At 64.4% G+C, this 57,303-nt stretch carries 51 protein-coding genes and 2 pseudogenes (1 of these 53 only partly in view); 29 read left to right on the plus strand and 24 right to left on the minus strand.

Annotated elements, in window-relative coordinates; genetic code table 11:
• Window positions 1–73 precede the first annotated feature (73 nt).
• Window positions 74–1,042, minus strand: a complete 969-nt coding sequence (locus OS914_RS08685; RefSeq protein ID WP_267545667.1) for an SGNH/GDSL hydrolase family protein — start codon at window positions 1,040–1,042, stop codon at window positions 74–76.
• A 140-nt stretch (window positions 1,043–1,182) separates the two neighbouring features.
• Here OS914_RS08685 and OS914_RS08690 point away from each other — a divergent pair, with 140 nt between their 5' ends.
• From OS914_RS08690 to OS914_RS08700, 3 genes are all read left to right on the plus strand, one after another.
• Window positions 1,183–1,434, plus strand: a complete 252-nt coding sequence (locus OS914_RS08690; protein WP_267545668.1) for a hypothetical protein — start codon at window positions 1,183–1,185, stop codon at window positions 1,432–1,434.
• Between the two features lie 66 nt (window positions 1,435–1,500).
• Window positions 1,501–2,970, plus strand: a complete 1,470-nt coding sequence (locus OS914_RS08695) for an MFS transporter (RefSeq protein ID WP_267545669.1) — start codon at window positions 1,501–1,503, stop codon at window positions 2,968–2,970.
• A 156-nt stretch (window positions 2,971–3,126) separates the two neighbouring features.
• Window positions 3,127–3,444 (plus strand): DUF6457 domain-containing protein, encoded by a 318-nt coding sequence (locus OS914_RS08700; RefSeq protein ID WP_267545670.1) that lies wholly within the window; start codon window positions 3,127–3,129, stop codon window positions 3,442–3,444.
• A 34-nt stretch (window positions 3,445–3,478) separates the two neighbouring features.
• On the opposite strand, the gene OS914_RS08705 is transcribed toward OS914_RS08700, so the two are convergent.
• From OS914_RS08705 to OS914_RS08720, 4 genes are all read right to left on the minus strand, one after another.
• The gene (locus tag OS914_RS08705) at window positions 3,479–5,776 is read right to left on the minus strand and encodes an FdhF/YdeP family oxidoreductase (RefSeq protein WP_267545671.1); all 2,298 of its coding nucleotides are present in this window, start codon (window positions 5,774–5,776) and stop codon (window positions 3,479–3,481) included.
• 170 nt (window positions 5,777–5,946) lie between these two features.
• Window positions 5,947–7,233 carry a CynX/NimT family MFS transporter gene (locus tag OS914_RS08710; RefSeq protein ID WP_267545805.1) on the minus strand — a complete coding sequence of 429 codons (1,287 nt, stop codon included), beginning with the start codon at window positions 7,231–7,233 and terminating at the stop codon, window positions 5,947–5,949.
• Between the two features lie 73 nt (window positions 7,234–7,306).
• The gene (locus tag OS914_RS08715; protein WP_267545672.1) at window positions 7,307–8,329 is read right to left on the minus strand and encodes a glutathione S-transferase family protein; all 1,023 of its coding nucleotides are present in this window, start codon (window positions 8,327–8,329) and stop codon (window positions 7,307–7,309) included.
• 84 nt (window positions 8,330–8,413) lie between these two features.
• Window positions 8,414–9,529 (minus strand): serine hydrolase domain-containing protein, encoded by a 1,116-nt coding sequence (locus OS914_RS08720; RefSeq protein WP_267545673.1) that lies wholly within the window; start codon window positions 9,527–9,529, stop codon window positions 8,414–8,416.
• Between the two features lie 139 nt (window positions 9,530–9,668).
• Between OS914_RS08720 and OS914_RS08725 the strand changes: the two genes are divergently transcribed.
• The gene (locus OS914_RS08725) at window positions 9,669–11,654 is read left to right on the plus strand and encodes an acyl-CoA dehydrogenase family protein (RefSeq protein WP_267545674.1); all 1,986 of its coding nucleotides are present in this window, start codon (window positions 9,669–9,671) and stop codon (window positions 11,652–11,654) included.
• 47 nt (window positions 11,655–11,701) lie between these two features.
• Here OS914_RS08725 and OS914_RS08730 read toward each other — a convergent pair whose 3' ends face one another.
• A complete protein-coding gene (locus OS914_RS08730; RefSeq protein ID WP_267545675.1) occupies window positions 11,702–12,187 on the minus strand; it encodes a MarR family winged helix-turn-helix transcriptional regulator in 486 nt (161 codons plus the stop codon).
• A 60-nt stretch (window positions 12,188–12,247) separates the two neighbouring features.
• On the opposite strand from OS914_RS08730, the pseudogene OS914_RS08735 reads away from it, so the two are divergent.
• Both OS914_RS08735 and OS914_RS08740 read left to right on the plus strand, forming a co-directional pair.
• Window positions 12,248–12,454, plus strand: a pseudogene (locus OS914_RS08735) (hypothetical protein); the annotation flags it as partial.
• Window positions 12,399–12,638 (plus strand): annotated as a pseudogene (locus OS914_RS08740) (SRPBCC family protein); the annotation flags it as partial. The pseudogenes OS914_RS08735 and OS914_RS08740, both read left to right, overlap by 56 nt.
• A gap of 29 nt (window positions 12,639–12,667) precedes the next feature.
• On the opposite strand, the gene OS914_RS08745 reads toward OS914_RS08740, so the two are convergent.
• A complete protein-coding gene (locus OS914_RS08745) occupies window positions 12,668–13,495 on the minus strand; it encodes a pullulanase X25 domain-containing protein (protein ID WP_420713908.1) in 828 nt (275 codons plus the stop codon).
• Window positions 13,496–13,750: 255 nt separating this feature from the next.
• Between OS914_RS08745 and OS914_RS08750 the strand changes: the two genes are divergently transcribed.
• Window positions 13,751–14,671 carry an HpcH/HpaI aldolase/citrate lyase family protein gene (locus tag OS914_RS08750; protein WP_267545676.1) on the plus strand — a complete coding sequence of 307 codons (921 nt, stop codon included), beginning with the start codon at window positions 13,751–13,753 and terminating at the stop codon, window positions 14,669–14,671.
• A gap of 141 nt (window positions 14,672–14,812) precedes the next feature.
• Entirely contained in the window at window positions 14,813–15,283 is a 471-nt protein-coding gene (gene bcp, locus OS914_RS08755) for a thioredoxin-dependent thiol peroxidase (RefSeq protein ID WP_267545677.1), read from the plus strand.
• Between the two features lie 112 nt (window positions 15,284–15,395).
• Here the strand turns inward: bcp and OS914_RS18190 are convergent, their stop codons facing one another.
• A complete protein-coding gene (locus tag OS914_RS18190; RefSeq protein ID WP_420713914.1) occupies window positions 15,396–15,479 on the minus strand; it encodes an ATP-binding cassette domain-containing protein in 84 nt (27 codons plus the stop codon).
• Between the two features lie 384 nt (window positions 15,480–15,863).
• On the opposite strand from OS914_RS18190, the gene uraD reads away from it, so the two are divergent.
• The 4 genes from uraD (at window position 15,864) to OS914_RS08780 (ending at window position 19,281) form a co-directional block, all read left to right on the plus strand.
• Window positions 15,864–16,361: a 2-oxo-4-hydroxy-4-carboxy-5-ureidoimidazoline decarboxylase gene (uraD, locus tag OS914_RS08765; RefSeq protein WP_420713915.1), complete on the plus strand. Its 498-nt coding sequence runs from the start codon at window positions 15,864–15,866 to the stop codon at window positions 16,359–16,361.
• On the plus strand, window positions 16,358–16,699 hold the full coding sequence (gene uraH / locus OS914_RS08770) for a hydroxyisourate hydrolase (protein WP_267545680.1): 342 nt from the start codon (window positions 16,358–16,360) through the stop codon (window positions 16,697–16,699). Before uraD ends, uraH begins: the two co-directional genes overlap by 4 nt.
• Before the next feature lie 2 nt (window positions 16,700–16,701).
• Complete coding sequence (pucL, locus tag OS914_RS08775) at window positions 16,702–17,601, plus strand: factor-independent urate hydroxylase (protein ID WP_267545681.1); 900 nt, start codon at window positions 16,702–16,704, stop codon at window positions 17,599–17,601.
• 189 nt (window positions 17,602–17,790) lie between these two features.
• Window positions 17,791–19,281: a nucleobase:cation symporter-2 family protein gene (locus tag OS914_RS08780; RefSeq protein WP_267545682.1), complete on the plus strand. Its 1,491-nt coding sequence runs from the start codon at window positions 17,791–17,793 to the stop codon at window positions 19,279–19,281.
• A gap of 138 nt (window positions 19,282–19,419) precedes the next feature.
• Here OS914_RS08780 and OS914_RS08785 read toward each other — a convergent pair whose 3' ends face one another.
• Window positions 19,420–20,205 carry an SDR family oxidoreductase gene (locus OS914_RS08785; RefSeq protein ID WP_267545683.1) on the minus strand — a complete coding sequence of 262 codons (786 nt, stop codon included), beginning with the start codon at window positions 20,203–20,205 and terminating at the stop codon, window positions 19,420–19,422.
• 167 nt (window positions 20,206–20,372) lie between these two features.
• Between OS914_RS08785 and aceE the strand changes: the two genes are divergently transcribed.
• A complete protein-coding gene (gene aceE / locus OS914_RS08790) occupies window positions 20,373–23,009 on the plus strand; it encodes a pyruvate dehydrogenase (acetyl-transferring), homodimeric type (RefSeq protein WP_267545684.1) in 2,637 nt (878 codons plus the stop codon).
• Window positions 22,991–23,590 carry a nicotine blue oxidoreductase gene (gene nboR, locus OS914_RS08795; RefSeq protein ID WP_267545685.1) on the plus strand — a complete coding sequence of 200 codons (600 nt, stop codon included), beginning with the start codon at window positions 22,991–22,993 and terminating at the stop codon, window positions 23,588–23,590. The genes aceE and nboR overlap by 19 nt, the downstream gene beginning before the upstream one ends.
• On the opposite strand, the gene OS914_RS08800 is transcribed toward nboR, so the two are convergent.
• The 6 genes from OS914_RS08800 to OS914_RS08825 all read right to left on the minus strand — a co-directional run bounded on the left by OS914_RS08800 (window position 23,510) and on the right by OS914_RS08825 (window position 32,080).
• Window positions 23,510–26,395: a molybdopterin-dependent oxidoreductase gene (locus OS914_RS08800; RefSeq protein ID WP_267545686.1), complete on the minus strand. Its 2,886-nt coding sequence runs from the start codon at window positions 26,393–26,395 to the stop codon at window positions 23,510–23,512. The two genes, nboR and OS914_RS08800, sit on opposite strands and share 81 nt — an antisense overlap.
• Before the next feature lie 3 nt (window positions 26,396–26,398).
• Window positions 26,399–27,349 carry an FAD binding domain-containing protein gene (locus OS914_RS08805; protein WP_267545687.1) on the minus strand — a complete coding sequence of 317 codons (951 nt, stop codon included), beginning with the start codon at window positions 27,347–27,349 and terminating at the stop codon, window positions 26,399–26,401.
• A gap of 10 nt (window positions 27,350–27,359) precedes the next feature.
• A complete protein-coding gene (locus OS914_RS08810; protein WP_267545688.1) occupies window positions 27,360–28,889 on the minus strand; it encodes an XdhC family protein in 1,530 nt (509 codons plus the stop codon).
• Window positions 28,890–28,970: 81 nt separating this feature from the next.
• On the minus strand, window positions 28,971–30,482 hold the full coding sequence (locus tag OS914_RS08815; RefSeq protein WP_267545689.1) for an NCS2 family permease: 1,512 nt from the start codon (window positions 30,480–30,482) through the stop codon (window positions 28,971–28,973).
• A 15-nt stretch (window positions 30,483–30,497) separates the two neighbouring features.
• A complete protein-coding gene (locus OS914_RS08820; protein WP_267545690.1) occupies window positions 30,498–30,995 on the minus strand; it encodes a nucleoside deaminase in 498 nt (165 codons plus the stop codon).
• A gap of 317 nt (window positions 30,996–31,312) precedes the next feature.
• Window positions 31,313–32,080 carry an IclR family transcriptional regulator gene (locus OS914_RS08825; protein WP_267545691.1) on the minus strand — a complete coding sequence of 256 codons (768 nt, stop codon included), beginning with the start codon at window positions 32,078–32,080 and terminating at the stop codon, window positions 31,313–31,315.
• Window positions 32,081–32,299: 219 nt separating this feature from the next.
• Between OS914_RS08825 and OS914_RS08830 the strand changes: the two genes are divergently transcribed.
• From OS914_RS08830 to OS914_RS08845, 4 genes are read left to right on the plus strand one after another with little or no spacing between them, the layout of a single operon-like run.
• On the plus strand, window positions 32,300–33,688 hold the full coding sequence (locus OS914_RS08830; RefSeq protein ID WP_267545692.1) for an NAD(P)-dependent malic enzyme: 1,389 nt from the start codon (window positions 32,300–32,302) through the stop codon (window positions 33,686–33,688).
• A 36-nt stretch (window positions 33,689–33,724) separates the two neighbouring features.
• Complete coding sequence (gene aceB, locus OS914_RS08835; protein WP_267545807.1) at window positions 33,725–35,320, plus strand: malate synthase A; 1,596 nt, start codon at window positions 33,725–33,727, stop codon at window positions 35,318–35,320.
• A gap of 2 nt (window positions 35,321–35,322) precedes the next feature.
• A complete protein-coding gene (locus OS914_RS08840; RefSeq protein WP_267545693.1) occupies window positions 35,323–36,591 on the plus strand; it encodes a DUF6986 family protein in 1,269 nt (422 codons plus the stop codon).
• Window positions 36,592–36,602: 11 nt separating this feature from the next.
• Window positions 36,603–37,415, plus strand: a complete 813-nt coding sequence (locus tag OS914_RS08845) for a bifunctional allantoicase/(S)-ureidoglycine aminohydrolase (protein ID WP_267545694.1) — start codon at window positions 36,603–36,605, stop codon at window positions 37,413–37,415.
• Between the two features lie 158 nt (window positions 37,416–37,573).
• On the opposite strand, the gene OS914_RS08850 is transcribed toward OS914_RS08845, so the two are convergent.
• Together OS914_RS08850 and OS914_RS08855 are read right to left on the minus strand one after the other, a co-directional pair.
• Window positions 37,574–38,158 (minus strand): hypothetical protein, encoded by a 585-nt coding sequence (locus tag OS914_RS08850; protein WP_267545695.1) that lies wholly within the window; start codon window positions 38,156–38,158, stop codon window positions 37,574–37,576.
• Window positions 38,159–38,496: 338 nt separating this feature from the next.
• Window positions 38,497–39,183 carry a DUF6318 family protein gene (locus OS914_RS08855; protein ID WP_324290641.1) on the minus strand — a complete coding sequence of 229 codons (687 nt, stop codon included), beginning with the start codon at window positions 39,181–39,183 and terminating at the stop codon, window positions 38,497–38,499.
• Window positions 39,184–39,746: 563 nt separating this feature from the next.
• Here OS914_RS08855 and OS914_RS08860 point away from each other — a divergent pair.
• From OS914_RS08860 to OS914_RS08885, 6 genes are all read left to right on the plus strand, one after another.
• Complete coding sequence (locus OS914_RS08860; protein ID WP_267545696.1) at window positions 39,747–40,529, plus strand: hydroxypyruvate isomerase family protein; 783 nt, start codon at window positions 39,747–39,749, stop codon at window positions 40,527–40,529.
• A 31-nt stretch (window positions 40,530–40,560) separates the two neighbouring features.
• Window positions 40,561–41,508: a 2-hydroxy-3-oxopropionate reductase gene (locus OS914_RS08865; protein ID WP_267545697.1), complete on the plus strand. Its 948-nt coding sequence runs from the start codon at window positions 40,561–40,563 to the stop codon at window positions 41,506–41,508.
• Window positions 41,509–41,602: 94 nt separating this feature from the next.
• Window positions 41,603–43,393, plus strand: a complete 1,791-nt coding sequence (gene gcl, locus OS914_RS08870; protein ID WP_267545698.1) for a glyoxylate carboligase — start codon at window positions 41,603–41,605, stop codon at window positions 43,391–43,393.
• Window positions 43,394–43,402: 9 nt separating this feature from the next.
• A complete protein-coding gene (locus OS914_RS08875; protein ID WP_267545699.1) occupies window positions 43,403–44,584 on the plus strand; it encodes a glycerate kinase in 1,182 nt (393 codons plus the stop codon).
• A gap of 17 nt (window positions 44,585–44,601) precedes the next feature.
• A complete protein-coding gene (allB, locus tag OS914_RS08880) occupies window positions 44,602–45,936 on the plus strand; it encodes an allantoinase AllB (RefSeq protein WP_267545700.1) in 1,335 nt (444 codons plus the stop codon).
• 134 nt (window positions 45,937–46,070) lie between these two features.
• Entirely contained in the window at window positions 46,071–46,418 is a 348-nt protein-coding gene (locus OS914_RS08885; protein WP_267545701.1) for an antibiotic biosynthesis monooxygenase family protein, read from the plus strand.
• A gap of 136 nt (window positions 46,419–46,554) precedes the next feature.
• On the opposite strand, the gene OS914_RS08890 is transcribed toward OS914_RS08885, so the two are convergent.
• Both OS914_RS08890 and OS914_RS08895 read right to left on the minus strand, forming a co-directional pair.
• Window positions 46,555–47,073 (minus strand): hypothetical protein, encoded by a 519-nt coding sequence (locus OS914_RS08890; protein ID WP_324290642.1) that lies wholly within the window; start codon window positions 47,071–47,073, stop codon window positions 46,555–46,557.
• Window positions 47,074–47,112: 39 nt separating this feature from the next.
• Window positions 47,113–47,595: an SRPBCC family protein gene (locus OS914_RS08895; RefSeq protein ID WP_267545702.1), complete on the minus strand. Its 483-nt coding sequence runs from the start codon at window positions 47,593–47,595 to the stop codon at window positions 47,113–47,115.
• A 146-nt stretch (window positions 47,596–47,741) separates the two neighbouring features.
• Here OS914_RS08895 and OS914_RS08900 point away from each other — a divergent pair, with 146 nt between their 5' ends.
• Window positions 47,742–48,620 carry an aldo/keto reductase gene (locus tag OS914_RS08900; RefSeq protein ID WP_267545809.1) on the plus strand — a complete coding sequence of 293 codons (879 nt, stop codon included), beginning with the start codon at window positions 47,742–47,744 and terminating at the stop codon, window positions 48,618–48,620.
• A 41-nt stretch (window positions 48,621–48,661) separates the two neighbouring features.
• On the plus strand, window positions 48,662–49,363 hold the full coding sequence (locus OS914_RS08905) for a type 1 glutamine amidotransferase domain-containing protein (RefSeq protein WP_267545703.1): 702 nt from the start codon (window positions 48,662–48,664) through the stop codon (window positions 49,361–49,363).
• 292 nt (window positions 49,364–49,655) lie between these two features.
• On the opposite strand, the gene OS914_RS08910 is transcribed toward OS914_RS08905, so the two are convergent.
• A complete protein-coding gene (locus tag OS914_RS08910; RefSeq protein WP_267545704.1) occupies window positions 49,656–50,174 on the minus strand; it encodes a metallophosphoesterase family protein in 519 nt (172 codons plus the stop codon).
• 75 nt (window positions 50,175–50,249) lie between these two features.
• On the minus strand, window positions 50,250–51,257 hold the full coding sequence (locus tag OS914_RS08915) for a 1-aminocyclopropane-1-carboxylate deaminase (RefSeq protein ID WP_267545705.1): 1,008 nt from the start codon (window positions 51,255–51,257) through the stop codon (window positions 50,250–50,252).
• Between the two features lie 227 nt (window positions 51,258–51,484).
• Here OS914_RS08915 and OS914_RS08920 point away from each other — a divergent pair, with 227 nt between their 5' ends.
• A complete protein-coding gene (locus tag OS914_RS08920; protein ID WP_267545706.1) occupies window positions 51,485–52,162 on the plus strand; it encodes a GntR family transcriptional regulator in 678 nt (225 codons plus the stop codon).
• Window positions 52,163–52,213: 51 nt separating this feature from the next.
• Entirely contained in the window at window positions 52,214–53,515 is a 1,302-nt protein-coding gene (locus OS914_RS08925) for a plasmid pRiA4b ORF-3 family protein (RefSeq protein ID WP_267545707.1), read from the plus strand.
• A 104-nt stretch (window positions 53,516–53,619) separates the two neighbouring features.
• On the opposite strand, the gene OS914_RS08930 is transcribed toward OS914_RS08925, so the two are convergent.
• Both OS914_RS08930 and OS914_RS08935 read right to left on the minus strand, forming a co-directional pair.
• Window positions 53,620–53,877, minus strand: a complete 258-nt coding sequence (locus tag OS914_RS08930; protein ID WP_267545709.1) for a DUF6458 family protein — start codon at window positions 53,875–53,877, stop codon at window positions 53,620–53,622.
• A 105-nt stretch (window positions 53,878–53,982) separates the two neighbouring features.
• Window positions 53,983–54,816 carry an SDR family NAD(P)-dependent oxidoreductase gene (locus tag OS914_RS08935; RefSeq protein ID WP_267545710.1) on the minus strand — a complete coding sequence of 278 codons (834 nt, stop codon included), beginning with the start codon at window positions 54,814–54,816 and terminating at the stop codon, window positions 53,983–53,985.
• A gap of 215 nt (window positions 54,817–55,031) precedes the next feature.
• On the opposite strand from OS914_RS08935, the gene OS914_RS08940 reads away from it, so the two are divergent.
• Window positions 55,032–56,150, plus strand: coding sequence for a thermonuclease family protein (locus tag OS914_RS08940; protein WP_267545711.1), 1,119 nt, complete (start codon window positions 55,032–55,034; stop codon window positions 56,148–56,150).
• Window positions 56,151–56,232: 82 nt separating this feature from the next.
• On the opposite strand, the gene OS914_RS08945 is transcribed toward OS914_RS08940, so the two are convergent.
• Window positions 56,233–57,303: the 3' portion of an alanine racemase gene (locus OS914_RS08945; protein WP_267545712.1), read on the minus strand. It continues 15 nt past the right edge of the window; only the last 1,071 of its 1,086 coding nucleotides appear in the window; the start codon falls outside the window, past its right edge — the gene reads right to left on this strand; it ends in the stop codon at window positions 56,233–56,235.

A 57,303-nucleotide genomic window follows, 5' to 3' on the forward strand; every position in this document is an offset into this window, starting at 1 on the left:
CAACTCATCCGGCTCGCCGCAGCCAAGACCTACTCCCAAGCACCCCACGCAGCATGACACTTTCGCGAGCACATTAGATGAGGCACGCAGGAATCATTTGGCGAGCATATTGACATGAGGCACCACGATCCGGGGAATCCGCGAGGTCTCCAGTACCCAGATTGCCTTCCCCGACCGTGGCCCGTGCCGGGGAATGCAGCCGTGGCCACCGCGGTTCGAGGGAGTCCCCGGACGAGACTCCGCGCAACCGCCGGCCGATCCACGGGCCCACATATTCCCGCGCCCATTGGGCATTGGCCGCTGCGACCTTGAGCCGACTCAACGCCGGGAGCGGCTGAAGGTCCGGTACGTCCAGCCCGGATTCCCGCTCCAGCAGGGACAGCACGCGGCGTGCCATATTGATATGTCCGGCGGTGGACATATGCATTCGGTCGATGCTCCACATCCGTGCATCGTCGTATTCGTCAAAGCGCCAGTAGTCCACGAGCAGCGCGTCATGCTCATCCGCAATTTCCCTGACCAGCTCGTTGTAAATGGCCGTCCGTCCCCGGGTCTTTCCGAAAACTCCCGAGGCCTTGGAGTCGAACCCGGTGAACAGCAGCACCGTGGCGCCGGTAGCACTTAGCTTCGCAATCCCACGGCTGTAGTCCTCCACGAGGGCATCGATATCCACCCTGGGGCGGAGAATGTCGTTGGCTCCCGCGTAGATACTGATAAGGGTGGGCTCCAGCGCCACCGCGGCATCGATCTGCTCGCTGAGAACCTGCCGCAGCTTTTTACCCCGGATTGCCAGGTTCGCATAGCCAAGGCCGGGCCCTTGGTTGGCGTCAGCGGTGGCGGTGGCAGTGGCATCGGCATCGGCATCGGCATCGGCATCGGCCCGAGCCAACTGTTCGGCCACGCGGTCCGCCCAGCCACGGCAGCCGTGCGGCAGCCTCGCATCGTCGTCGCCCATGCCCTCGGTGAAGGAATCCCCGAGGGCGACATATTTCGTCGAAAACCTGGTCGAAAACTCTGCCGAGATCTTTGCCGGGACTTCCACACTTACCTCCGCGCCGGGAACTGGACAGGCTAATCCTACGATCATTGTGCGCAGCGACGTCCCGTTACAATATAGTCGGCTCAAACTTCCGTTTTGTGCCATAGCCTTCATCAGCGGAATCCCTAGCGAGAGAGCACACCATGGCCAGCAATTTGCGTCTCAGCCCCGACGACAAGTTTCCCGAGAATCTCGATAAGATCGCGGACACGAAACTGCAGATCCTCGACAGCCAGGTACAGCGCCAGCTCGATCGTGAATATGTTGTGGAGGGCGGGCCGAACCCGGAGACGGAGTTTCGGCACTATGAAATCGACGAGGAATTCGCCGAGCGGGAGAGCGGCGGCCGGGACAATTCCGGGAGCGGCGAAAGTGCGGCCGCGGCCAACGCCTAAAGCCCAGCTGCACCGTTCCTGACGAACTACTGGTTCGGCGTGCTCATTGCGGACCATGATAGAAGAGTGAAACGTAACTCCGCGCCACAATCAGCGGAAAAAACGGCCGCCGCTTCGGCATCCATCTGGGGAGCCACCTACCGCAAGGCGACGGTGGGGCTGTTTAGCCTGGCTTTTTTGATTGCCTCCTCCGTCTCCGCCATCACGACGGCGATGCCGCGCGCGGCGCAGGAACTTGACGGCCTCCCGCTTTATGGCCTGGCGTTTGCCGTAACGATGGCCACTTCGGTGGTTGCGATGGCCTTTGCGGCGCCGTGGATAGACCGATCGGGCCCCGGGACGCCGTTATTGGCGGGCATCGCCGTGGATTGCGCAGGCCTGCTGGTGGCTGCCGCCGCGCCGACCATGGAAGTCCTGGTGGCAGGGCGGGCCATTCAGGGTCTGGGCGCTGGGTTGGAGGGCGTAGCCCTGTATGTAGTGATTGCCCGTGTGTTCCCGTCCGCCCTGCGCGGCAAAATGTTCGCCGCGCTGTCGGCAGCCTGGGTGCTGCCGGCTATTGTGGGGCCGGCCGTCAGCGGTGCCGTCACCGACCAGTTCGGCTGGCGCTGGGTGTTCGGTTCTGTTCCCGTCCTGGCCGTCTTCGCCGTGGCGCTGGTCCGCTCGGGCACCCGCGGCATGAATATGACCGCCCCACGCCGCACACCCCGGCGTCCCGCTGGCTTTTCTCCGATCGGTCCGGTTTCATCCCGGACCAGGCGCCAGCGACGGCAAACTCCCCGGCGACGCCTGCCCCGATTACGGATCGCTCCCGTGTGGCGTCGGCCCGGCTGGGCCCTGGCCGCCGCCCTGGCGGTGCTGGTCCTGGGGGATGCGGCCCAGCGGGCGCAACGCTGGTGGGCCGCCGAACTTGGGGCCGCCGTCGTCGTCCTGATCGTCGCCGTGCCCAAACTACTGCCGCGGGGAACCTGGCGTTCGCGGCGCGGTCTGCCGTCGCTGATCCTCATGCGCGCCCTGATCGGCACCGCCTTCATGATCGGTGACGTTTATCTGCCGCTGCTTATGATTCAACAGCGCGGGCTGCCGGCCTGGCTTGCCGGGCTGTCGCTCACCGTGGGCGGGATTACCTGGTTCACCGGCTCCTGGTTCGCTGGCGGCGGCTTCGTTCCACCGCACATGCGCCTGGTGACCGGGGCGCTGGGCATCCTGCTCGGGCTGCTGATTTGCACCTTGGTGGTGCTGCCTGCCACGCCCGTCTGGATCGCATGGCTGGGCTGGGCCTTCGCCGGGATGGGAATGGGGATGGCCTATCCAACGCAGTCCGTCCTGGTGCTGGAGCAGTCGCCTCCCGCGGAACAGGGAAGCAACGCTTCGGCCCTGCAGCTTAACGAGACTCTCACTACCGCCGCCGTGCTGGGTGTGGTGGGAGCCGTCTTTGCCGCCCTGCTGATCAATCCGGTGGGGGGTTTCGCCGCGGCCTTTGGCGTCGCCGCGCTGCTGTCCCTCGCTGCGGGATTGGTCGCGCGGCGCACCGGCTGAAACGTATCTCTGTATTGTGCTAAGCGGTCCCGGATGCTATTCCTTGAAGCAAGCCCGGGACCGCGCAATGGCCCAAGGCAAATCGTTTACGGCAGAAACCTTCACAACAACGTCCCAGGCAACAATGCAGGTATACGACCGGAAGAGGGAGCAGCGATGACTGACCATGACAAGGAAGAGCGGGCTTTGGCTCATTGGGGCCAACGGCTCTCGCAGGCACTGCAAATCCTGGATCTGAAAGTGGACCAGCCGTTGATTCGCCGACTGGCTGACGAGTCCGCACGCACGGCGGGACCCTCGGCCGGGCCGATTAGCGCCTTCATCGTCGGCTACGCAGCCGCTCTTGCCGTCAGCAGCGGCCACGTTGACTCACCGGCAGCGGTCAGTTCCGCCGTCGACACAGCCCTGAAGCTGTGCGAGGACGGAACAGCCGGCGGCCCTGACACCAAGGGGTGGGCAGGCACGGCGCAGTAGAGCGCCGGCCCGTCCGGTCGCCCCCCCCCGGCGATCAGGCGCTGGTGGGCTCCAGCCGCACGATCACGTGTTTGGAGACCGGGGTGTTACTCCCGTCAGCCACGCTGTCCAGCGGCACCAGCACGTTCGCCTCCGGGTAGTAGGCGGCAGCGCATCCCCTTGCCGTCGGATACGACACCAGCCGGTAGTTTCGCAGCACCCGCTCCTGATTGTCGTGGTGCTCGCCGTGTACGTCGACGTACTGGCCGTCCGCCAGGCCCAATTCGGCAAGATCCTCCGGGTTCACAAAGACGACCTGGCGGCCCTTTTTGATTCCCCGGTAGCGGTCATTGTGGCCATAGATGGTTGTGTTGAACTGGTCATGGGACCGCATGGTCTGCAGGATCAGCCGGCCCGGCGGGCACTGGACGTGCTCCAGGTCGTTGACCGTGAACACCGCCTTGCCGGTGGGCGTGTGGAAGGTCCGGGAGTCCCGGGGCCCGTTCGCGAGCACGAATCCGCCGTCCTGGCGGATGCGTTCGTTGTAGTTTTCGCAGCCGGCCACGACGTGCGAAATGTGCTCGCGGACCAGGTCATAGTCCCGCTCAAATCCGTCCCAGTCCACCGCCACCTTCCCGCCCAGCGTCGCTTGGGCCAGCCGGGAGACGATCGCTACTTCGGAGAGCAGGTTGCGCGCCACTGGTTCCACCTTTCCCCAGGACGGGTGCACCGCACAGACGGTGTCCTCCACGGAGACGAACTGTTCGCCGGAGGCCTGCCGGTCGATTTCGGTCCGGCCCATGGTCGGCAGGATCAGTGCCTCCTTTCCCACCACCGTGTGGGACCGGTTCAGCTTGGTGGAGATCTGCACGCTCATATCCAGGTTTTCCATCGCCGCCTCGGCCGCCGTGGTGTCTGAGATGGCGGCCACCAGGTTCCCGCCCAGTGCCACGAAAACCTTCATGCCGCCGTCGCGCATCCGCTGGATGGTCTGCACGGCGTCCGCGCCATGCTCACGGGGCGGGTTGAAACCGAACTCCTTCTCCAGCGCGTCCAGGAAAACCGGCGGCATCTGCTCCCAGATACCCATCGTGCGATCCCCCTGCACATTACTGTGCCCCCGGATCGGGGACGCACCGGCCCCCGGCTTGCCGATGTTGCCGCGGAGCAGGAGCAGGTTGATGACCTCCTTGATGGCCGCCACACCCTTCTTCTGCTGGGTCAGTCCCATGGCCCACGTGATGATGACCCGCTCCGCCCGCAGGTAACGGTCGGCCAGCTCGTCGATCTCCTCCCGGCGCAGACCAGTCGCCGCCAATACTGCGCCCTCGTCCAACCGGGCCAGGTGTGCCTTCAGTTCCTCCAGCCCTTGGCAGTGCTGCTCAATGAACTCGTGGTCCAGCACCGTGCCCGGCTTAGCGTCCTCCGCCTCCAGGACCCGTTTGCAGATCGCCTGCAGCAGCGCCATGTCCCCGCCCAGACGGATCTGCAGGAATTGGTCCGCAATCTCCGTCCCAGCCCCAATGATCCCCTTGACCTCCTGCGGATTCTTGTAGCGCCGCAGACCCGCCTCGGGAAGTGGATTAACGGCGACGATCTGCGCGCCATTGTTCTTGGCCTCCTCCAGCGCAGTGAGCATGCGCGGGTGGTTGGTGCCGGGGTTCTGGCCCATGATGATTATCAGATCGGACTTGCCGAAGTCGTCGTAGGCAATGGTGCTTTTGCCGATGCCCAGCGTCTGCCCCATCGCCCAGCCGGTGGATTCATGGCACATATTGGAGCAGTCCGGCAAATTGTTGGTGCCGAAAGCGCGCACGAACAACTGGTAGCTGAAAGCGGCCTCGTTGGAGGTGCGGCCGCTGGTGTAAAACGACGCCTGGTCCGGGGAGTCCAGGGCGTTCAGCTTCTTGGCGATGATGGTGAAGGCCTCACCCCAGCTGATTGGCTGGTAATAGTCCTTGCCTGCGGCCTTGTAGACCGGCTCGGTGAGGCGGCCCTGCTGTCCCAGCCAGTACTCCGACTTGGTGCGGAGCCCGCTCACCGGATTCTGCGCCCAGAAGTCCGAGTCAACGGTGATGGGTGTGGCCTCCCAGGTGACCGCCTTGGCCCCGTTCTCGCAGAATTCAAAGGCCTTGCGGTGATCCGGATCCGGCCAGGCACAGCTCATGCAATCGAAGCCGTCGCGGTGGTTCATCGCCAGCAGGGTTTTCCGGGTCCTGTTCACCCCCATGTCCTTCAGCGCCGGCCCCATCGAGTGAAGGACGCCAGGCAGGCCAGCGGCCCACGTTTTCGGCTTACCGACCTCGATCTGGCTTTCGTCCTCGACCTCGACCTCGGGATTCTTACGGGTCATGGAGCACTTCCCTTCATGTACGATGGCGTGTCCCGACACCGGGACGAGCGGCGGCTCCGCACACCTGTCTAAGGCCTAACAGTTATTCGCAGACGCCGCAAGCGATCGGGCAGTTTCCGCCCGTGCGCCGGCTTGCCCTCCCCGGTCGAGTGCAACCCTCCCTGTTGGGATTAGACGGTTGCACCGTCGTCGCGCTCCACAAACCGCGGCCTGCCCGCGCGCCACCCGAACCCGGCGCACAGCGCTCCGACCAGGAGAAACATCAATCCGGCCGGTGCAAAACTTCCGGTGGCCGCGTGTAGCCAGCCGACCAGCAGCGTGCCGGTAGAGCCGACGCCGTAGCCAACACCCTGCATCATGCCGGACAGGTGCGAGGCGGTGTGGGCGTCCTTGGTCCGCAGCACAATCATGGTCAGCGCGACGGCGGTCAGGCTCCCCTGCCCCAGGCCCAGCAGCCCGGTCCAGATCCAGATGCAGCCCAGCGGGCCGAAGATGCTCAGTGCAAAGCCGACGCCGGTCATCAGCGCCACCATCGTATTGATGCCGCGCTGCCGGCTGAGCTTCACGGCGAGCGCCGGGGCCAGCAGCGAACCACCCATCTGCAGCACAATCGAAACTGCCACAATGGTTCCCGCCGTGCCGCCGTCTACCCCACGTTCACGCAGAATCGGTGCCAGCCAGGCAAAAACGGAAAAGGACATCATGGCCTGAAAGACCATAAACAAGGTGATCTGCCAGGCCAGTGGTGAGCGCCATACGCTGGGCCCGGCAACCACCTGCGCACGCCGCACATGCTTTTGGCGCAGGGCAATCGGCGCCCAAAGCAGCACGCTAACCGCCGCTGGCAGCGTCCAAAAGGCCAGCGCGGTCTGCCACGAGCCGGTCGCTGCGTACATCGGATGCGTAAACCCGGCCCCCAACGCAGCCGCCCCGCAGAGGGACATGGTGTACAGCCCGCTCATCAGCCCCAGCCGGTGCTGGAAGTCCCGTTTCACCAGTCCCGGCAGCAGGACATTGACGACGGCGATTGCGGCTCCCGCGGCGAAGGTGCCGGCCAACATGGCGCCGATGGCACCGGTGCCGCGCATGGCCAGACCGAGCGTGAGCACCACCATGGCGACGAGCAGGGTGCGTTCCGCGCCGAAACGCCGGGCCAGCCCGGGTGCCAGCGGTGCAAAGAGGCCGAGGAACGTCACCGGGACGGTGGTCAGCAGCGTGACCATGAGCACCGGCATGCCCGACGCTGCCGTGATTTCGGTGAGGACGGCAGAAAAGCTGGAGAAGACGGTGCGAAGGTTCAGCCCGACGAGGATCAAGCAGACCGCGACGTACAATAAACTCCGCGGTCCGGTGATACGGGTGCGATCCGCCTGGGGAACATCATCGACCTCGGAGTCGACCAGCAGGCCGGCCGGGCCCAGATGGCCGGATGCGGGCGCTCCGACCGGTACCGGCATTTCCGACCGGGAAGCTGAGGATTTCACGCTACTTATGGTACAAGAGGCGCCGGGGCCGCCACGCGCCCTTGCCTCAGGCTCCGTGCCCCGGAGCCACCTCTTCGCCGGGAGCAACCGGTCCGGGAGCGGTGCCGTCCCCGAATGGCCGGCCGCCGAGCCTCTCGCGCCCGTGCGCGGTCAGCCAGCCGGACGTATCCGGCCCTTTAGGTACGATCTGCGTGGGGTTAATGTCTTGGTGCACCAAGTAGTAGTGCCGCTTGATCTGCTGGAAATCGATGGTGTCGCCGAAGCCGGGGGTCTGGAACAGGTCCCGCGCGTAGCCCCACAGGGCGGGCATCTCGGTGAGTTTGTTCCGGTTGCATTTGAAATGCCCATGGTAGACGGCGTCAAAGCGCGCCAGCGTTGTGAAGAGCCGTACATCGGCCTCCGTAATGGTCTCTCCGACCAGGAAGCGCTGGCCGGACAGGCGCTCTTCCAACCAGTCCATGGCCGTAAACAGGCGGTCGTAGGCGGCGTCGTAGGTCTCCTGGGAACCGGCAAATCCGCATCGGTAGACGCCGTTATTGACCTCCGTGAAGACACGCTGGTTGACCCGGTCGATTTCTTCCCGCAGCTCCTCCGGGTAGAGACGGGGAGCACCCTCGCGCTGATATTCGGTCCACTCGGTGGAGAAGTCCAGCGTGATCTGCGGAAAGTTGTTGGTCACGACCGCGCCGGAGGGAACGTCGACGACGGCGGGAACCGTTATACCGCGAGGGTAGTCCGGAAAGCGCCTGAAATAGGCGTCCTGAATCCGTTCAATGCCCAGCACCGGATCTTTGCCATCCGGGTCGAGGTCAAAAGACCAGCTGCGCTCATCGTGGGTGGGGCCGGGCTGACCGAGGGAAATCACGTCCTCCAAACCCAGTAACCGGCGCACGATCACAGTTCTATTGGCCCACGGGCACGCCCGGGCGGCTATGAGTCGGTAGCGGCCGCTCTCCACCGGCCACCGCCCGGCGTCAGGAGCGTCCCCGTCGCGGACAATGCGATCTTCAATGTAATGGGTGTCGCGGGTGTACTCCTGGCCGCCGGTGACATATGTGTTTGTGCTCATGGCCCCAGCTTAGGCCGGTTCCCCGTTGGGATTAAGCGTGCGGAAGCGTGCGGAAGCGTGCGGACCCGGCGGACCCGGCATGGCTTATGTCTGGCCGAGCAGCACCTTCCGTACCGCGGTACTTAGCTGCATGCCGCGGCCCACCGTCCCGCCCTCTTCGGCACGCTGCGGAATGTAGCCGAAACCGATCCCGTACGCTGGATCGGCAAACCCCAAAGCCGCATTAGCGCCGTCGTGCCCGAACGCCTGCGCACTGCCGAAATCCATCCGCGCATGTGCCTTCATGAAGACGACGGCGAAGGCACTTTCCGCACTGAAGACGCGGTCGATGCCCCAGACCTGTTCTTGGCTCATCGTCGCGATGGTCTGCGGCGTCAGGAACGGCTGGCCACCGTGGACCCCCGTGCTGGCAGCGGCGTAGAGTCTGGCCAGCCCGGCAGCGGATCCCACGCCCGCGCCGCTGCAGCTGCCGGCCGCCCGGATGGAACGCATGTTCGGCAGCGTCAGCAGGTTGCCTGCCCGAACATTAGCTGACATGCCGACAATGCCCTCAGGATCGATGAACGGCAGGCTTGGATCCTCGTCGAAGAGGACGTCGCGGTACCGCGGCTCCTCGCTCTCCGGTAGACCCAGATACATATCCACCGCAAACGGCGTCCGGATCCGCTCCTCATACAGCGACTGCAAGGTTCCGCCCGTGATCCGGCAGCAGAGTTCCTCCAGGAACACGCCCATGGTCAGCGCGTGATAACCGAAGGCATGGCCGGGGCGCCACAACGGAACCGCCGCGGCCAGCTTGGCGGCCACGGCGGCGGCATCGTTGTATTCCTCCATGGCGAAGCCGCCAGGCACGCCGACCAGGCCGCCCTGATGGCTCAAAAGCTGACGGACCGTGAGCATTTCCTTACCGTGGCAGCCAAATTCGGGCCAGTATCGCGTTACCGTGGCGTCCAGATCCATCAGGCCGTCCTGCACCAATAAGCCAAAGGCGAGCGCGGCCACACCCTTGGAGCAGGAAAACACGCCTGTCACGGAATCTGCGGCAATGTCCGGGCCACCGTGCAGGTCCAGTACCTTCACGCCCTGATGGTAGGCCGCCACTTGGGCACTGTACCGGGGATCGGCGGCGAGCATGGAATCAAAAAGGCGGCGGACGGCGTCGAACTCCTCGGCGGCAAAACCCTGCGCGTGTTCACTCATGTTCCCAGCCTAGGTGCCGGCGGCGGGCATACCGCGGCCATAGCTTCCCCGGCTACTGACGGGTAGCATGAGTCACACCCCGACGGGTCCTCACAACCCGTGCAGGCGCCTGCACCCATCGGGCGGCGAAAGGGACATAATGAGCGTCAAGGCTGACAATCCCACGGCATCCAGCAACCCCGCTCCAATAGGCGGCGGCTCCCAGGTCACCGAACAGGACGCACGGAAGGTCGCCGAGGATGCGCGCGAAACCGATTGGTCCCGGCCCAGTTTTGCCAAGGGTCTTTATCTGGGTAACTTCGATATTTCCCTGATTCATCCGCACCCGGAGCCCACAGCCGACGATGCCGAGCGCGGCGAAGAGTTCCTGGGCAGGCTGCGGACCTACTGCGAAACTCTGGATGCCACCCGGATCGAACGCGACGCCCTGATCCCGGATGAATACCTTGCCGGGCTGACCGAATTGGGCGTCTTTGGCATGAAGATCCCGCGTGAATATGGCGGCCTGGGACTTTCGCTGACTTACTACGGCAGGGCGCTGCAGCTACTCGGTTCCGTCCATCCGTCATTTGGCGCGCTGGTCTCTGCGCATCAGTCCATTGGCGTGCCCGAGCCGGTGAAGGTCTTTGGCACCGAGGAACAAAAGAAGGAATACCTGCCCCGATGTGCCGCCGGGGCCATCACCGCGTTCCTGCTCACCGAGCCGGACGTCGGATCGGACCCGGCCCGGATGGGCTGCACCGCGGTGCTGAGCGAGGATGGCACCGAGTACGTGCTTGACGGCGTCAAACTCTGGACCACCAACGGGGTCATCGCCGAAATCGTGGTGGTGATGGCCACGGTTCCCCCACATATACTCCCGGACGGGACCCCTGCCAAGGGTGGTATCTCCGCCTTCGTGGTGGAAGCTGACACCCCCGGGGTCACCGTTGAAAACCGCAACTCCTTCATGGGTCTGCGTGGTATTGAAAACGGTGTGACACGCTTCCATCAGGTCCGCATTCCGGCAGCCAACCGGCTGGGCCGCGAGGGGCAGGGACTGAAAATAGCTCTCACCACACTCAACACTGGCCGGCTGTCCATTCCCGGGATGTGCGCGGCCACCGGCAAATGGACCCTGAAGATCGCCCGGGAATGGTCCAACGCCCGGACCCAGTGGGGTAAACCCGTGGGCCAGCACGAGGCGGTGGGCAAGAAGATCGCGTTCCTGGCCGCGACCGCCTTTGCTCTTGAGGCTGTCTTTGAACTCTCCGCCGAGCTGGCGGATTCGCACATGAAGGATGTCCGCATCGAGGCAGCCCTGGCGAAATTATGGTCCTCCGAGATGGCCTACCGGTGTGCCGACGAGCTGGTGCAGATCCGCGGCGGCCGCGGCTACGAAACTGCGCAGTCCCTGGCGGCCCGCGGCGAACGGGCCGTCCCTGCCGAGCAGGTGCTCCGCGATATGCGTATTAACCGGATCTTCGAGGGCTCCACGGAGATTATGCACCTGCTGATCGCGCGGGAAGCCGTGGATGCCCATTTGAGCGCGGCCGGCGATCTTGCCTCCGCCACCGCCTCCCTGCAGGACAAGGGTAAGGCTGCCGTCGCCGCGAGCGGTTTTTACGCCAAATGGCTGCCCAAACTCGCCGTGGGCAAGGGCATGGATCCGCGCTCCTACAGCGAATTCGGGCCGCTGGCAGGGCAGCTGCGCTACATCGAACGGGCGTCCCGCAAACTCGCCCGACAGACGTTTTACGCAATGGGCCGCTGGCAGGCGAAACTGGAATACAAGCAGGCGTTCCTTGGCCGGATCGTGGACATCGGCGCCGAGCTGTTCGCGATGGCAGCCTGCTGCAGCCGCGCCGAAATGCTGCGCATGAAGGACCCTGTGCAGGGGCGGTACGCGATAGAACTGGCCGAAGCGTTTTGTGGCCAGGCCCGGATCCGCGCGGACGCGCTGTTCTCCGACCTTTGGCACAACACGGACGACGGCGACGCGCGCCTTGCGTCCGGCGTGCTCGCGGGCGATTTCGGCTGGCTGGAACAGGGAATCATCGATGTCTCCGAGGGGACCGGTCCATGGATAGCCGAAACCGTCTCAGGACCCAGCAGCAAGGAGAACCAGCACCGCAAATACCGCTGACGCCACCGGCGCCAAGACCATGGGATAACCGGGCCTGAGTCGCTCCGTCAGGGCGCAGGCTCACGGAGAATCCAGTGCTGCGGGTCCAGACCACGCACCAGTTTGCGGCCGATCCGCGCAAGGTCGGCCGCGTCGTCGTCGTCCAGCTGGTCAAACACCAGCGTCCGCACATTGTGCACATGCGCCGGCGCCAGTCCCGTAACCAGATCCATTCCCGGCTCCGTGACGGTGGCCGTGGTGACCCGCGCATCCCGGGCGTGCGTGCACCGGGTGACATAGTTCCGGCCTTCCAGCTTCTTCACCACGTGCGAGAGCCGGGAGAGTGAGGCACTGGTCCGCGCGGCGAGCTCGCTCATGGGCAAGGTCCGGTCGGTCGCTTCGGAGAGCATGGCCAGCACGTTGTAGTCGAAGAGCGAAAGCCCGGCCTCCTGCTGCAGGGGCCCGTCCAGGGCGCCGGGCAGCAGCGTCATGGTGGACAGCAACGCCAGCCAGGCCTGTCGCTCCTGCGCAGACAACCAGTTCGGTTCGCTCATGAATTGCTCATCCCACAATACTTGATACTTCAACTTTTTTGTCAGCGTGCATGACCCCTTGCCGGCTCCAAACACATAGAGGTCCGCGAGCAGGCCCCTCTGGTCACCCGCAGCCGCGGTGCCCAGCGCCGACCCGTCCACCTAAACCCAGTGCAGCTTGAAGCGCTGGCCGGCTGGATCGACCAGTACAGGTTGGTTCGTGAAGAGCGGCGGCCTCTTCCATACGGTCCGGGACAACGAGTTTGCCATCCAGACTTTCGAATTTGACGGCTATCCGGATGTGGTCTGCATCGAGTTCGCCACCTTCGAGGACCTCGGCAACGGCCGCACACGGCTCCACGGCCACGCCGTCCACCCCAGTCAAGACGCCCGCGACGGCATGGCCGCCTCCGGTATGGAGGCTGGCATGTCTGAAGAATATGAGCGGCTCGACGAGCTACTGGGAAGCTAAGCAGGGATCCGTGACAGCGTCGCAGACCGTCAGCTGGTGAGAACGTCCTTGGTGCCGTGATCGTAGCGGAAGGTGATCGGGCCACCCCGGTGATGCAGTTCGTGGTTAGCCCCGCCGCGCACCCCGAACGCTCCGTAATTTTCTTCCCAGGACCTGTCGATGGTGGCCTTGTAGCTGTAGAACCCCTCGGGGAGTTCCGCCGTCAGCTTCCAGAGTCGGTCCTTGTCATCGAACTTCATCTGTACTTCGTCGTAGTCCGGTTCCCAGTTGCCAGGCGCGCCCAGCGACGTGCCGAAGTCCCCGACGATGGCGACGGATTCCGGTTGTGGCCCCAGTTCGACGGCGGACGGTGCGGTCTGCGCGGCGGCTACCTTAGGGGATGCGGAGTCTTTCTGTGCCGCAGCGGGTTTGGCAGTGCGGGTTTTCCTGGTGGTGCCTTTTTCTGCCGTTTTGCCGGACTCAGCCTTGGTGGCCTTGGTGGCTTTGGCCGGCGATGTCGGCACGGGCATATCTGCCGGGACCGGTGTTCCCGCCGCGAGCGCAGCTGCCAGCGATTCTGCGTCCGGGAAGGCGACCGTGGCCCGCAGCCCGTCATCGGTGAGCGACCAACCGCTGCGGCCCTTCACCAGCCAACCGGCTTTGACCAGTTTCGCCGTTGCCGTGGTCAGGTTCTTGTGGCCGCGCGGCACTCCCCCGCTGAGCAGCTTGCCCTCCTCCGCGTCAAAGGGCACCACCGCAATGGCCTCCGCCAGAACCTCTCCCGCCCCCGGCTTCTCGCCCCGCCAGGCTCCGGCGGCCATAATATCCAGCACGGCTTTGAGCCGACGGTCGATGTTGTTTCCAGTGACAGTATCCACGGTGCCTCCTGCGGCGATCAATGTGCTTTCATTCTGCCAGCAGGGAGGCCTTAGATGCCATTCCCGCGCCGTCACAAAAGGGGTAACCCCCCCAGGGTTCCACGAAACGGATGCCGTGGGCCGAAGTGGCCCACAACCCCCGCGCATGGGCGCGCACTCCCCTTCGTTGACTAATTCGCAGGGGAGTTCTAGCATAATTTCATAGAACAATATTTAGTTTTCGTTATACGAAATGTTTAGAAGAGGCAACCCGCCATGCATACCGCTACCGCCATCCGGGATACCCAAGACGCCGGAGGTGAAGACAGACCGGCCGATCCTCAACAGGACACAGGACGGGCACCTGCAGTCCAAGCGGAGGTCGCACGTTCCTGGCTGCTGGTCCCCGCAACCCGGCCGGAAATTTTCGGTGACGCTGCGGCATCACCCGCGGACGCCGTCGTTCTGGATATTGAAGATGCGGTCGACCCTGGTAAAAAGCCGGAAGCCCGGGAGACTGTATCCCGCTGGCTTCACAACGGCGGCCAGGCGTGGGTGCGTGTCAATGATGCAGCCTCGGCTTTCTGGGCAGACGATCTGGCCGCTCTCAGGGATGCGCCCGGACTGCTCGGAGTGATGCTTGCGAAGACTGAGACCCCCGAACAGGTCTCCACCACCTTTGACCGTCTCGGTGGTAAGCACCGCATTGTGGCCCTCGTTGAATCCGCCTACGGCATCGAGGAAGCGACGCGCATTGCCCGCGCACATGGGGCCTTCCGTCTGGCTTTTGGCAGCGGCGACTTCCGCCGCGACACCGGCATGAGCGCGGACCGGGAGGCGATGGCGTACCCGCGGGCGAAGCTGGTCGTGGCCAGCCGCGCCGGTAATCTCCCCGGCCCTATTGACGGCCCGACGGTGGGAACCAGTCGCCCGATTCTCCGCGAGCAGTCGGGAATCACCGTGCTGATGGGAATGACGGGCAAACTCTGCCTTTCAGCTGATCAGGCTCCGGTGATCAACGAGGTCATCAGCCCCACGCCGACGGACATTGACTGGGCATGTGACTTCCTGGCCGATTTCGATGCCCGCGGCGGGATTATCCGCGACGGAAGCGACCTGCCCAGAATCGGCCGCGCACGCAAAATCCTCACGCTGGCCAGCGCTCTGGGGCTTCAGCGGGCGCGCACGGCTGAGTAGACTTTCAATGATCAGCGCGCCCCGTCTGCCGCCTCCACGCGTCCGCTCGGCTTACTGCCCAAAGCCACAGCGTAAAATTCCGCATTCTCAACGGCTCCGCACCCACAACGACTAAGCACCCACAACGACTAAGGAAACCCCATGACAGCACAGCTTTCCTCCGGCACTACCGCCCCCACGTTCAGCCTCCAGGATGCCTCCGACAACACCATTTCCCTCTCCGACTTCCAGGGCCGCAACGTGGTGGTGTACTTTTACCCGGCCGCAGCCACCCCCGGTTGCACCACGGAGGCCTGCGACTTCCGCGACAGCCTAGGCTCGCTGAAGAAGGCCGGTTACGAGGTGGTGGGAATTTCTCCGGATTCCCCCGAAAAGCTGCGCACGTTTACCGAAGATCAGGCCCTGACCTTCCCGCTGCTGGCCGACGACGGCGCACAGGTTGCGCGCGCATGGGGCGCCTGGGGCCACAAGACCGTCAACGGTAAGGATATGGAAGGCGTGCTCCGGTCGACCTTCGTACTGGACGGTGAAGGACGCGTGCTGCACGCTGCCTACAACGTCGCACCGACCGGCCACGTCGCCGAGTTACGCGAAACCCTCGGCGTTAACTGATCAGGCAGCAAAAGGCCACGGCCCGGATCTCCCGGGTTGTGGCCTTTTTCATTGTCATTTTCGCCCGGAACGCCCCCGCGAGCCACCGAAGGTCACATCCGCTGGCCGCTTTTTATTGGTTGACCTCCAGAAGCCCCTCAATAACGCTCAGCGTGCTGGTCTTGCCCGCGCCGTTGGGTCCAAGTAAACCGAAGATCTCTCCCCGCGCACGTGGAAGGTGAGGCCGTCAACCACCGTCCGCGCGCCATAGGCCACGTGCAGGTCATTGATCTGCAATATCAGTGGCGCTACCGGCTCAATCGCTTCACTCATCTGAACGCATTTCCTCTGGAGGGGCTCTTTCGCAGAGCACCTGACTCCAGCATACGGACTAGCCGCCCGCCGGAGGTTGCTGCGAGCGGGCGATGGTTCTAAAATTTTTTGGAGGAAATTTGCCCCGCAGCTTGACAGTTTCCTTGTGACGCGGTTCACTATTACATATGCTGAAATAACAGTTCCACGATGCGAGATTTTTCGTATAGCCCTACACCGTGGATGCCAGCATTTTTAGTACGAGGTACAAGCAATGTTGCTTGATCAACTGACCCTTGAGCAATTCAATCGGTTACAGCCTGCAGAGGCGGTAGCCGTGCTCCGCCCCTGTATTGACGTTCCACGGTGGATCGAGGAGATCGCCCGGGCGCGGCCCTTCACGAGCATCGAAGCGTTGCTGGAGTGTGCCGGCAAGGCTGCCGACCCGTTCGCCGAGGCGGAGATCGAGTCCGCACTGGCCCACCATCCCCGGATAGGTGAACGTGCCGCCGGCAGCAACGCCGAAGCCGCCCTCTCCCGCTCCGAACAAGCGGCACTCGGTCACACCGATGCACAGGTGGCAGCAGAGCTCGTGGCGGGAAACCGGGCCTATGAGGAAAAATTCGGCCGGGTCTTCCTGATCCGCGCTGCCGGCAGGAGCTCAAGTGAAATCCTGGCCGTCCTCAAGGAGCGGCTGGAGAATACCCCCGAAACCGAGAATCCGATCGTTGCCCAGCAGCTGCGCGAAATCGCCCTGCTGCGGCTCAAAGGAGGAGTAACCGCGTGAGCGTCTCCCATGTGACCACCCACATTCTGGATACCGCAGCCGGCACGCCGGCTGCAGGTGTCGCCGTCGAGCTTTACGCCCGCGACGGTGACACTTGGTCCACGATTGCGACGGGCAAAACCGATGCTGACGGGCGGGTGAAAGACCTTGGCCCCGAGCGGCTTGCTTCCGGAGATTACCGGCTGCACTTCGCCACTGGGCCCTACTTCGCCGGCATCAAAACGGACACCTTCTTCCCGGAGGTTGTGCTGACATTCACTGTCGCCCAGAGCGAGGCGCACTATCACGTGCCGCTGCTGCTCAGTCCATTCGCCTATTCAACGTACAGAGGAAACTAATCATGAGCAGCAACAAAATCATTCTCGGCGCTAACCAGTTCGGCAAGGCGGAGGTCCGCCTGGTCAAGGTCACCCGCGACACGGACCGCCACGAGATCGAAGACCTCAACGTCACCTCCGAGCTGCGCGGGGACTTCGAGGCAGCCCATCTGCAGGGCGACAACGCGCACGTAGTCCCGACGGACACGCAGAAGAACACGGTCTACGCCTTTGCCCGTGACGGCGTGGGCTCCCCGGAGAATTTCCTGCTCCGCCTGGCCGAGCACTTCACCTCCAGCTTTGAATGGGTTGACGGTGGCCGGTGGGCCGCTGAGTCCTACAGCTGGGACCGCATCCAGGCCCATGGCTCGGCGCACAATCACTCGTTCGTCAAGAACGGATCGGAAACCCGCACCGCCGTCGTCGTCAAGGACGGCGACGATGTCCAGGTTCTGGGCGGCCTGAAGGGCCTGACGGTCCTGAAAACCACTCAGTCCGGCTTCGAGGGCTTCCCGGTGGATAAATACACCACCTTGGCTGAGACCAGCGAGCGGATCCTGGCGACCGATGTTGCAGCCCGGTGGCGTTACAACACGACCGACGTGGACTTCAACAAGTCATACGACGATGTCAAAGCCCTGCTGCTGGAAGCGTTCACGGAGGACTACTCCACCGCCCTCCAGAACACCTTGTTCGGAATGGGAAAGAAGGTCCTCGAGGCCCACCCGGAAGTCGATGAGATCAAATTCTCCATGCCGAATAAGCACCACTTCCTCGTGGACCTGTCCCCCTTCGGGCAGGACAATCCGGACGAGGTTTTCTTCGCCGCTGACCGTCCCTACGGCCTGATCGAAGCAACGGTCCTGCGCGAAGATGCATCCGATGCAGGCCGCGCCTGGGAAGGCGTCGCCGGCTTCTGCTAGGACCTGGTGCCGTGGGGACGGGCCGACCGCCCGCCCCCACGGTCCTAACATCCCGACACTTTCATTGCGGCAGAACCCGCTAAGCGAAGTAACAATCGGGCAGTTTCATGACCAAAGCTTTTCATGCACCCCGCATGACCAAAATTTTTCATGACGGCACGATTGATGCCGGGACGGAGACTTCGCACCATGTCCAGAACCACCAAAGTGAGCCGGTCGCGGCGCGCGGCCACCGACAGGCCCGAAGACGAGCGGATGTCGATTGGAGCCAGCTTCGGCTACGGGCTCCAGCATGTGCTCACCATGTACGGCGGCATCATCGCAGTACCGCTGATCGTCGGGCAGGCGGCCGGAATGAACACCGCGGATATCGGGCTGCTGATTGCTGCCTGCCTTTTCATGGGCGGTCTTGCCACCCTGCTGCAGACCGTCGGAGTGCCGTTCTTCGGCTCTCAGCTGCCGCTGGTCCAGGGTGTTTCCTTTGCCGGCGTTGCGACCATGGTGGCAATTGTCAAAGGCGGCGGCGGTATCCAATCTGTCTTCGGCGCCGTGATTGTCTCCTCCGTGGTCGGGCTCCTGATCACCCCCATCTTTTCCAAGATCATCAAGTTCTTCCCGCCCGTGGTCACGGGCACCGTGATCACGGTGATCGGGCTGTCCCTGATGCCCGTCGCGGCTAACTGGGCGATGGGCGGAAACGCTAAAGCCCCTAATTACGGCAGCGTGGCCAATATCGGCTTGACCGCACTGACTCTGGCCATCGTCCTGCTGCTGAGCAAGCTTGGCAGCGCCACCATCTCGCGGTTGTCCATCCTGCTTGCCATTGTGATCGGCACGCTGGTGGCTATCCCACTCGGGATGGCAGACTTCTCCAAGGTGGGCGTCGGCGACATCGCCGCGTTCCCGGTACCTTTCCACTTGGGCCTGCCGACGTTCAATATTGCCGCAATCGTCTCCATGTTCATCGTTGTTTTGGTCATCATGGTTGAGACCTCGGCAGATATCCTGGCCGTCGGCGAAATCGTCGGAACGAAGGTTGATTCTAAGCGCTTGGGCAACGGCCTGCGGGCAGATATGGCCGCCAGCGCGGTAGCCCCCATTTTCGGATCCTTCACGCAAAGCGCCTTCGCCCAAAACGTTGGACTGGTGGCAGTCACGGGGATCAAGAGCCGGTTTGTGGTTGCCGCCGGCGGCGTCATCCTGGTGATCCTGGGCCTGCTTCCCGTCATGGGCCGCGTTGTGGCCGCCGTGCCGTTGTCCGTTCTGGGCGGGGCGGGCATCGTCCTGTTCGGTACGGTTGCTGCCAGCGGTATCCGCACGCTCTCCACGGTGAGCTACAAAAACAACATGAACCTGATCATCGTGGCCACGGCCATCGGTGCCGGGATCATACCGATCGCTGCTCCGACCTTCTACAACAAGTTCCCGGACTGGTTTGCCACGATCTTCCACTCCGGCATCAGCTCTGCCGCCATCATGGCGATCCTGCTGAACCTGCTGTTCAACCATCTCAAGGCCGGCAACTCCCAGAATCCATCAGTTTTCTCTGCGGCGGCTGACCGCTTGGTGCCGGCGGAAGTGGTGGAAGCCTTGGAGCACGGTGACCGCTGGGAAGACGGCAAGCTTCTCGATGTCAACGGTGTTCAGGTGCCGATCCGCCAGGTGGAATCGGACCACTAGCCGGTTCGCATCCCATCGACTGTGCCGCAGATGTCCGTCTGAGCTCTCATTCGGACAGCTGCGGCGCAGTCGATCGGCGTTTTGCCACAGCGTTTTGCCACAGCGTTTTGCCACAGCGTTTTGCCACAGCGTTTTGCGTCAGCCGCGGCCGACGAAGGGCATCCCGGCAGCCGTGATCAGCACCGAGCCCACGCTGGCCGACGGCGGCATGTCCGCCATCAGCAGCACCGCACGGGCCGCTTCGGCCACCGGAAACGTCGGCTCCACCCGGCGACTGCCATCGGCCTGCAGGGCTCCGGTTCCCACACCCAGGGTGGACATGATGTCGGTGGCGGTATTGCCGATGTCGATCTGCCCGCAGGTGATACCGAAGCCGCGCCCGTCCAGTTCAATGGATTTGGTCAGCCCGGTGATGGCATGTTTGGTGACGGTATAGGCGGCAGACCGCGGCCGTGGCGAATGCGCCGAGATCGAGCCATTGTTGATGATCCGTCCGCCCTGGGGCTGCTGCACCTTCATGGCACGTACGGCCGCCGCAGCGCACAGCATCGAACCGGTGATATTCACGGCCATCGTGCTTTCCCAATCCGCTACGGATATCTCGTCCACTGAGCCCATGGGGCCGAACGTGCCCGCATTGTTGAAGAGCACGTCCACCCGGGCGAACCGCCGGATAGCGGCTGCGAAGAGTGCTTCCACATCCGCCGGCATGGTGACATCCGTCGGTACTGTCAGGGCGGCGGAATTCCCCTCGGCGGTCTCCACGAGTTCCTGCTCCCGCCGCCCGGCCAGCACCACCCGATAGCCGGAGTCCAGCAGCAGCCGTGCCACCGCCCGGCCGATCCCGGAGCCGGCTCCGGTCACCACGGCGACCTTCCCGCCGTCGTTCCCACTATCGGTCACTGTGCTTGATTCAACGGTCATTAGGCCTCCTGAAATGTTCACCCGACACATCCGGACGGCGGTCGGGATTGACCGCTCCGGCCGGACACCTGTATTCTCATTCTACAATATTTGTTTCTCATAATATGGAATATGGCTCTTCCGCCGTAGTCTCATCGGGAAACGCTTTCAACGACGAAAGGTCTGACGTGGCCGCTGGCGAAGAGAACTCCCACATCCTGAGCGAACTAACCCATCGGCTGCCCGACGGCGACCCTGAGGAAACCGCGGAATGGATCGAGTCGCTGGACTCACTGATCCAGGAACAGGGTACCGAACGGGCTCAGTTCATTATGCGCAGTCTGCTCCAGCGGGCCGGTGCGCAGAGCGTAGGCGTACCGATGGTGACCACCACCGACTACGTCAACACCATCCCGGTGGACCAGGAGCCGGAGTTCCCCGGGGATGAGGACATCGAACGCAGTTACCGCCGCTGGCTGCGCTGGAATGCCGCCGTCATGGTGCACCGGGCGCAGCGTCCGGACATCGGCGTGGGCGGGCACATCTCCACCTATGCCGGCGCGTCCACCATCTACGAGGTGGCGTTCAATCACTTCTTCCGCGGGAAGGACCACCCGGGCGGCGGAGACCAGGTCTTCTTCCAGGGCCACGCCTCCCCCGGCATGTATGCCCGCGCCTTTCTCGAAGGCCGGCTGGATACCGAAGATATGGACGGGTTCCGGCAGGAAAAGTCCAAGGAAGGCCACGCGCTTTCCTCCTATCCGCACCCGCGGCTGATGCCGGAGTTCTGGGAGTTCCCCACGGTCTCGATGGGGATCGGCCCGATGAACGCGATCTACCAGGCGCAGTCCAACCGCTACCTGCACAACCGCGGCATCAAGGACACCTCGGACCAGCAGGTCTGGGCGTTCCTGGGCGATGGCGAAATGGACGAGCCCGAGAGCCGCGGCCTGCTCCAGCTCGCGGCCAATGACAAGCTCGACAACCTGAACTTTGTGATCAACTGCAACCTCCAGCGCCTGGACGGACCGGTCCGCGGTAACGGCAAGATCATGCAGGAACTTGAGGCGTTCTTCCGCGGCGCGGGCTGGAACGTCATCAAGGTGGTCTGGGGCCGCGAGTGGGACGACCTGCTGGCCAAGGACCGCGACGGTGCACTGGTGGAGGTCATGAACACCACCGTCGACGGCGACTACCAGACCTACAAGGCCGAATCCGGCGGGTTTGTGCGCGAGCACTTCTTCGGCCAGACACCGCAGACCAAGGAAATGGTCGCCGGGCTTTCCGACGACGATATCTGGAACCTCAAGCGCGGCGGCCACGATTACCGCAAGGTTTACGCAGCCTACAAGGCGGCCACAGAGTTCAAGGGCAAGCCGACAGTGGTCCTCGTCAAGACGGTGAAGGGCTACGGCCTGGGTACCCACTTTGAGGCCCGCAACGCCACGCACCAGATGAAAAAGCTCACGCTGCAGGACCTCAAGGACTTCCGCGATCTGCTCCGGATTCCTATCTCTGACGAGGTGCTGGAGAAGGATCCTTACCGTCCTCCGTACTACCACCCGGGGATGGATGCGCCGGAGATCAAGTACATGATGGACCGCCGCGCCCAGCTGGGGGGATCCGTTCCGGAACGGCGCTCTGAGCATAAAGCGCTGGCGGTGAGCGATTCGAAGAGCTTTGATATTGCCAAGCGCGGTTCCGGGAAGCAGCAGGCCGCCACCACGATGGCCTTCGTGCGTCTGTTCAAGGAACTGATGCGGGATAAGGAATTCGGTGCCCGGATTGTGCCGATCATTCCCGATGAGGCTCGGACCTTCGGCATCGATGCGTTCTTCCCGACGGCGAAGATCTACAATCCGAACGGCCAGAACTACCTGTCTGTGGACCGCGACCTGGTACTGGCGTACAAGGAATCGACGGCCGGGCAGATTGTGCACGCCGGCATCAACGAGGCTGGCTCCGTGGCTGCTTTCACCGCCGCCGGCACCGCTTATGCCACGCACGGTGAACCGCTGATCCCGGTTTACGTCTTCTACTCCATGTTCGGCTTCCAGCGCACCGGCGACGCATTCTGGGCCGCCGGTGACCAAATGACGCGCGGATTCATCATCGGCGCCACCGCTGGCCGGACTACCCTCACGGGTGAAGGTCTGCAGCACGCGGACGGCCATTCCCCGCTGCTGGCCTCCACGAACCCGGCAGTGGTGACCTATGACCCGGCCTACGGTTACGAAATCGGGCACATCATGCGTGCCGGGCTGGAGCGGATGTACGGCGGAAAGCATTCCGATCCGAACGTCATGTACTACATCACTGTGTACAACGAGCCGATCACCCAGCCTTCCGAGCCGGAAGATCTCGATGTGGAGTCCCTGCTGAAGGGAATGTATCTGCTGGCTCCGGCCGCGGGCCAGGGGCCCCGGGCGCAGCTGCTGGCTTCCGGTGTGTCCGTGCCGTGGGCCTTGGAGGCCCAGCAGATCCTCGCCGAAGACTGGGGAGTTTCGGCCGATGTCTGGTCCGTGACGTCCTGGACCGAACTGCGCCGCGACGGCCTGGCCGCGGAGGAACAGGAGTTCCTGAATCCGACGGCGGAGCCCCGCCTTCCGTTCGTCACCAGCTCGCTGCAGGACAGCGTCGGGCCGGTCATCGCTGTCAGCGACTACATGAAGGCGGTCCCGGACCAAATCCGGCAGTTCGTGCCGGGTGATTATGCCGTACTTGGTGCCGACGGGTTCGGTTTCTCCGATACACGCCAGGCAGCCCACCGGCACTTAAGCTCAGCGGACCGGGGTAATGATGAATTATGCGCATTGACAAGATGACGACGGCGGTCCTGCTGGCCGCGGGTGCCGGCCGCCGGCTGGGCCGGGGCCCGAAGGCGCTGCTCCAGTTCCGCGGGACCACGCTGGTGGAGCACCTCGCCGGGGTCCTTCGCGCCGGCGGGTGCGAGGACATCGTCGTCGTCCTGGGTTCCGAGGCACCGCGAGTCAGCGCCGAAACCCAGCTTGAGCGCTACCGCGTGCTGGACAACCCGGGCTGGGACGCCGGGATGAGCACGTCGTTTCGACTGGGCGTTGGCGCAGCCGCCGCGGGAAACCATGTGCTGGTGGCGCTCGTGGACCAGCCCGGACTCACGGCCGCTACGGTAGCCCGGCTGCTGGACTCGCACCAAACCGGACGGGTAACGGCTGCGGGATACCAAAGAGCAGGCATCCTACACAGGGGCCATCCGGTCCTCTTCGACTCGTCCCTGGTCCGGCAGGCGGCCACTGTAGCCTCCGGGGATTCCGGCGCCCGCGCATTCCTGCGCGCCAATCCCGCCCTAGTGGACCTCATCGACTGCAGTGACTTGTCCGACGGAGCCGACGTGGACACTCCCGCCGGGCTGCACCTGCTGCGCTGAATCCACGTCCTGCAAGCCCGCTTCGCCGCGACCCACGTCCGCCAGCCCGGCGTCCCGCAGGCCCAGATAGATCCTGTCCCGGGCCAGCGGCAGCTCGGAGAACCGGACTCCCGTGGCATTCCGGATCGCATTGGCCAGTGCGGGCGCCACCGGGTTAAACGGGCTCTCGCTCATGGACTTCGCGCCCAGCGGCCCCAACTCGTCTCTGGTCCTGGCAAAGTAGACCTCGCTGCGCGGTACATCGGCGAACGTGGGCAGATGGTACTGCCGGAAAATCTTCGTCTCCACCGCCCCCTCCGCGCCAACCACCACGTTCTCATACAGCGCCGCCCCCAAGGCCTGGGCAATTCCGCCCTCCACCTGGCCGCGGCACTGCATCGGGTTCACCACCACACCGGCATCCGCGGCCTGCACGCTTTGCATAATGCGAAGCTCTCCGGTGCCCGAATGCACAGCCACCCGGAAGCCATGCACATTGAAGGCTACGGACCGCGGGCTTCCGCCCCACCGCCCCTGCGCCAATAGCGGCGTTCCGGCGGCAATGGCCTTCCGGTACAGCTCCGCTAACGCAAGGGTGACGCCGGCGCAGATGACTGTGTCCGCGTCCAGCCGGCAGTCGGAGACATCTGCGCCGCTGCTGACGGCAGCGAGCTCCAGCAGCATCCGTGCCAGTTCCTCAGCAGCGGCCAAGGATGCCTTTCCGGCCACTACGGTCCCGGTGGAGCCAAACGCGCCGCTGTCATGGTCGACGACGTCGGTATCGGACTGCACGATCCGGACCCGGTCCGCCGTGGTCCCCAGCGCGATGGCAACCAACTGAGCGTGCACCGTCGTCGTGCCGTTGCCGAATTCCGCGGTGCCCACGCTCACCTGGTACTGACCGTCCGGCAGCAGCGCCACGGTGGAATGGGCAAAATGACCCCGCGGCGGCACTGTGTCGATCATGGACACCGCGGATCCCTCCCCCACCAGCCACTGCGGGCCGGGATTATCCACACCGGCGGCGCGTTCGCGTTCGCGGCCGCGGGCCAGCGCCTCGGCAGCCAGCGAAATACACTGATCCAGCCCGTAGCTCTCCGGGTGCAGGATCACGTCTTCCTCCGGTTCCGGCTGGGTGGACAGCATTACATCGCCCTTGGCGATAATGTTGCGGCGGCGGAACTCCATCGGGTCCATTCCGATGCCCGCTGCCAGCTCATCCATGGTGGATTCAACGGCGAAGATCATCTGGCTCAGGCCGTAACCGCGGAAGGCACCGGCCGGGACCGTGTTCGTATACACGGCATGGGCGTCAACCCTCTTGTTCCCGCACCGGTAAATGGCTATAGATTCCCCGCAGCCGTGAAACATAACCCCGGGGGCGTGATTGCCGTACGCACCGGTGTTCGTCACCACGTCGAAGGCGAGGGCGGTCAGTGTGCCATCGTTTCGCGCCCCCGCCCGGACCTTAATCCGGAAGGGGTGCCGGGTGGTTGCCGCGGTGAATTGTTCCTCCCGCGTATTTTCCAGCTGCACCGGCCGCTTCAGCTTCAGCGCGGCAAGCGCCACGATGTCCTCGGTGAGCATTTCCTGCTTGCCGCCGAATCCGCCACCGACCCGTTCGCACACCACCCGGACCTTTTCCGCCGGCAGGTCAAAGACCCGGCAGAGCGCCCGGCGCACCAGGAACGGAACCTGCGTTGAGGTGCGCAGAACCAGGCGGCCGGCGTCGTCAAAATAGGCGATGGAGGCATGAGTTTCCAGCGAAGCGTGCTGCACGCGCTGCGTCCGGTAGGTGTTTTCGTGCACGAAGTCCGCGGAGTCAAGCCCAGCCTCCACATCGCCAAGGTGGCTGTGCAGTTCCGCCACCACATTGTTCTCCGGCCGGGAAATCCTGGCCTGCAGCGACTCCTTTTCCCCGTGGATGACCGGCGCGCCCTCTTTCATGGCCGCTTCCGGATCGAACACGGCCGGCAGAAGCTGATAGCGAACGCGGAGCCGGCGAACGCCCTCTTCGGCCGCCCCCACGGTGTCCGCGACCACGGCGGCGACGCGCTGGCCGATGAAGCGGACCACGTCGTCGAGCACCCGGGTGTCATCCGGATCGTCCAGATACCCCTCATGTTGGGCGGTGGAGAAAAGCTGCGCGGGAGCGTCTTCGTGGGTGAAAACCGCCTGCACTCCCGGTACTGCCAGCGCTGGAGCAGCGTCGATGGATAGGATGCGGGCATGCGCGTGCGGCGAGCGCAGCACCACCAGATGCAGCAGACCCGGGAACTGACCCGCCGGCACATCCAGCGTGAAGCGCGCTGCCCCGGTGACCACGGCCAGTCCGGCCGGGGCGCCCACGTTATCTCCGGCCCGCTGCCCGGTCGTGCTGACATGGCTGACGCCGCAGACCGCATCCTCGATGGCACGGTAGCCGGTGCAGCGGCACAGGTTGCCCTTGAGGTTCCGGGGCAGGTTCTGCTTCTGCTCCGCGTTGAAAGTGGCAGCCGTCATCAGCATGCCTGCAGTGCAAAAGCCGCATTGGAACCCCTGCGCCGCCAGGAACTGCTGCTGCATCGGGTGCAGACCGTCCGGCCCGGCCAGCCCCTCCACCGTGGTCACTTCCCGGCCCTCGGCCCGGACAGCCGGGTAGATGCAGCTGTGCACCGGCTTCCCGTCCACGTGCACGGTACACGCTCCGCAGTCGCCGCCGTCGCACCCCTTTTTGACGCCCAGGTTGCCCTGCTCCCGTAAAAAAGTCCGCAGGCATTGTCCCGGGCGTGGTTGGGCATCAGTGAAGGTGCCGTTGATGTCCATTCCATTCTTGTGCTCAGCCATGGTTTATGCCCCCGTCTTCGACGACGAATCGTTCGCGAGCTCGGCACGGATTTCCCCGGCCAAACGGTACGTCATGTCCCGCCGCCACGCGGGCAGACCGTGGATATCATCGTGATACAGCTCCTGCGGTATTGCCGCGTCAAGCGCCGCGCGCAAGTGCGCTGCGGTTGGCAGTCCTCCGTCGTCGGTTCCAACGGGCGACGGCGGCACGGTTGACGACGCGGTTGACGACGGCGCGGTTGACGACGACGCAAAGCGCAGCTTTACCGGTCGCTTCGTCGAGGCGGTGACCGTCAGCACGAAGGCGCCATCCTGGTCGAGCCTGCCGATCAGCAGTACACCCGACCGGCCCAGGTTGGAGAGCGACAGCCGGCGGAAGGCGGTCCGCGAGCGAAGGGCGACGGCGGGCACCGTAATGCTGCGCAACAATTCGCCCGGGGCCAGAGACGTTGCGCCGTCGCCAATCACCAGGTCCTCGACCGGCACGGCACGGGTGCCGCCGTCGACCATCCAGACCGTAGCGATTCCGTCCAGGGCCGCAGTCAGCGAAGTCATGGGGCCGGCCGGTAACGCGGTGCAGAGGTTGCCGCCCACGGTAGACATGTTCCAGATCTTGAAGGAGGCCACAAAGGAATCGCAGCACAGGCGGATCAACGCCAGCGCGGGCCACTGCGCCAGCACATCGAAGTGCGCCGGCGCATCGGGACGCGCCCGCGTTTGCGCCCGATCCGGCAGGGCGTACAGCTCGGCGATGGTGCAGGTGGCTGCCAGCTCAAGTCCGGCCTCGCTGACCGTGATCGGGGCCCAGCCGGCTGCGCTGATATCCAGCAAGCGGCGCAACACGGTGCTCCCATAGGAGAACAGCACCGTTCCACCTGCCAGCCAGGCGTCGCCCGGCCGCCAACAGCCCGGATCCGTGGTCCGGATGGTGGATTCGATGGTGTTCATATCCATGCCAATCTCCTCAAATCCTGAACATCAGTGGTCCGCCGGCGTGCACGAAAGCCGTGGTCAACGGTGCATCTTCGACCGCGGCCGGATCGTACATGCCGGCCGGGGTCTTGATGCTGCCTGTGCCGTGGAAGGGATCCGTGCCTTGGATGGGACCGTTACCATGGATGGGACCCGTACCATGGCGCAACGGCCCGAAGGCCTGCTTGTTGGCGCGCACGGCCAGGATCTCAGCGGTGATGGAAACGGCCACCTCCGCCGGGCTGACTGCGCCCAGATCGAGGCCGATCGGTGAATGCAGCCGGTCCAGCCGGGCCGGCGGCACACCGGCGTCGAGTAGGGCCTCCGTCCGCTGGGCGTCGCTGCGCCGTGACCCCATCGCGCCCAGGAACGCCACGTCCAGCTCCAGCGCGGCGGTCAACAGCGGGATATCAAATTTCGGATCATGGGTGAGCACGCAAATCACGCTGCGCCCATCTACCCGTCCTGCTGCCGCTTCGGCCCGCAGATAACGGTCCGGCCAGCTGGTGACCACCTCGTCCGCGCGCTGAAAACGCTGCTGCCGGGCGAATGCCGGGCGGGCATCGCAGAGGGTAACCCGGTAGCCGAGCAGTTGGGCGGCGGGCAATAGCGCGGCGCTGAAATCGTTGGCTCCGAACATCAGGAACCGAGGAGCCCGGAGCCTGGACTCAACGAATAGCGTGACCGGTTCCCCTGACGACGGCGGTTCCCCGGACGTTCCCGTTCCATCGGTGCAGGAAACCCCGTCAGCGCTCAACCGCAACTGCCCGGTCCAGCCAGCGTGCAGCAGCGGAATCAACTGCGCGGCGGCGGCCTGGACCAGGGACGAATTCCCGAGCAACGCTGTCAGTCCTGCGGCCAGGGTCTGCTCCCGCACGTTTTGCGGTTCGGGAACCACGACGGCGGCACAGCGCTCAGCCCGTCGGCCGGAAGATCCCAGGCTGGCAGCCGGGCGACCAACTGGGCTACCGGAGGCTTCCTTACTGTCGCCACCGCACCGGACGGTGTCACTAAGCCGTACAGAGTCACTGTGCCGGACGCTTTCACTAAAACCGACGGTGTCAAGGCGCCGGATCAAAGCAGCCGGGTGCTGTGCCCCCAGCCCTGCCAGCCCCGCAAGCGCACCGGACATCAGCGGGTGCGTGCCGCCGTCGTTCCCCTCTTTGCCGTCGCCCTCTTTCCGGCGCCCCGTCCAGCCCTCCGGGAACACCGGCTGCACCAATATTTCCAAGGTGCCGCCGCAGGTCAGCCCGGCGGCGAACGCGTCATCGTCGCTGAAGCCGAAGAACTGCCGGTTCGAGTCGCCACTGGCAATCGCTTCCAGGGCGGCTTCGACCACTGCACCTTCGATGCAGCCGCCGGAAAGGCTGCCCGTCACCGCGCCGTCCGGGCTCACGAGCATGGCTGTCCCCAGCGTCCGCGGTACCGAACCCGTTGCCCCCACAATGGTGGCGACGGCGCACGGGCGGCCGTCGCCAGACTCTGCCAGCAGTGCCAGCAGCGAATCCACAAGATCCAACATGACAGTAGTCTTCCTCCTCCGCGGGCGCCGGCCCTTGAAACCGGCACCCGCGTTTAGTGTGGCCCAGCGGAAAAGGATCGGCTAGTGGAGGCCGAGGAGCTGCTGGATCTGCCCAATAGCAAAGTAGATAACGAAGGCCGCCGAGACTCCCCACATCAGGAGATGCACTTCCTTTGCTCTGCCCTGGACCACCCGGATGAGCACGTAGGCGATGAATCCGGCCCCCAGACCGTTGGCGATCGAGTAGGTGAACGGCATCAGAATGAAGGTCAGGAAGGCAGGGATCGCGATGCCGAAGTCCGACCAATCGACGTTGCGGATTTGCGAGGCCATCATGAACCCGACGATCACCAGCGCAGGTGCTACCGCCTCAAACGGCACGATGGCGACCAGCGGGGTGAAGAAGGCTGCCAGCAGGAACAACCCTCCTGTGACCACACTGGCCAAGCCTGTGCGTGCCCCCTCGCCGATACCGGCGGCCGACTCTACGAAGATCTCATTGGCCGAGACTGAACCAAAGCCGCCCGCAACGGAGCCTGCCGCGTCGACCAGCAGCACCCGGTTGGCGTTCTTCATATTTTTGTTCTTATCCACCAGCCCTGCCTCGCTGGCCAGTCCTGTCATCGTTCCCATCGCATCGAAAAACACGCTGAGCAGGATGGTGAAGGTCAGCAGCAGCGCCGACATGATGCCCAGATGGGCGAAGGCTCCGAAGACGTTCACCTTCCCGATCAGGGACAGATCCGGGAAGGTGAAGATTTGGCCGGGGACCGACGGGATCATGAGCGACCAGCCGGAGGGATCCTTCACGCTGGACGGGGTGTTAGTCATCAGCTGCAGACCCATGGCGAACAGCGTGCTGGCCACAATGCCGATCAGGATGCCGCCCCTGACCTTGCGCACCACCAGGATGATGGTCAAAATCAGCCCGATAATGAAGACCCAGGTCGGCCACCCGAACAGTTTGCCGTCCTGGCCCAACTGCAGCGGCACGGTGGTGTGTGCGGCGTCCGGCACGCGACGGACAAAACCGGCATTTACCAGCCCGATAATGGCGATGAAGAGGCCGATGCCAACCACGATCGCGGTCTTCAGCCCGGTGGGGACCGCCTTCATCACGGCCTCCCGGAGTCCGGAAAGGACCAGTACGAACATGACGATGCCGGCGATCAGTACCAGTCCCATCACTTCAGGCCACGTCAGGTCCTTCGTGGTCGCAATGGTGGAGGAGACAAAGGCGCTCACCCCGAGGCCGGCGGCCAGCGCGAAGGGGTATTTCGCCCAGATCCCCATCACAATGGTGGTAACACCGGCGACGACGGCGGTGACCGCGGCAACCTGGGGGATGCCCAGGGTGTGACCGGAGCCGTCCGGGCTGCCGAGGATCAGCGGATTGAGGACGACGATGTAGGACATAGCGAAAAAGGTGGCCAGGCCACCGCGGAGTTCGCGGAACACGTTCGAGCCGCGTGCGCTGATTTCAAAGTAGCGGTCGAACGAGCGCGCGAGTCCGCGTCTGGCCCCTTGTTTTCCTGTGCTGACGGTGGTGCCGGCGATTTTTTCGCCCTTGGCGGTCTTAGTCTGAAGTGTCATTGGAATCACCGGCGCCTAGTAGTCGATCCGGGTGTCGCTGGCCAGCCATGCTTCGAACGGCGCCAGCGGGCTCGTTTGCGCAGGAGTGAGCCGTTGGACCGGCATTGACCGCAGTTCCACCGGGGTTTCGAAGTAGTCGTAGAAGACGGCGTCGTCGAATCCGGCGCGGGCGGCGTCATGCCTGTCCGCGGCGAAGATGATCCGATCTACGCGGGCCCACAAAGCCGAGGCCAGGCACATGGGGCACGGTTCGCAGCTGGTGTACAGGGTGGCCCCGGTCAGGTCGAAGGTACCGGTTCCCTCGCATGCTGCCCGGATGGCCGTCACTTCCGCGTGGGCGGTGGGGTCGTTGGTGGCCGTGACCCGGTTTAGCCCTTCAAAGGCCTGGCCCGAAGCGGTGACGACGACGGCGCCGAAAGGGCCGCCGTGATTGTGGACGTTCCTGGTGGCAAGATCAATGGCCTGGACCAGATAGGTCTCGAGGTCAGCTGTGGCATTTAATGCAGATTCCATGGTGGCGACTTCCTTGCGTCAGAAGCAGCCCGGCCGCGCGGAGGGTACGCGGTGTAACGGCGGGTCTTAGGCGGCCCGGCAGCTTCATTGAGTATGAAGGTTCAGTTACGCCCGGTAGATAACAACCCCGTCAGATCTCATTCACGTCTGGGATGCCCGCCTTTGGCTGAAGATGACACTAACAGGAACTTGTGACCGGCACCATAGTTTTGGTGAAACTTTTTTCTCAACAGGTGAAATCTTTGCTGGCCCCGGTGCCAGCCCCCAGATCGAGGGCCCGGCTGCGGGATCTCCCGGCCGCGAACCCCCGCATGCCGTCAGGACGCGCGGCTGGCCTGCTCCAGGTCATCCGCGATAACGCGGGCGGCGGCGTGCAGCAGTGGAATGGCCCGGTCCGCGAAACCCTCGTCCACGCGGGAGATGGGGCCGGAAACGGAAACGGCAGTGGGTGTGGGGGCCCCGGGAATGGCCACGGCAAAGCAGCGAACGCCGATTTCCTGCTCGTTGTCATCGATGGAATACCCGCGGTCACGGATCCGCTGCAGGTCCGCGAGTAGCTCCTCGACGTTCCCGATACTCCGGTCCGTCGGTGTGGGCATGCCGGCACGACTGACGATACCGCGTACCACTTCGTCGTCAAGCTGGGCCAAAATGGCCTTGCCCACGCCGGAATCATGGGTGTGCACACGGCGTCCCACCTCGGTGAACATCCGCATCGAGTGCGCCGACGGAACCTGGGCAATGTAGACCACCATGTCGCCGTCGAGCATCGCCATATTCGACGTCTCGCCGAGCTTTTGAACCAGTGACGCCAACTGCGGGCGCACCAGCGCACCAAACTGCTTGGTGGCGCCGTCGCCCAACCGGATCAGTCGCGGCCCCAGTGCGTAGCGCCGATTGGGCAGCTGACGTGCGTAGCCGAGCTTGACCAGCGTGCGCAGCAGCCGATGAATGGTGGGCAGCGGCAGGTCGGTGGAACCGGCCAGCTCCGAGAGCGTCACTTCACCGCCGGCATCGGTGACGAGCTCCAGCAACTCGAAGACACGCTCCACGGACTGCACGCCGCCGGCAGCTTTAACAGCCATTTCCATCGTCTCCTGTGACTCTCTGTCAGTAAAGTTTGACAAAAATTATCCGCATCGCGGAAGGTTTGCCCTGTTGTCCCAAGATACCGCACCCGCGGACTGCGCGGGTGATATATGAGGAGGGGATTGTATTTCCACGAGATAGATAATAATATCCATAATACGAAAACATTCACATCGTAGCTAGGGCCGGTCCGACCGGCACCAGGAGGAAATTCAATGGCGACTCCCAGTCCCGGAAATTCGATCACCCTGCGCGTCGAGGCGCCGTCCAGCTTCACAGCGACCAGTGAGCTGACCGCCGCGGTTGCCGCTGTCGGCGCGGCCGTCACCGCGCTGGACGTCACGGAATCCCACCACGAACGCCTTGTCGTTGACGTCACCTGCAACACCACCGACGATGCGCACGCCGTCCGCGTGAAGGATGCGTTGAACGCGCTCGACGGCGTCACCGTCCGCAAGGTCTCCGACCGCACCTTTTTGATGCACCTGGGCGGCAAACTCGAGGTCGTCCCGAAGGTAGCCCTGCGCAACCGGGACGACCTGTCCCGTGCTTACACGCCCGGCGTCGCCCGCGTCTGCATGGCAATCGCCGAAGACCCCAGCGCCGCCCGGAATCTGACCATCAAGCGCAACACAATTGCCGTCGTCACTGATGGCTCCGCCGTCCTCGGCCTGGGCAACATTGGCCCCGCCGCGGCGCTGCCGGTGATGGAGGGTAAGGCGGCGCTGTTCAAGCAGTTCGCCAACGTTGATGCGTGGCCGGTCTGCCTGGATACGCAGGACACCGAAGAGATCATCATGATCGTCAAGGCGCTGGCCCCGGTTTACGGCGGCGTCAATCTGGAAGACATCGCGGCCCCGCGCTGCTTTGAAATTGAAAAGCGCCTCCGCGACGAGCTCGACATCCCGGTCTTCCACGATGACCAGCACGGCACCGCCATTGTTACCCTCGCCGCGCTGACCAACGCGCTGCGCGTGGTGGATAAGAAGATCGGCGACGTCAAGATTGTGGTGGCCGGCGTGGGTGCGGCAGGGAATGCCATCATCCAGCTGCTGATCGCCCAAGGCGCTGTCAATGTTATCGCCTGCGGACGCAAGGGAGCCATCAACCGCAGCGAAACCTATACGGACACGCACCGAACCTGGTTGGCCGAGAACACCAACCCGGACAACTTCACCGGCACCCTGCACGAGGCAGTGGCCGGCGCGGACGTCTTCATCGGGGTCAGCGGCCCGAACGTCCTGGGCGAGGAGCAGGTCGCCTCGATGGCAGAAAATTCCATCATCTTCGCGATGGCCAACCCGACACCCGAGGTGGATCCGGCCATCGCGTCCAAGTACGCCGCCGTCGTCGCCACCGGCCGCAGCGACTTCCCCAATCAGATCAATAACGTGCTGGCCTTCCCCGGATTCTTCCGCGGCCTGCTCGATGCCGGCGTTTCCGACATCACCGATGAAATGCTGGTGGCCGCAGCAGGTGCAATTGCCGCCCGTGTAGCCGATGATGAACTGAACGCCAGCTTCATTGTGCCGAGCGTTTTTGATCACCAGGTGGCCGGTGACGTAGCAACGGCCGTAGCTACCGCTGCCGGGCACCACTCTTAGAAGGGATTCTTTCTCATGACTTCCGCACCAACCCCCATGCTTATCCTTTCCGACGCGCATCCGATTGACCGCGCCGAGGAAATCCTCACCCCGGAGGCGCTGGCCTTCATCGAAGAGCTAAACCGGCGCTTCGCCCCCGCCCGCAAGGAACGCATGACCGACCGCGCCGCCAAGCGCGAGCAGGTGGCCCGGACCGGCAAACTCGATTTCCTGCCCGAGACCGCAGACGTCCGCGCCGGCGACTGGAAGGTTGCCGTCGCGCCCGCCGCATTGCAGGACCGCCGGGTGGAAATGACCGGGCCTGCGTCGCCGGCCAAAATGGCCATCAACGCGCTCAATTCCGGCGCCAAGGTCTGGCTCGCGGACCTCGAAGATGCCAGCACACCGACCTGGCCCAACGTCGTCGACGCGGTGCTGAACCTGCGCGACGCCGCCGCCGGAACGCTGAGCTACACCTCGCCGGAGGGCAAGGAGTACCGGCTGCGCACCGATGCGCCGCTGGCGACCGTGATCGCCCGCCCCCGCGGCTGGCACATGGACGAGCGGCATGTCATGGTCGACGGCGAACCGGCCGTGGCCGCGCTGGTGGACTTTGGCCTGCTCTTCTTCCACACCGCCAAGCTGCAGCTGGCCAATGGCGCCGGCCCGTACTACTACCTGCCGAAGATGGAAAGCTATCTGGAGGCCCGGCTGTGGAACGAGGTCTTCGTCTTTGCACAGGATTACCTGGGCGTGCCACAGGGCACCATCCGGGCGACCATGCTGATCGAGACCATCCCCGCAGCCTTTGAGATGGACGAAATCCTCTACGAACTGCGCGACCACGCCTCCGGGCTGAACGCCGGCCGCTGGGACTACCTGTTCTCCATCATCAAGTACTTCCGCGACGCCGGCGAAGCCTTCACCCTGCCGGACCGTGCACAGATCACCATGACGGCGCCGTTCATGCGCGCCTACACCGAGCTGCTCGTGAAGACCTGCCACCACCGCGGCGCTTTCGCCATGGGCGGCATGGCGGCGGTCATCCCGAACCGGCGCGAGCCCGAAGTCACGGCCGCAGCCTTTGACAAGGTCCGCGCCGACAAGACGCGCGAGGCCAACGACGGCTTTGACGGCTCCTGGGTTGCACACCCGGACCTGGTCCCGGTGTGCAAGGAGGTCTTCGACTCCGTGCTGGGCGATCGGCCCAACCAGCTGGACAAGCAGCGCCCCGAGGTCACCGTTACTGCCGACCAGCTGCTGGACATCTCCTCCGCAGCCGGCCAGGCCACCGAAGCGGGCCTGCGCCTGAACCTCTACGTCGCCGTGGCCTACACGGCCGTGTGGACCTCGGGCAACGGTGCGGTCGCCATCCATAACCTCATGGAAGATGCCGCCACAGCGGAAATCTCCCGTTCGCAGGTCTGGCAGCAGATCCGCAACGGCGTGGTGCTCACCGACACCGGCAACACCGTCACCCGTGAGCTTGTCACCCGCATCCTGGCCGAAGAGACCGAGAAACTGCGCGGCGAGGTCGGCGAGGAAAGCTTCCAGAAGCATTACAAGGCCGCCAGTAAGCTCATCGGGGACATCTGCCTGTCGGAGGACTACACCGACTTCCTGACCATCCCCGCCTACGAACTGGTGGGCTAGGGATGACGGAAACCCAATCACTGACAGCGGCGGACTTGGCGCACATCGACGCTTCCTGCGCCGCCACGGACCAGTTACTTGACCGCAACTACCCGGGCGACGACGGCACCCGCCAGCCCGTGCACACCGTGTACGTGCCGGCGGATAAGTTCACCACCACCTTTGCCGCCGACTGGGGCGCACAGGGCCTTGAGGCGATCAACAACGCCGGCGGACTCGAGCGCCTCGGCGCGCTGCTGGGGCAAGACGGGGAACTGGCTGCGGCCGTGGCTCCCCGGGTTGCCGCCAAGCTGGCGAACGAACCGATTGAGGACCTGCGCCTGGACTTTGAGGACGGCTTTGGCAACCGCGGCGACGACGTCGAGGATGCCGCCGCCGTGACGGCCGCCAAGACTGTCAGCGCAGCCGTAGCCGCGGGGACGGCTCCGCCGTTCGTAGGCATCCGCTTCAAGTGCTTCGAGGCTCCGACCCGGGCCCGCGGCGTGCGCACCCTGGACCTCTTCGTCTCCACCCTGGCTCAGGCGGGGGAACTCCCCGACGGCCTGGTGCTGACGCTGCCGAAGGTGACCACGGTCGACCAGGTCAAGGCCATGGACTTCGCCGTAGGCCGTTTGGAGGAAATCCACGGACTGCCTGCCGGACGCCTGCGCTTTGAGGTGCAGGTGGAAACCCCGCAGCTCATTTTGGGCCCGGACGGCACCTCCCCCGTGGCGCAGCTGCCCCACGTGGTCCCCGGACGCATCAGTGGCCTGCACTACGGGACCTACGACTACAGCGCCTCGCTGGAGATCTCCGCCCAGTACCAGTCCATGGAGCACCCGGTGGCGGACTTCGCCAAGGAGATCATGCAGCTGGCCGTGGCCGGAACGGGCATCCGCCTCTCCGACGGCTCCACGAACATCATGCCGATCGGCGACGGCGCCGACGCGGCCTGGGCACTGCACGGCCGGCTGGTCCGCCGCTCGCTGGAACGCGGCTACTACCAGGGCTGGGACCTGAACCCCGCCCAGCTGCCGAGCCGTTTCAGCGCCACGTACGCGTTCTACCGCGAAGGCCTTCCGGCAGCCGCCGTGCGCCTGCGCAATTACGTCCAGCAGACCCCGGGCGCCGTCATGGACGAACCGGCCACGGCACGCGCCCTGGCCAACTTCATCCTGCGCGGTCTGGTCTGCGGCGCCGCCGGCGCCGAGGAAGTACTGGCCCAGACGAGCCTTGACCAAACCCAACTGACAGCGCTGGCCCACCCGCGGCTCGCCACCGTCTCTCACTGAAGGATTCACTGATGGGCAAGTACTACTACCCCGAGGGCGGCCTGCCGCCGCAAACACACCTCACCACCGAACGCGCCATCGTCAAGGAGGCCTACACGGTCATCCCCAAGGGCGTGCTGACGGACATCGTCACGAGCAACCTCCCGGGATTCACCAACACCCGGTCCTGGATCATCGCCCGTCCGATCTCCGGCTTCGCCACCACCTTCTCCCAGCTGATTGTGGAGATCGGTGCAGGCGGCGGCTCCGAGAAGCCCGAGCAGGAGGCCGGCGTCGAAGGCGTCATCTTCGTCACCAAGGGGAAGGTCAACCTGACCCTCGAGGGCGAGCTGCACCAGCTGGAGGAAGGCGGCTACGCCTACCTGGCCGCCGGTGACGCTTGGAGCCTGGAGAACGTCTCGGAGGACATCGTCTCCTTCCACTGGATCCGCAAGGCCTACGAGCGTCTTGAGGGCTACGAGGCCAAGTCCTTCGTCACTAGCGACGCCGAGGTGGCGCCCAACGAGATGCCCGACGTCGACGGCGTCTGGAAGACCACCCGCTTCGCTGACCCGAACGATCTGGCCCACGATATGCACGTGAACATCGTGACGTTCCAGCCCGGCGGAGTGATCCCCTTCCCGGAGACCCACGTGATGGAGCACGGCCTGTACGTGCTCGAGGGCAAGGCCATGTATCTGCTCAACAACGACTGGGTCGAGGTTGAGGCGGGCGACTTCATGTGGCTGCGTGCCTTCTGCCCGCAGGCCTGCTACGCGGGCGGCCCCGGCCAGTTCCGCTACCTGCTGTACAAGGACGTCAACCGCCAGATCCGCCTGACGTAAGTCCCGGCCGGGCGGCCCATCCTGGCCGTTCGTTTGCCGTTCGTTTGGAAGGATGCCGTGGAAATTTCCACGGCATCCTTCCATTTCCACGGCATATGTCCATTTCCACGGCGTGCGCGAGGGCCGGAGATCCCGGCGGGTCAGTGATTGGCCCTACTTCAGGGAGAATAGCCGCAGCCTTCCCCTTGCGGGTTTTGGAGGCAATCGTCGGCGTACGTTTTCGTTATTGTCCGCCAAACGCTCACCGGCAGTGGCGCTGAGCTGAACGTTCCGTGTCCGGGGATTGCCAGCGGGGCACCGCCGTTGACCGTATATGTTCCGCGGAAGTGAGTTGCCACCTTGACGGCGAAGTCACCGGTTTGGGTATAGATATGGCTGGTCAAGGTCTTTTCCCCCCAGCGGTCCTGAGGAAGTTGTGCGCCCGAATGGGGCGTCGGGCCGAGTGCGATGCCGTCGCCGTAGTCCCAGACATAGGCGATGGGCGTAGCCGAAATGTGGACTTTTTGGCCCAGTAGGTCCACGTCGAAGGCCTGCTCCACGGCCTCAGCATAGAGATTGGTTTCCGCCCCGCGTAAGGTGTTGGGCCCTGGCTGGCTGCCGACCGCGGCAGGGATGACGGGCGAGTTCTGGAATTCGTGTTCAATGCCTGCTGCTATTTCGGCGAGAACATCCCGGGGCTTCTCCGAATAGATGCAGGTTGGCCCGCTCAGGAAGCTCCATACCGGGGGCTGAATGGCCTTCACAGCGTTGTACCAAACAACAGAAACCCCGCCATGATCGCTTTGGCATTGAGGTCCCGCTGCCAAACATTTCGGTAGTAAGTCGTCCGCCGTTCGACAGGCAAGCTCGAATTTATAGTCGAAGGGATCGTCGGGAACACCCACGGGAACATCTCCCCACATCGTGGAGCCCGGAATCTGGTGCCACACTGAAGTCGCAACGCCATAACCGTTCCAGTTTTCCCTGACCGGCGGCGGCGATCCTGCAGGCCACGCCGGCATACAGGTTCCAGTCAGCAACGCTAGGCCGAGACTGATCAATGCCATCCGCCGGATTCGAAAGGACACTTTGATTCCTCCGCCTAATTAGCACCAAGATGCTCGACTGTCATGGCAGTCCAGTGACCATCACGATGGCCAGCGACAACAATGTCGGCGATAGCCGCCGTCGGTGGTTTCTTTTCAATGAGCATCCCATCGGCATCAAAATAGGAAATAGACGCTTGCTTGACGCTAGTAACCGCCTGAAAGAAGCCTTCGGGCGTCCGCTCGAACGATGATTGTGTGCCATCCACGATCATTTGGCCTCCGACCGTCCATCGACCTTCCTGATGCCACGGGACTACTCCTGCTTTAGTTCGCGCGCATGGAATACAACCAGGATCCGAAATCGACTCCAGGGGCGACATCTCCCCTGTCTCAAAGGCGTAGGAGAGTGTGTCGTACCAGTAGCGGGCGAAGGCTTCTATCCCTGCTTTGGAGAATTCGTCGGCGAGTGGCGGTTTAACCGGGAGTGGGACGTTTTGCGCCGGCCCGCTTGCGTCGGCAGGCTTGTAAACGGGGAGCGCCACTGTCGGGGAGGCAGTGGTCCCCGGCGCGGTGCTTACGGAAGTCACTGTCCCGCTCGTTGTTGCTGGCGCGGTGGCGGAGCTGGAGGGCGGGGTGTTGGGGGCTCCGGTGCAGGATGTGAGAACAAGGATGATTGCCGTACCGGCCACCGCTGCTGCGAGGCGGCCATTTCCATGTCGTGCCGAAACTGGGTACATCATTTCCCCAACCCCAGAGGTGGTGTACTGCGAGTGTGCTTAAAGGTAGCGCAGATCACGAAGACGGTCCAAGGTTTTCCACAGGCCCGGTGTTTGGGCAGGGAATCGGCAAAACTTGCGCAGACTTTGCGGCAGACACTGCGCCAGAACACCCCTGCGCACTCTCCGTCCGTCAGGGTGCGCAGAAGTGTCCGATTGCGGGCCCCCACACCGCCACCAGGGTCCAGGCCAACCCCGGTCCGCGGCCGATCAGCGGGGCGGGCTGACTATCGGGGCCCGGGCGCGCGCGTTAAGTTTTGTTCTCGGGCCGCCACGAGACAGAAAGAGCCGCCCCGAGACAGAAAGAGCCGCCCCGAGACTAAAAGAACAGCGGGGTACCTTAGATGCAAGGGACCTATGTACTTCGAAGCTGGCCGTCATCACCCGCTCTGCCATCCGGGGGTTGACGGCACGCGGGGGCAGCCTTAGACTTTTCATTAGGCAAGATATAATTTTCATATGGTGAAAATCGCGTCGTTTCATCAACGACGTCGCACCATTTACCACGCTGGCGAAGGATATCCACAATGACGTACACAGTGAACTGTTCGATCCTCCTGACCGATCTGCCTTTGCTGGAGCGTCCGGCCGCGGCTAAGGCTGCCGGCTTCGACGCGGTCGAATTCTGGTGGCCCTTCGCCGAATCGGTTCCGTCCGATGCCGATGTCACGGCCTTCGAAAACGCCATCACCAACGCAGGCGTCCAGCTCACCGGCCTGAACTTCAACGCCGGGAACATGCCCGCCGGTGACCGCGGCCTGGTTTCCTGGAAGGGCCGCTGCGCGGAGTTCAAGGACAATATCGACGTCGTCGCCGGCATCGGTGAGCGGCTTGGCTGCAAGGCCTTCAACGCGCTGTACGGAAACCGGATGGCCGAGTTCACACCCGAGGAGCAGGATGAGCTCGCCGTCAAAAACCTGGTGGCCGCAGCCCAGGGTGTAGACCGGATCGGTGGAACCGTTCTGCTGGAACCTGTCAGCGGCGCGGAGCTCTACCCGATTAAAACAGCGAAGCAGGCCATGGACGTGATCGGCAAGGTCCGTCACGCCGGAGCCGAGAACATCGCCCTGCTGGCGGATTTCTACCACCTCTCCGTCAATGGCGACGACGTGGAAGCGGTCATCGAGAGCTACGCGAAGGACTTCGGACACATTCAGATCGCGGATGACCCCGGCCGCGGCGCGCCCGGCTCCGGCGACCTCCCGCTCGGTGACTGGATCACCAAGAGCCGTGACCTCGGCTTCGACGGGTTCATTGGACTCGAGTACAAGGCGGATACGGATAAGGCCTTCGCCTGGCTGATCCGCTAGCCGGCGACTTTCGCCGCCCCCACACCCAGCAGTGCACCCAGCAGCTCACCCCACAGACCTAAAGGATTTCACCATGACAAACGTTGCAGTTATCGGACTCGGCATTATGGGCCTCCCCATGGCCACCAACCTGGTCAAGGCTGGCTTCACCGTCACCGGCTTCAACCGCAGCCAGGACAAGATTGACGCCCTGGTCGAGGCGGGCGGCAACGGCGCCGGCAGCATTGCCGAGGCCGTCAAAGATGCCGACGTCGTCATCACCATGGTGCCGGACTCCCCCGATGTTGAAGGGGTAGTGTCCGGCCCGGACGGCGTGTTCGCGAACGCCAAGGCCGGCGCATACTGGGTCGATGCCAGCAGCATCCGCCCGGACGTCAGCGTACAGCTCGCCAAGGATGCCAAGGAAGCCGGCGTCAAGCCGCTTGACGCACCGGTTTCCGGCGGCGAGCAGGGCGCCATCGACGGGGTACTCTCCATCATGGTCGGCGGGGACGCCGCTGACTTCGACGCCGTCGCTGACGTACTCAACGCCGTCGGCAAGACCATTGTGCACGTTGGTCCCTCCGGTTCCGGCCAGACGGTCAAGGCAGCGAACCAGCTGATCGTGGCCGGCAACATCGAGCTTCTGGCTGAAGCGATCGTCTTCCTGGAGGCCTACGGCGTGGACACGCAGGCAGCCCTGAAGGTCCTCGGCGGCGGCCTGGCCGGCTCCAAGGTCCTCGAGCAGAAGGGCCAGAAAATGCTGGACCGCTCGTTCGAGCCCGGTTTCCGCCTGCAGCTGCACAACAAGGACATGGGCATCGTCACCTCCGCCGCCCGCGAAGCCGGGGTCACCATCCCGCTCGGTGCCGTAGTCGCACAGCTGGTCGGCTCCATGGTCAACCAGGGCGACGGCGGCCTGGACCACTCCGGGCTGTTCAAGCTCGTCGAGCAGCTCTCCGGTAAATCCGGCGGCGCTGGTTCTTCCACCGCCAACTAGCCCTCCCCCCGCCGGACTTCCGGCCACTCATCATTCAAAGAATTCCCCCGGCCGGTGCATAGCGGCGGCCGGGGGAAACCAAAAGGAGAATCCCATGTCCAAGATGCGCACAGTTGATGTTGCGATCGCTATCCTGAAGAAGGAGGGCGCCACCGAGGCGTTCGGCCTGCCGGGCGCTGCGATCAACCCGTTCTATTCAGCCATGAAGGCCGACGGCGGCATCCGCCACACGCTGGCCCGTCACGTCGAGGGTGCCTCGCACATGGCGGACGGGTACTCCCGCGCCGCCGACGGCAACATCGGCCTCTGCCTGGGTACCTCCGGCCCCGCCGGGACCGACATGATCACCGGGCTTTACGCCGCCTGGGCAGATTCCGTGCCGATCCTGTGCATCACCGGCCAGGCACCCGTGGCCAAGCTGCACAAGGAAGACTTCCAGGCCGTGGACATCTCCTCCATCGCCGCTCCGGTGACCAAAATGGCCATGACCGTGCTGGAGCCGGGCCAGATCCCGGGCGCTTTCCAGAAGGCGTTCTACCTGATGCGCTCCGGCCGTCCGGGCCCGGTCCTGCTGGACCTGCCCTTTGATGTGCAGATGGCGGAGATCGAATTTGACATCGATGCCTATGAGCCGCTGGCCGTGTCCAAGCCCAAGGCCAGCCGCCGCCAGGCCGAGAAGGCGCTGGACATGCTCACCGCCGCAGAGCGCCCGCTGATCGTGGCCGGCGGTGGCATCATCAATGCCGGCGCCTCCGCGCAGCTGGTTGAACTGGCGGAACTGCTCAACGTCCCGGTCATCCCGACGCTGATGGGCTGGGGCATCCTTCCGGATGACCATCCGCTGATGGCCGGTATGGTGGGCCTGCAGACCTCGCACCGCTACGGCAACGAAACCATGCTGGCGTCTGACTTCGTGATCGGCATCGGCAACCGCTGGGCCAACCGCCACACCGGCGGCATCGAGACGTACACCAAGGGCCGCAAGTTCGTGCACATCGACATCGAGCCCACCCAGATCGGCCGCGTCTTCGCCCCGGACCTGGGCATCGTCTCCGACGCGGGCGCCGCACTGGACATGCTGCTGGAAGTGGCCCGCGAACGCAAGGCCGACGGCCCGTTCCCGGACTACAACCCCTGGGTCAAGGACTGCTCCGCCCGTAAGGGTGCACTGCAGCGCAAAACCCACTTCGAGAACATTCCGATCAAGCCTCAGCGCGTCTACGAGGAAATGAACAAGGCGTTCGGCAAGGACACCACCTACGTTTCCACCATCGGGCTGTCCCAGATCGCCGGCGCGCAGATGCTGCACGTCTTCGGCCCGCGCCAGTGGATCAACGCCGGCCAGGCAGGCCCATTGGGCTGGACAGTACCGGCAGCGCTCGGTGTAGTGCGCGGCAAACCCAACGAGACCGTCGTCGCCCTTTCAGGCGACTACGATTTCCAGTTCATGATTGAAGAGCTGGCCGTGGGCGCACAGTTCCAGCTGCCCTACATCCACGTGGTGGTAAACAACTCCTACCTGGGCCTGATCCGCCAGTCCCAGCGCGGCTTCAAGATGGACTTCGAGGTTTCGCTGGCCTTCGAGAACATCAACTCCACTGACTCTTCTGCGACCACAGCCGGCTACGGCGTGGACCACGTCAAGGTTGCCGAGGGGCTGGGCTGCAAGGCCATCCGGGTGGAGGATCCGGCAGATCTGGCCGCCGCGTTTGAGAAGGCGCAGGCGCTGATGGGCGAGTTCAAGGTCCCGGTCATCGTCGAGGTCATCCTGGAGCGCATCACCAACATCTCGATGGGCACTGAGCTGGACAATGTCACCGAGTTCGAGGAACTGGCCGAGAAGCACCAGGACGCCCCCACCGCGATCATCGCACTGCTGGACTGAGAGAAAACCATGCGCATTGTCATAGCCCCGGATAAATTCAAGGGTTCACTCTCCGCGCCGGAGGTGGCCGCGCATCTGGCCGCCGGTCTGCTGGCCGCGGAGCCGGGGCTGACAGTGGAGCAGATTCCAGTGGCCGACGGCGGCGAGGGGACTTTGGACGCCGCCGTCGCCTCCGGCTTCACCCGCCGGAGTGTGACGGTGGCCGGGCCAACGGGCCGCCCGATCACCGCGGACTTTGCGGTCCGCGGTCATCAGGCGGTCATCGAAATGGCAGTGGCCTCCGGGCTCGCCGTGCTCCATAACGGCGAACTGTCGGCACTGACCGCCACCAGCCGTGGCACCGGAGACCTGATCCGGGCCGCCCTGGATGCCGGGTGCACGGACATTGTCCTCGGCGTGGGCGGCAGCGCCTGCACCGACGGCGGCGCCGGACTTCTCAGCGCCCTGGGCGTGAAACTGCTGGACGAACGCGGGCAGAAATTGCCCGACGGCGGCGGCGCCCTGGCGCAGTTGGCCGAAGTTGGCGTCTGCGGGCTGGACCCGAGGCTGGCAACGGCAACCATCGTGTTGGCCAGCGACGTGGACAATCCGCTGCTCGGGCCAAACGGTGCTGCGGAAATCTTCGGCCCGCAAAAGGGTGCCTCACCGGCGGATGTGCTGGCGCTCGAACACGGTCTGGAATGCTATTTCCGGCTGCTCTCCAACGCCATCGGCACCCATGCCGTCACCAGCTCCGATGCTCCGGGAGCGGGCGCCGCCGGAGGTGTGGGCTACGCCGCCCTGGCCGTTCTGGGCGCGGAGCGCCGCCCCGGCATCGATGTGGTTTTGGACTTCACCGGCCTGGACGGCAGAATTGCAGGGGCGGATCTGGTCATCACCGGCGAGGGCAGCCTGGATGGGCAAAGCCTGGGCGGCAAAACGCCGATGGGCGTGGCGCAGGCGGCCGCGCGCGCCGGCATTCCTGTAATCGCCGTCTGCGGCCGCACCACCCTTGATCAGGACACGCTCTCCAGTGCCGGGTTTGCCAAAACGTATGCCTTGACCGACCTGGAACCGGACGTCAGCATCTGCATCAGCGATGCGGCAGCCCTCCTGGAACGGCTGGGCCGGCGGATCGCTCTGGACTGGGCCGAGGGTGGATCCATCACCGCCGATCTGGGCAGCACCGCACCACGCAACCTACGACTTTGATACCAAGGAGCCCTTCCATGTTTGACCTCGTCATCCGCGGCCAGCGAGTCCTCACCGGTGACGGCATAGCCGCGCGTGAGGTGGGCGTCCGCGGCGGCGTAATTGCCGCCGTCGAACCCCTCGGTACCGGCCTTGAAGGCACCCGCAGCATCGAGCTGGCCGACGACGAAACCCTCATTCCCGGCCTGGTGGACACGCATGTGCACGTCAATGAGCCCGGCCGCACCGAGTGGGAGGGCTTCGCATCCGCCACCCGGGCCGCTGCCGCCGGCGGCGTCACCACCATCATCGACATGCCGCTGAACAGCATCCCACCAACGACGACGGCCGACGCCCTGGCGCTCAAGCGCAGCGTTGCGCGGGACCAGGCCTTCGTGGACGTCGGTTTCTGGGGCGGTGCCGTGCCCGGCAACACCGGCGATCTGCGCGGCATGCATGACGCCGGCGCGTTCGGCTTCAAATGCTTCCTGATCCACTCCGGCGTGGACGAATTCCCGCATCTGGAGCCGGCCGAGATGGAAACGGACATGGCCGAGCTGGCGACGTTCGACTCGTTGCTGATCGTGCACGCCGAGGACTCCCGCACCATTGAGGAAGCCCCCGCGACCCCGGGCACCCACTACAGCGATTTCCTGGCCTCCCGCCCGCGCGGAGCCGAGAACGTTGCCATCGCGGCCGTTATCGATGCCGCCCGCCGAACCGGCGCACGAGCCCACATTCTGCATCTGAGCTCCTCCGATGCCCTGCCGCTGATCGCCGCGGCCAAGGCCGAGGGCATCAAGCTGACCGTGGAAACCTGCCCGCATTACCTCACCCTGATGGCCGAGGAGATCCCCGACGGCGCCACCGCGTTCAAATGTTGCCCGCCGATCCGCGAAGCAGCCAACCGTGAATTGCTCTGGGCCGGGCTGCAGGACGGCACCATCGACTGCATCGTTTCCGACCACTCCCCCAGCACCTTGGATCTCAAGGACCTGGAAAACGGCGACTTCGCCGTGGCGTGGGGCGGCGTTTCCTCGCTGCAGCTGGGACTGTCGCTGATCTGGACCGACGCCCGCGAGCGCGGCATCCCACTGGAGCAGGTCATCTCCTGGATGTCCGCAAAACCCGCCGCACTTGCCCGGCTGGGCGCGAAGGGCCAGCTGGCAACGGGGTACGACGCCGACCTCGTGGTCTTCGCTGCCGAGGAATCCTACGTGGTGGACGTTTCCAAACTTAAGCACAAAAACCCGATCACGCCCTACGCCGGTAAAACCCTGACGGGTCTGGTCCGGAAGACCTTTTTGCGCGGGAATGAAGTGGACGGGAAAACGCCCACCGGGAATCTGCTGTCCCTCGGGAACGTGGGCTAAGGGCCGACGCACCCCGGGGCATTTAGCCCTGTGGCCGGTCTCTGTCGTTTTGGTACTCTCAAAGCGGCAGAGACCGTTTCATTGGGAGCCCTCGCCGGCAGGATCCGCCCAGCTTTACCGGACATAATGGTCTCATGAGCATAGTGAAAATCAACGCCATCACCGTTCCTGCCGACAGCGGTGACGAGCTCGCGCAGCGCTTCGCCGCCCGCGCAGGTGCTGTCGACGGCCAGGACGGATTCGAGGGCTTCGAACTCCTCAAGCCCACCGACGAGCGCACCACCTGGCTGGTCGTCACCCGCTGGCGGGACGAGGAATGCTTCGAGGCATGGAAGAACTCGCGCAGTTTCGGGGCCGGGCACCAGCAGGCTGAACCCGGACAGGACGACGGCGATGCTCCGCGCCAGCGGCCTGTCGGCCTTTCCGCTGAGCTATGGAGCTACGCCGTGGCCGGCGGTAGCGGCAGCCTACTCAGCTTCTGAAGGCAACGCCTCATGGCTCACATGAGGGCATGGTCAATCATGGTCAGGACGGGCCCATCAGCACGGTGGTCTGCACGGTCGCGACGCTCGGTCGCGACGGCACGCTGCTAAAGCCGAACCTGACCGGCGGCCGGATCTACGCCAGCCCGCCAACGTCGTGGCCGTCCCAGCTCACCATGGCCGAATCGATCCGCCGCACATCGGTGACCCCGTAAAACTCCTGGCGTGCGTCCCGGGCGGAACCGGCGGTCTGAACCCCTGGACTCAGCCGTGCTGCCACCGGACTGATGGCGCGCAGCCAGCACGGGTGAACCGCCAAATTCCGGGGCAACAGCGCCGCCGCATAGCCCAGAGCAGACCTGGCTCCGACAACCGCACGGATCCGCAATGGCCCGGCCTCGACCACCAGATTCTCCGCGTCACTCCCAGCGTCCAACGAGGCCGTTAGCGGCACCAACCGCGTCTGGTCAAAGCCGTAGGTGCTGCCAATAAAGTCAGCTACTTCCGCATTTGGCGCCAGCAGAATCCTGCGGCCGGAGGCCAGCTCCACCATCACATCCGCGAACGGCCCAAAGGGCGACTGCGCCCACACACCAACCACAGCGCGGAGACCGGACGCTGTCCCCAGCCCCGCTATATGGCCGGAAAAAACCATTCGCGACCGGTATTCGGCGATGTCGTCAGAGCCGATACATCAGTTGGTGTGGTGCGGTCCGGCCACCGCTTCGGCCAGCTTCCCGAGCGAGCCCTCCAGCTGGTGCGCCTCTACCACCGGGAAGGAGATCTGCCGCAGCACGTCCTTGTCCGTCACCTGGCTCCAGTCGTACGTGAGCGAGACTTTGGTGGAATCCGGCGCGGCCGCTTCCAGTTCCCAGACCCATTCCCAGCCGGCCGGTTCCTTGCCTGCCTCGGCCGTCTTCCAGGCCAGCAGCTTGTTCGGATCGAATCCCACCACATGGTTATCCGTCTGGTACTCACCGCCCATCTTGTCCCAGAACATGTTCATCGTGAACACCTGCCCCACGGCAGTGATCCGATCCGTCTTCTCATCCGACTGCACCATCCCCGAGCCATCCAGCTCGGCGTGGTTCGCCGGGTTGCTCAGGAGCTTAAAGATCTCCTTCGCCGGGGCATCGATCACGCGGTCAACTGTCAGTTTTCCTTCGGTTTCAGTCATCGTCCAAGCATTGCGCAGTTTGCTGAGCAATTCCAGTGCACCGAATGACGGCGGCGGCGGCGGCCATCAGGCGTTGCGGGCTCGGCTGCGGACGACGCAGGGATCCATCCCGGAATATCGACGCACCGCCCGTGGTTGCCGCCACCATGACCATCCAGAACACCCAAACCAGCCAGACGCCGTCGACCATTGACCTCAAGGACCTCGGCACCGTGCACCGCCTTGGCTTCGGCGCCATGCGGATTGTCGGCGACGGCGTGTGGGGCGAGCCCGCTGACCGCCGCACCGCCATCGCCGTCGTCCGCCGCGCCGTCGAACTCGGCGTTGACTTCATCGACACCGCAGATTCTTACGGGCCGAATATCAGCGAGGAAATCATCGCCGAGGCCGTGCACCCCTACGCGGACGGCCTGAAAATCGCCACCAAGGTCGGATTCACCCGCACCGGACCGGACCAGTGGGTACCGGTGGGCCGCGCCGAATATCTCCGTCAGCAGACCGAGCTGAGCCTGCGCAAGCTCAAGGTGGATGCCTTGGACCTGCTGCAGCTGCACCGCATTGACCCCAAGGTCGACGCCGAGGAGCAGTTCTCCGTGCTGCGCGACCTGCAGCAGGAAGGCAAGGTCAAGGCGCTGGGACTCTCGCAGGTCAGCGTCGACGAACTCAAGGCAGCCGGCAAATTCTTCACCGTCTCCACCGTGCAAAACCGCTACAACCTCACGGACAACTCCTCCGAAGACGTGCTGGACTACGCAGAAGAAAACGGCATCGGCTTCATCCCCTGGGCACCCATTTCCGCCGGCGAACTCGCCAGGCCGGGCGGCGCGCTGGATGAAGCCGCCAAGCGGCTAGGGGCGACGACGGCGCAGGTCGCGTTGGCATGGTTGCTGCGCCGCTCCTCCGTGATGATGCCGATTCCCGGCACCGGGACGGTCAAGCACCTCGAGGAAAACCTGGGCGCGGCCGCTGTCGTGCTCGATGATGCGACTTTTGCGGAGCTAAGCGCCGCCCGGCAGTCCCAATAAATTCCCACCACCGGGCTTACGCCCCGAATAGGAGAAACACAATGGCCAACATACTCATGGTCGTCTCGGCCGCAAATCACCTCACCATGAAGGACGGCAGCGAACACCCCACCGGCTACTGGGCCGAAGAACTCGCTGTCTCCCATCGCCTGCTGCTCGACGCCGGCCACACCGTGCACATCGCCACCCCCGGCGGCAGGAAGCCGACCGTGGATGAGGTCAGTTTGGCCCCTGAGGCCGCCGGCGGACAGGAAAAGGCCGATGAACTGCGGTCCTACCTCGCCGGCATTGACACGGAGCTGTCATCGCCGCTGGTCCTCGCCGACGTCGATGCCAGCAGTTACGACGCCGTCGTCATGCCTGGCGGTCACGGACCCATGACCGACCTTTATCAGGACGCTGATCTGGGTGCTCTGCTCACATCGATGGACGCAGCAGAGAAGATCATCGCCCCGTTCTGCCACGGCCCGGCGGGTCTGCTCAGCGCAGTCGACGGTTCGGGAACATTCCTCTTTGCCGGCCGCCGCCTCACCGTGTTCACCGACCACGAAGAGCTGCACGGCGGCACGGGCCCCAATACGCCATGGTTCGTGGAGACCGTGCTGCGCAGCAAAGGCGCCCTGGTGGAAACCGGCCCGGACTGGACCTCCCACGTGGTCCGTGACGGGAACCTGATTTCCGGCCAGAACCCGCAGTCCAGCGAGGACGTTGCCCGGCAAGTGCTGGCCGCCTTGACCGAGTAGTTGGTGGCCCAGCTCAGAGAACCTGCGCGCGTGCGGATCCATCAGCTGGTGGATCCGCACGCGCCTGCCGTTCGCCGGTATCTTTGGGAGCAGCGCCGACATGGTCACCTTCGCTTCGCGGCTATTCAAAATCGGAAGATTCCTCAGCCAGGGACAGATACGTCCCACCCAACAGCTCCTCCCACGACGGACAGCTCCGAATACGCGACGGCGCGGCGCGGCGCAGCACTCCTGGTCCTGCTGGCTCAGGACTGGCCGCCCCAGCCGTTCGCCGCCGCCGTCGTCGTCGGCTTTAGGCCGCACTCGTACTTCGGCCCACGGCGACCAGGGTGACCTCCCGCAGTTCCCCCGCTTCGGCGACCAACGTCAAATACGTGCACGCCGGCTGCCGCCGCCTGTCCGTGGGCGAGCCTGGATTGAGCAGCCGCAGGCCACCTGGCGCAACAGAATCCCAGGGAATGTGGCTGTGCCCGAAAACCAGCACGTCCGCGTCCGAAAACCGCGCGGCACACCGTGCCTCCCGCCCCGCTGCAGGCCCGGTTTCATGCACCATGGCGAACCGTAGGCCCTCGATCATTACCCGGGCCACCTCCGGCAAGCGCCCCCGCAGCCCGTCGCCGTCGTTATTGCCGTAAACTCCCACGAGACGGGGCGCGCGGCGCTCGACGTCGTCCAGGACTGACTCGTGGGTCCAGTCACCGGCGTGGAAGACGACATCCGCCGCCTCGATCGCGGCCAGCACCTGCGCGGGGAGAGCCCTTGCGCGTTGGGGGATGTGGGTGTCGGAGAGCAGGAGTAGACGGGTGGTCATGCAGCTATCCTGCCACCACGAACCGAAGGGGCCGCCGCCGTCGTTCGGGCACTGCAACTTAGGCTAACGTCGCGGTTAGCGGAACAGCCCGCTGTAGGCATTCAGCGCGAGCTGGCCACCCAGGTGCGCGTAGAGGACGTTGCTGGCGGCTGGAATCTCGCGGCTTGTGACCAGATCAATCAGGCCGGCCAGGGACTTGCCCTCGTAAACCGGGTCCGTGATCATCCCTTCCAGGGAGCCGCCCAACCGGATCGCGTCCAGGGTCGATTCGACAGGGATGCCGTAGAAGTCTCCGGCCCAGCCTTCCAGCACGTTGATTTCGTCGTCGCGCAGTTCACGTCCCAGACCGATCAACTCGGCTGTGTTGCGCGCGATTCGTGCGACCTGGTCACGGGTTTTCTGCAGCGTGGCCGAGGCGTCAATGCCGATCACGCGGCGCGGCCGGTCCTGGCCGGCAAATCCGGCGATCATCCCGGCATGGGTTGAGCCCGTGACAGTGCAGACCACGATGGTGTCGAAGAAGATCCCGAGGTCCTTCTCCTGTTGTTCCACTTCATAGGCCCAATTCGCGAAGCCAAGGCCACCGAGCCTGTGGTCGGAGGCACCAGCCGGGATGGCGTAGGGCTTGCCGCCGGCTTCTTCCACCTCGTGGATGGCCTGCTCCCAGCTGCTGCGGATGCCGATGTCGAACCCGGCGTTATCCAGCGTGACGTGGGCGCCCATGATGCGGGAGAGCTGGATGTTGCCGACCCGGTCGGTCAGCGGGTCGGGCCAGTCCACCCAGTTTTCCTGCACCAGGCGCGCTTTGAGCCCGAGCTTGGCCGCCACTGCTGCGACCTGGCGCGTGTGGTTGGACTGATAGCCGCCGATCGAGACCAGAGTATCGGCGCCCTGGGCCAGCGCGTCCGGGACCAGGTACTCCAGTTTCCGGGTTTTGTTGCCGCCGAAGGCCAGCCCGCTGTTGACGTCCTCGCGCTTGGCCCAGATCTGCGCGCCGCCCAAATGCTGGCTCAGCCGCGGCAGCGGGTGCACCGGGCTGGGCCCAAAGGTGAGGGGATAGCGTTCAAAGTCGGTAATGGCCACAGGATCTCCTTGAAGAAGGGTGCGAGACGTTTGGGCGTCAAACGCGTTGGACGCCATCTGCACGAGCTGGCCAACATGTAATATATTGCAGCCCCTAAAGGCCGCGTGTCAAGGTTCCAAAAGATGGCCGACGGCGGCGGCCGGGCACCCTCGTCCGCCGCCCCGCTGAAGGGGAAGCAGCGGACGGCCGGGGCGGAGAACCGAGGGGTGTGTATAGTATGTGCAGCATGCCCACCCCTTCCATTCAAGGCGTGCACAAGCGCTCGCTCCTGCGCGACGACGTGTACCAATCGCTCCGCGATGCCATCGTCGACGGAACATTCGCGCCGGGTGAAAGGCTGAAGGATACCGAGCTGGAGCAGTGGCTGGGCGTCAGCCGGACGCCCATCCGGGAGGCACTGTTGCGGCTGGAGCGCGCGGGCCTGGCCATCGCCGTGCCCGGACGGGCAACCATTGTTGCTCCCTTTGACCTGGCGTCCACCATCAGCGCACAGCAGGTGGTGGCCGCTATGCACGAACTGGCTGCCCGGTTGGCCGTTCCCTTCCTGACGGCGGAGCGCCTAGCCGCGATGGAGGAAGCCAACGCGCGTTTCGCCATGGCCTTGAAGGATCAGGATGTGGACGCCGCGCTGCTGGCGGACGATGCCTTCCACGACGTGTTCGCTGCACACTGCGGAAATACGGTGCTCCCCGAGGTACTGGAACAAAGCACTCCGGTGCTGCGCCGGGTGGAGCGGGTCCATTTCGCGTCCTTTGCCGCCCGGACCTCCGTGTCCCAGCACGCTGAAATTATCCGGTTTGCCCGCGACGGCGACGCGGAGGGCGCGGCCCGGGCCAGCCGGGACAACTGGCTCAGCCTGCGCTACACGCTGCCGTATCGAGGTACCTTGACAGAGCCCTTGTGACAGGTTGACCGGCGACACCGCCGCCGCCCGCGCTCTGCCACAATGGCAAGCATGGGACACGCCGAAAAAGGACTTGAACTTCGCATCTCGCTGGACGGGATCGCGCCGCCGATCTGGCGGTCGATCCGTGTCCCAGAGAACATTGAGCTAGCGCAGCTGCACCGGGTGATCCAGTTGGCGTTTGGCTGGGAAGACCGCCATCTGCACCAGTTCACCGCCGGAACCGGCCCGGACACGCAACGAATCCTCTCGGATGAAGAGACTGCCCGGGAGATCGGGGTGGAAGCCGAGACCGGCGTTTCGCTGACCTCCGTGCTGGAGACCGCGGCGGGCTCCGGCAGCGCTGGCAGCGCTGCCGCCGCCGGGACCCAGGCCGGCACGCTGGCGTACGAGTATGACTTCGGGGATTCCTGGGACCACACCATCACGGTGACCGGCCGATGCCTGCTCCAGGACGGTCAGGCTGTCTGCACCTCAGGCGATCGCCGCGGCCCGGTGGAGGATTCAGGAGGCATCGGCGGCTACACCCAGCTGTGCGAGGTGCTCGCGAATCCACGGCATCCGCAGTATGAGGACCTGGCCGATTGGTATGCCGGGGCCGCGTCGACGATCGGCACCGGTGACGCTGCCCCGTTTGACGCCGAGGCCTTCGATATCGATGCCGTCAACGCGAAACTGGCCCGTTTTACCTTGCTGCGCAACGCCGGCCCGCCCACCGAAACCGAGCTCGCCGCCGTCGTCCGTCCCGTCCGTTGGCTGCTGCAGCGCGCCGGTACCGATGGCCTGGAGCTCACGGCGGCCGGCTACCTGAAACCGGCAGTGGTGCGCACGGCGGTGGCGGAGCTGGGCTGGCAGGAACGCTGCTACGGTTCGGTTAATCGCGAGGACCAGGCCATTCCGGTGATGGCGCTGCGGGAGAACTGCCAGCACTGGAAGCTGCTGCGCAAAGCCAAGGGCAGGCTGGTCTTGACGCCGGCGGCACGGAAGATGGCCGACGACGACGCCGCCTTGTGGGCCTACGTGCGCGAACGTTTTGCCTTGCCTGCCAGCAACGCCGCGGACCTGGTGCACCGCGTGGTTGTCAGCTGGTTACTGGAAGACACCATGCCCGAATGGAACGCCATCGGGGGGATGCTGGCCGATATCCTAAATAACTCGATGTTCCGGATGCCCGGCGGCGCGCCGGTAGAAGAGCTGGATGCAATGGGCCTGTATCGGGATCTGCGCTGGTCCCTGGGCTGCCTGGACCTTCGGGAACCGGAGGGAAAGTTCGGCAAACAGGGCCCGCTCACGCTGGCCGGAATCAAGTTCCTGCTCGACGTACGGCAGCGCAGGAGCCGGGAATATCCCTAACTGCTACGGTTTCGATTGCGCTGATGGCCTGCTGAACACGATGCCCAATCGGAGCCTCATCGGCCAGCTACCGGCCGACGTCATGAGCATCGCGATGTTTCCGCTCAGAGTCCCGAGTCACGGCTCTCGTTGCGCGTAATGCGTTCCCCGGTACCGGGATCCACTATGGATCGGCTCTCAGTGACCCGGCGTTGACGGTGCGAGCCGCTCATGACCAGCGAGATAATCAATCCCAGTACACCCACGATCAGCAAAATGTAACCGACCAGATGCAGATCAATGTAGGGGACGGCGCTGCCGTCGATGGCAAAAGCCAGAATGGCTCCCACCGCTATCAGGAAAATTGACGATCCGATTCTCATGCTGAACCTCCTTGTGTGGCGGCAGTGCCGGGGCTCTGCCGCGTGTGTTGCCGGCCGTGAGAGCAGCGTACCTCACAAGGCTGCCGCGTTGGGGGACCGCCCCGGCTATCCGGCAGGCTGCGCGATGACCATCTCCTCGCTGCGCTCCCACAGCGCCCTGGCCAACCCGGCGTCGTCGGCCTGCTTGTTTGCCTTTGCCACCTTGCGCTTGGCATAGTACTGTCCGGAAACCCAGTCCGTTCCCGGTCGCGTGGTTGCCAGCCAGACCAGCGTGTCTGCGCCCTGCGCGGGGGTCAGCATGAACCTGCGCAGCAGGCCCTTGTAGGCAAAACGCATCGGGCTCTGCGACTCCGCTGAGAAGTTCGTTGCCACCCCTCCCGGATGGAACGCCGCCGTGGTCAGTCCCTGCCGCCCGTACCGGCGGTCAAGTTCCTTCGTGAACAAAATATTCGCCAGTTTGGCATTGCCATACGCCCGGTTCGTGCCGTACTTCTTTTCGGCGTCCAGATCATCGATGTCCAGATGACCGAAGAAACTGTTGGCCACGCTGGAGGTATTGATCACCCGGGCCTTGCTCTCCAGCAGTACGTCCAGCAACAGGGTCGTCAGCAGGAACGGTGCCAGATGGTTTACCTGGAACGTCTTCTCGTGCCCGTCCACGGTCAGCCCACGGCGCCCCATAATACCGCCTGCGTTGTTTGCCAATACGTCGATGCGCGGATACTTTTCCTTCAGTGCTGCTGCCAGCCCGCGCACCTGGTCCAGCTGGGCAAAATCGGCGAGGAAGTACTCCGCGCCGAGTCCGTCGGCGATCGCCTTGGTCTTTTCCGGCGACCGGCCGACGACGACGACCCGGTCACCTCCGGCGCTCAGCGCCTGCGCTGCCGCTGCACCGATTCCGTCGCTCGCTCCGGTGATGATGATCGTACGTTCTGCCATGGCTAGTCCTTCGGGTTGTCCAGCATGAGGTCCTCGGTGCGGGGATAGCTACTGATGATAGAACGGCGCCGGCGGGTCGGTTGTTCCACACTGATGGTGCTCCGCGGGTAACGTATGCGCACATGGTAATACCAGCTAACCATCAGTGGGCTAACATGAGGTTCCCAGCTTTTCGTCATACGTCAACTTCGCTCGCTAAATTCCATGGGGGAATCATGGGTACAAAACCGCCCATCTCACGCCGAAAAACAGGGACCATCCTGGCGGCCACCGTTGTGCTGGCCTTCGCGGCCGGATTAGTTTCCTGTTCTGCTGCACCCAAGCCAACCTCAGGCGAGGTTGTCCGCATTGTTGATGGCGCCACCCTGGTTGTCACCATCAACAAACGGGATCAGACCGTTCATTTGCTCAATGTCGATACGCCGCAGCCGAAGGATGCCAGCAGCCCCGTTGAATGCCTGGAACCCGAAGCCGAGGCCTATCTGAAGAGCACGATGCCGCCCGGCAGCCATATCACTATGGAGCTCGATGACCCCATACCGGACCAATCCGGTCGGATCCTGGCCGCAGTATATAACGAATCGGGGCAGTTGGTCGATGCAGGAGTAGCCAGGAAGGGTCTGGGGATTCCTGTCTCGTCCGGGGCAAATACGAAGTACCTTGCAACGGTCCGGGCAGCCCACGATGAGGCTCGGGCCGCGGGCATCGGATTGTTCAGCACCTCGATACCATGCACCCTGCCGGCCCAGATCGAAGAAAGCATGACTGCGCTCGAAACATCCATGGACTCAGCAGCAGCGCAGACTTCCGGTGCTGCCGTTACCGCCATCGCTGCTGCCGTTGCCGCGCTGGCTTCGGCCAAGGTGGTCCACACCCTGCTCTCTGCCGGAACCGGTTCAACCAAACCCATTCTTTGGGCCGCGTTCAGCGCCGCGGACGTGTCGCGACACCTCGCCCGTGTCACGGCGGGGATCGACCGGATGAACGCCACCATTCCTGTATTGGAGAACCGCCGCGACGAGCTGCTGGCCGCTGACACGCGGGCCGCGGCTGATAAGGCAGCAGCCGAGGCTGCCGAGGCTGCTGCGGCAGTTGCGGCGGAACAAGCTGTCGCCGCACAAGCGGCACGAGAAGCGGCGGCACAGGACGCGGCAAGTCGGGAGGCGGTAGGGGTCAGCAATCTTCCGGCACCGTATGTACCTCCTGCTCCCCCGCCCTACGTCCCTCCTGCTGCGCAGCCCTATGTTGCGCCCCCGGTGGCGCCTGCCCCTGCCAAGGGTTACACGGGCCCGCGCTGTTACGCCCCGGGCGGAAAGACGTACCGGCCCTGCTGACGGTGTGTCTGGGGTTTCCTTTCGACAGCCGCCGGCGGGTCGGTTGTTCCGGACTGGAGGCGTGGCCAGGCAGCGCCGGGGGCTAACTGTTCTGCCCGCGGGCCGCCACCTGCCACGTATCAGCCACGGCGCCGTCGACCATCACCATCAGTTCGTCGGCCAGGTTCACCGCCGCGCACACGTGATTCGGCACCACACGGACCAGCTCCCCCAGATCCGGGAGCGCCGCACCGTCCGGGAATTTTACGGTCGCATGGTGTTCGGAGAGCGCTGTGATGCGTGCGTCCGGGTGATCCGGCAGCCGGCCGCCGCCGGTGGCCCAGGCCGGCCAGTCCGCGCCGAGCGTTTTGCTGCCGGAATCCACGATGATGTGCTGGCCATGCCGGCTGACCGTCGTTGCCACCGCCCAAAGGGCAACGTCACCCCACCCGCAGGTGCCCATTTCTACCTGCTGGGCGTCATTGAACAGATAGACCCCAGGACGCATCTCGGTGAGTATTGCAGCGTCGGCAACTGCCGCCGTCGGCGTCGAACCGCCGCTTACCACGGTGGCTTTCAACCCGGCAACGGCGAGGGATTCCACCGCGACGGCGAGCGCCTGTGCCTCATCCTCCGCGGCGCTGCTTTGGGTCCCCCGACCATAACCGTGGCCGGGGAAGGTAAACACCCCGCGGACATCGAGTCCGGCCTCCGCGGCAGCTCGGGCCAGAGCACCCGCGTCGGCCGGGGCCGCGCCGCTGCGGTGATGGCCACTGTCCACTTCTACCAGCACCCCGATCGGGGCTCCCGCCGTTGTCGCAGCGAGTTGGCGTGCGCCCTCCGCGGAGTCAACGCCGACGGTCAGCGTGATGTTCTCCGCCAGCGCCCGCAGCCTGGCACCCTTTCCTTCGTCCGCCCACAGGGGAAAGGCAATGAAGATGTCGGTGACGCCGGCCACCGCGAAGACCTCCGCTTCGCCCAAGGTCGCGACGGTCAGCCCCACGGCGCCGAGTTCGATCTGCCGCATAGCCAGCTCCACTACTTTATGTGTCTTGGCGTGCGGCCGCAGGGCCAGACCCCGTGCCGCAGCAGCGTCCGACATTGCAGCCAGGTTCGTCTCCACGATGGCGGCGTCCACGGCAAGGAATGGAGTTGGAGGAAGGTGGCTGGCGTT

The sequence above is a fragment of the Arthrobacter endolithicus genome (assembly GCF_026627425.1).
Taxonomy (GTDB): Bacteria; Actinomycetota; Actinomycetes; order Actinomycetales; family Micrococcaceae; genus Arthrobacter_M.

Coding starts and splice junctions, on each gene's coding strand:
- gcl (WP_267545698.1), top strand. CDS start 41,603: ATGTCCAAGATGCGCACAGTTGATGTTGCGATCGCTATCCTGAAGAAG.
- OS914_RS08855 (WP_324290641.1), bottom strand. CDS start 39,183: ATGATGTACCCAGTTTCGGCACGACATGGAAATGGCCGCCTCGCAGCA.
- OS914_RS08785 (WP_267545683.1), bottom strand. CDS start 20,205: ATGACCGTTGAATCAAGCACAGTGACCGATAGTGGGAACGACGGCGGG.
- OS914_RS08700 (WP_267545670.1), top strand. CDS start 3,127: ATGACTGACCATGACAAGGAAGAGCGGGCTTTGGCTCATTGGGGCCAA.
- OS914_RS08705 (WP_267545671.1), bottom strand. CDS start 5,776: ATGACCCGTAAGAATCCCGAGGTCGAGGTCGAGGACGAAAGCCAGATC.
- OS914_RS08935 (WP_267545710.1), bottom strand. CDS start 54,816: ATGGCAGAACGTACGATCATCATCACCGGAGCGAGCGACGGAATCGGT.
- OS914_RS08715 (WP_267545672.1), bottom strand. CDS start 8,329: ATGAGCACAAACACATATGTCACCGGCGGCCAGGAGTACACCCGCGAC.
- OS914_RS08845 (WP_267545694.1), top strand. CDS start 36,603: ATGGGCAAGTACTACTACCCCGAGGGCGGCCTGCCGCCGCAAACACAC.
- OS914_RS08895 (WP_267545702.1), bottom strand. CDS start 47,595: ATGACTGAAACCGAAGGAAAACTGACAGTTGACCGCGTGATCGATGCC.
- OS914_RS08840 (WP_267545693.1), top strand. CDS start 35,323: ATGACGGAAACCCAATCACTGACAGCGGCGGACTTGGCGCACATCGAC.
- OS914_RS08830 (WP_267545692.1), top strand. CDS start 32,300: ATGGCGACTCCCAGTCCCGGAAATTCGATCACCCTGCGCGTCGAGGCG.
- OS914_RS08875 (WP_267545699.1), top strand. CDS start 43,403: ATGCGCATTGTCATAGCCCCGGATAAATTCAAGGGTTCACTCTCCGCG.
- OS914_RS08750 (WP_267545676.1), top strand. CDS start 13,751: ATGCATACCGCTACCGCCATCCGGGATACCCAAGACGCCGGAGGTGAA.
- OS914_RS08815 (WP_267545689.1), bottom strand. CDS start 30,482: ATGACACTTCAGACTAAGACCGCCAAGGGCGAAAAAATCGCCGGCACC.
- OS914_RS08725 (WP_267545674.1), top strand. CDS start 9,669: ATGAGCGTCAAGGCTGACAATCCCACGGCATCCAGCAACCCCGCTCCA.
- OS914_RS08805 (WP_267545687.1), bottom strand. CDS start 27,349: ATGGATATGAACACCATCGAATCCACCATCCGGACCACGGATCCGGGC.
- OS914_RS08690 (WP_267545668.1), top strand. CDS start 1,183: ATGGCCAGCAATTTGCGTCTCAGCCCCGACGACAAGTTTCCCGAGAAT.
- allB (WP_267545700.1), top strand. CDS start 44,602: ATGTTTGACCTCGTCATCCGCGGCCAGCGAGTCCTCACCGGTGACGGC.
- OS914_RS08820 (WP_267545690.1), bottom strand. CDS start 30,995: ATGGAATCTGCATTAAATGCCACAGCTGACCTCGAGACCTATCTGGTC.
- OS914_RS08910 (WP_267545704.1), bottom strand. CDS start 50,174: ATGACCACCCGTCTACTCCTGCTCTCCGACACCCACATCCCCCAACGC.
- OS914_RS08890 (WP_324290642.1), bottom strand. CDS start 47,073: ATGGTTTTTTCCGGCCATATAGCGGGGCTGGGGACAGCGTCCGGTCTC.
- OS914_RS08930 (WP_267545709.1), bottom strand. CDS start 53,877: ATGAGAATCGGATCGTCAATTTTCCTGATAGCGGTGGGAGCCATTCTG.
- nboR (WP_267545685.1), top strand. CDS start 22,991: ATGCGCATTGACAAGATGACGACGGCGGTCCTGCTGGCCGCGGGTGCC.
- OS914_RS08885 (WP_267545701.1), top strand. CDS start 46,071: ATGAGCATAGTGAAAATCAACGCCATCACCGTTCCTGCCGACAGCGGT.
- OS914_RS08780 (WP_267545682.1), top strand. CDS start 17,791: ATGTCCAGAACCACCAAAGTGAGCCGGTCGCGGCGCGCGGCCACCGAC.
- OS914_RS08720 (WP_267545673.1), bottom strand. CDS start 9,529: ATGAGTGAACACGCGCAGGGTTTTGCCGCCGAGGAGTTCGACGCCGTC.
- OS914_RS08825 (WP_267545691.1), bottom strand. CDS start 32,080: ATGGCTGTTAAAGCTGCCGGCGGCGTGCAGTCCGTGGAGCGTGTCTTC.
- aceB (WP_267545807.1), top strand. CDS start 33,725: ATGCTTATCCTTTCCGACGCGCATCCGATTGACCGCGCCGAGGAAATC.
- pucL (WP_267545681.1), top strand. CDS start 16,702: ATGAGCAGCAACAAAATCATTCTCGGCGCTAACCAGTTCGGCAAGGCG.
- OS914_RS08900 (WP_267545809.1), top strand. CDS start 47,742: ATGACCATCCAGAACACCCAAACCAGCCAGACGCCGTCGACCATTGAC.
- bcp (WP_267545677.1), top strand. CDS start 14,813: ATGACAGCACAGCTTTCCTCCGGCACTACCGCCCCCACGTTCAGCCTC.
- OS914_RS08940 (WP_267545711.1), top strand. CDS start 55,032: ATGGGTACAAAACCGCCCATCTCACGCCGAAAAACAGGGACCATCCTG.
- OS914_RS08905 (WP_267545703.1), top strand. CDS start 48,662: ATGGCCAACATACTCATGGTCGTCTCGGCCGCAAATCACCTCACCATG.
- OS914_RS08920 (WP_267545706.1), top strand. CDS start 51,485: ATGCCCACCCCTTCCATTCAAGGCGTGCACAAGCGCTCGCTCCTGCGC.
- OS914_RS08710 (WP_267545805.1), bottom strand. CDS start 7,233: ATGCCGGTACCGGTCGGAGCGCCCGCATCCGGCCATCTGGGCCCGGCC.
- OS914_RS08800 (WP_267545686.1), bottom strand. CDS start 26,395: ATGGCTGAGCACAAGAATGGAATGGACATCAACGGCACCTTCACTGAT.
- OS914_RS08810 (WP_267545688.1), bottom strand. CDS start 28,889: ATGTTGGATCTTGTGGATTCGCTGCTGGCACTGCTGGCAGAGTCTGGC.
- OS914_RS08925 (WP_267545707.1), top strand. CDS start 52,214: ATGGGACACGCCGAAAAAGGACTTGAACTTCGCATCTCGCTGGACGGG.
- OS914_RS08730 (WP_267545675.1), bottom strand. CDS start 12,187: ATGAGCGAACCGAACTGGTTGTCTGCGCAGGAGCGACAGGCCTGGCTG.
- OS914_RS08860 (WP_267545696.1), top strand. CDS start 39,747: ATGACGTACACAGTGAACTGTTCGATCCTCCTGACCGATCTGCCTTTG.